Genomic DNA, 56,794 nt, shown 5'->3' with positions numbered 1-56,794 from the left:
CGCCGAGGGCGTGATGCACGCGCTCGCCGAACTCCTCGACAACGCCGCGAACTTCTCGCCGCCGACCGCCGAGGTCCACGTCTATGTCGAGGAGGTCCCGGCCGGTGTCATCGTCTCCGTCGAGGACAGCGGCCTCGTCATGGGCGACGTGCAGCTGCGCCGCGCCGAACGCGCCGTCTCCGCGGACGCCGAGAACGCCGCCGACCTCGGCGGCCTCACCGGCACCCGGCTCGGCCTCGCGGTGGTCGGCCGGCTCGCGCGCAAGCACGGCCTGAAGGTGTCCTTCCGGCCCTCCGCGCGCGGCGGCACGGGCGTCCTGGTGCTCATCCCCCAGGACATCCTGAGCCTGCCCTCCGCACCGGCCCCGGCCGCCCCGGCGGCGACGGAACCCCAGGTCAAGCCCGCCGCGGCGACCCCGTCCGACGAGAACCGCCCGCTCGCCGAGCCGCGTCCCCAGGCGTCGTACGCCGCCGCCCGCGCCCCCGAGGACCTCGACCCGGACCCGGTCCCCACCCACGAGTCGCCCCGGCACGCCACCGCCACCGACACCCCGCCGAACGGCACCCCCACGACCGGCACTCCCACGACCGGCGGCCTCCCCAAGCGCCGCCGCGGCCGGACCCTCGCGCACGCCGAGCGCAGCCGCGCCCACCTCACGAACCAGGCCGACCCCGAGCCCCGTACGACCGACTCCAAGGCCACCGCCGCCCGCTTCAGCAGCTTCCGCCAGGCCGTCCGGGGCACCGCGCCGGACCAGGCGGCGGTCCAGGGAACGGTGCCCGAGGACGACGCCTTACGCGGCGAAGAAGCCGTACGGGAGCCCGCCCCCACGCATCCCTCGCACGCCACCTCGCACACCTCCTCGCATCCGGAAGGCGACACCACTTCATGACCGGCACCACCACCGCCGACGAGAAGCTCTCCTGGCTCATCGAGGGCCTCCTCGAGCGCACCCCGGGCGCCCGGCACGCGCTCGTGCTCTCCCGGGACGGCCTGAAGCTGTGCCGCACGCCGGAGCTCACCGTCGACCGCGCCGACCAGCTCGCCGCGATCGCCGCCGGCATCCAGTCGCTGTCCCACGGGGCGTCCGTGGAGTTCGGCGACGGCACCGGGGGCGTGCGCTCGGCGATGACCGAGTTCTACGGCGGGGTCCTGTTCATCGTGGAGGCGGGCGACGGCGCCCACCTCGCCGTGGTCACCGCCGAGGACGCGGACGCCGGTCTGGTCGGGCACAACATGAGCGAGCTCGTGGAACAACTCGGCGAACACCTGAGCGCGCAGCCCCGGACGTCATGAGCCGTCCGGGCAGGGACGACGCGCCCGACCGGCTCTACACCCTCACCGGAGGGCGCAGCCGGTCCGCGCCCGACACCCCGTTCGACCTGGTGACACTCGTGGTCGCCGAGTGCGATCCGGCGGTGGGCATGCAGTCGGAGCACGTGGCGATCCTGCGGTTGTGCGAGCGGCCGACGGCGGTCGTGGAGATCGCCGCCGTGCTGAAGCTGCCGGTGTCCATCACCCGCATCCTGCTCTCCGACCTGCTCGCCGCGGGCCGCGTCAGCGCCCGCCACCCCCAGAAGGCCGCTCTTCCCGATCCCGACATCCTGGAGCAGGTGCTCGTTGGACTCCGTAACCTCTGATGCCCGTACGTCCCAGGGGGCCGACGCCCGTACGCCCCTGGGGGCACAGGCCGACAACGGTCTGAAGATCGTCGTCGTGGGCGGCTTCGGCGTCGGCAAGACCACCCTGGTCCGCTCCGTGAGCGAGATACGTCCCCTCAACACCGAGGAGACGATGACGCAGGCCGGCGCGGCGGTCGACGACATCAGCGAGGTGCGCGGCAAGTCCGCGACCACGGTCGCCTTCGACTTCGGGCGCATCACGCTGGACGCCCGCAATGTGCTGTATCTGTTCGGCGCGCCGGGCCAGGAGCGTTTCTGGTTCCTGTGGGACCGGCTGTTCTCCGGCACGCTCGGGGCCGTCGTCCTCGTCGACACCCGCCGTATCGACGACTCCTGGTACGCGATCGACCGGCTGGAGCACCACGGCACGCCGTTCATCGTGGCCTGCAACGACTTCGGCGGCTCCGCGCACACCCCCGCCCAGATCCGCGAGGCCCTCGACCTCGATCCGCAGGTCCCGCTGCTCGACTGCGACGCGCGTTCGCGGGAGTCCAGCAAACGAGTGCTGATCACACTGGTGGAGCACCTCAAGACCTTGTACGCATCCGAAAGCGCCCTCACATCACCGGAGTTGGCCCTGTGACCCCCGCCCCCGTGCCCCTCAGCGGGCCCCGGTTCCAGACCGAACCCGCCCAGCTGTACCGGGAGATGCGGCGCGACCACGGTGCCGTGACGCCCGTCGTCCTGGACGGCGACATCCCGGCGTGGCTGGTACTCGGCTACCGCGAACTGCACCAGGTCACCGGCGACCCCGTGCTGTTCAGCCGCGACTCCGAGCTGTGGAACCAGTGGGACCGCATCCCCGACGACTGGCCACTGCTGCCGATGATCGGCCGCAGACAGCCCTCGATCCTCTACACCGTCGGCGAACGCCACCGCGAGCGCGCCGCGATGATCAGCGACGCCCTCGAAGCCGTCGACCCCTCCGAACTGCGCGCCCAGGCCGAGAGGTTCGCCGACGAACTCATCGACGCGGCGTGCGCCAAGGGCGAGACGGACCTCATCGGGGACTACGCCGCCCTGCTGCCCGTCCGTGTCCTCGCCATGCTCTACGGCTTCGCCGAGGAACAGGGCCCCGGCCTCGTCACCGCCCTCAACGACATGGTCAACGGCCGTGAGAACGCGCTGGCCGGACAGCAGCACCTGGCCGGCTCCATGGCCCAGCTGATCGCCGACCGGAAGGCCGCGCCCGCGAACGACGTCGTGTCCCGCATGCTCGCGAACACGGTCGGCTTCACGGACGAGGAGATCATCCAGGACCTGATGGTCATGATGGCCGCCGGCCACCAGCCGACCGCGGACTGGATCGGCAACTCGCTGCGCCTGATGCTGACCGACGAACGCTTCGCCGCCTCGCTCTTCGGCGGCCGCAACAGCGTCGCCGAGGCCATGAACGAGGTCCTCTGGGAGGACACCCCCACCCAGAACGTGGCCGGCCGCTGGGCGTCCCGCGACGCCCAGCTCGGCGGTCACCGCGTCCGCGCGGGCGATCTCCTCCTCCTCGGCCTCCAGGGCGCCAACTCCGACCCCCAGGTCCGCACCGACGGCTCCGCCCTCACCGGCGGCAACAACGCCCACTTCTCCTTCGGCCACGGGGAGCACCGCTGCCCGTTCCCGGCGCAGGAGGTGGCGGAGGTCATCGCGCGGACGGGGATCGAGGTCGTACTGGACCGCCTGCCGGACATCGACCTGGCGGTCCCGGCCGACTCCCTGGCCCGGCGCCCCTCACCGTGGCTGCGGGGCCTGACCGAACTGCCTGTGCGCTTCACCCCGACCCCGGCCCTGGGAGGCACCCCCGCATGACCAGTCGTATCGCCCTGGACCCGTTCGTGTCCGACCTGGACGGCGAGAGCGCCCGGCTCAGGGAGGCGGGCCCGCTCGCCGCCGTGGAACTGCCCGGCGGCGTCCCGGTCTGGGCCGTCACCCACCACGCCGAGGCACGCGCCCTGCTCACCGACCCCCGGCTGGTCAAGGACATCAACGTCTGGGGTGCCTGGCAGCGCGGCGAGATAGCCCCCGACTGGCCGCTGATCGGGCTCGCCAACCCCGGCCGCTCCATGCTCACGGTGGACGGCGCGGACCACCGCCGGATGCGCACGCTGGTCGCGCAGGCGCTCACCCCGCGCCGGGTGGAGCAGATGCGGGAGCGCATCACCAAACTGACGGAGGGTCTGCTCGACGGCCTGACGTCGGGCCCGGACGGCGTCGTCGACCTGAAGGCCGACTTCGCCTACCCCCTTCCCATGTACGTCGTCGCCGACCTCATGGGCATCGAGGAGTCCCGGCTCCCCCGCCTCAAGGAACTCTTCGAGAAGTTCTTCTCGACGCAGACCCCGCCCGCGGAGGTCATCGCCACGCTGACGGAGCTGGCCGGGATCATGGCGGCGACGGTCGCCGCGAAGCGGGCGGAGCCCGGCGACGACCTGACCTCCGCCCTGATCCTGGCCTCCGAGGACGGCGACCACCTCACCGACGAGGAGATCGTCTCCACCCTCCAGTTGATGGTCGCGGCGGGCCACGAGACGACGATCTCCCTGATCGTCAACGCGGTGGTCAACCTCTCCGCCCACCCCGAGCAGCGCGCCCTCGTCCTCTCCGGCGAGGCGGACTGGTCTGCGGTCGTCGAGGAGACCCTCCGCTACTCCACCCCGACCTCGCACGTCCTGATCCGCTTCGCGACGGAGGACGTGCCCGTCGGGGACAAGGTGATCCCCGCGGGCGACGCCCTGATCGTCTCGTACGGTGCGATCGGCCGCGACGAGAACGCCCACGGTCCGACCGCGGGCGACTTCGACATCACCCGCACCGCCCAGAACCGTCACATCTCCTTCGGCCACGGCCCCCACGTCTGCCCCGGCGCCGCCCTCTCCCGCCTGGAGGCGGGGGTCGCCCTCCCGGCCCTGTACGCCCGCTTCCCGTCCCTGGACCTGGCGATCCCCTCCTCCGAACTCCGCAACAAGCCGGTAGTGACCCAGAACGACCTCCACGAACTCCCCGTACACCTGAACCCAACCCCCTGACCCACCAAACGCCGGACGGGCCAAAAGATGCGCGCCGGCGCACTTGAGGGGCGCGGGGAACTGCGCGACCAGCGGCGGCGGGGGCGAGGAAAAGTGGGCCCCCGCCCCGTCTCACCCGGCGGACGAAGTTTCCACGACGTTTCGCATAACGGATACGCTCCCACCGTGGCTGATATCCAGATCCCCGCTGACATCAAGCCCGCCGACGGACGTTTCGGCGCGGGCCCCTCCAAGGTGCGCACGGAGGCGCTGGACGCGCTGGCCGCGACCGGTACCTCCCTGCTCGGCACCTCCCACCGCCAGGCCCCGGTCAAGAACCTGGTCGGCAAGGTCCGCGAGGGCGTGCGCGACCTGTTCTCGCTCCCCGACGGCTACGAGGTCGTCCTCGGCAACGGCGGCTCCACCGCCTTCTGGGACGTCGCGACGCACGGCCTGATCGACAACAAGTCCCAGCACCTCACCTTCGGCGAGTTCAGCTCCAAGTTCGCGAAGGCCGCCAAGCTCGCCCCCTGGCTCGCCGAGCCCACCGTCATCTCCTCCGACCCGGGCACGCACCCCGAGCCGGCGGCCGAGGCGGGCGTGGACGTCTACGCCTACACCCACAACGAGACCTCCACCGGCGTCGCCGCCCCCCTCAAGCGCGTCAACGGCGCCGACGAGGGTTCCCTCGTTCTGGTGGACGCCACCTCCGGCGCCGGCGGCCTCCCGGTCGACATCACCGAGACGGACGTCTACTACTTCGCCCCGCAGAAGTCCTTCGCCTCCGACGGCGGCCTGTGGATCGGCGTCTTCTCCCCCGCCGCCATCGAGCGCGCCGAACGCATCCACGCGAGCGGGCGTCACGTGCCGGAGTTCTTCTCGCTCCCCACGGCGATCGACAACTCCCGCAAGAACCAGACGTACAACACCCCGGCCCTCGCCACCCTGTTCCTGCTCAACGAGCAGCTGGAGTGGATCAACGGCCAGGGCGGTCTGGAGTGGTCCACGGGCCGTACGAAGGACTCCTCGACCCGCCTCTACACCTGGGCCGAGGAGAGCAAGTACGCGACCCCGTTCGTCGCCGACCCCGCCAAGCGCTCGCAGGTCATCGGCACGATCGACTTCGCCGACGAGATCGACGCCGCCGCCGTCGCCAAGGTCCTGCGTGCCAACGGCATCGTCGACACCGAGCCCTACCGCAAGCTCGGCCGCAACCAGCTCCGTATCGCGATGTTCCCGGCGATCGACCCGGCGGACGTCGAGGCGCTGACGAAGTGCGTCGACTACGTGATCGAAAAGCTGTAGTCCTCACTCGTACGCAGAGGGGGGCGCCCTGCGCGGGCAATCGCGCCGGGCGCCCCTTTTCTCATGCGACTACGACTTGCGCAACAACCTCTTCAGGCCGAACCCCGCCGCCAGAACCGCGGCGACGGCGAGCGCCCCCTTGGCAGCAGAACTCATGCCGCCGCCCCCGTCGCTCCCACCGGCCGACGCCGATCCCCCGCCCTGCGAAGGCGACTTGGAACCGGACCCGCCCCCGGGAACCGAGCCGGGCTGGACCGGACTGTCCTTGCCCTCGCTGCCGTACATGAGCTTGGACCCGTCGGGGGTGTACGTGACCGACTCCCCCTGCCGCTGGAGCGGCACGTTCAACCGTCCCTGGCGCTTGAGCTTCCCGTCGTTCCAGGCGTACGCGATCCCGCCGAAGTACCCGCGCACGACGAGCTGTTCGCCGTCGGGCGAGAAGGCGCCGTCGGTGACCCAGAGGTCGATGGTGGCGACGGGCCGGAAGATGTTGGTGCCCGACGTGGAGAGCCGGGCCGGACCCTCGTACAGGTGGCCGCCGTCCTCGTTCTTGTCGGCGATGTAGACCCGTCCGGTCTTCGGGTGGACCATCAGCGCCTCGGCGTTGCGGGGTCCGTCCGCGTACTTCACGACGTACTGCGTGGCCCGGATCGTCTGGTCCTTGAGCACCTTCGGCTCGGGCAGCTTGTAGATCCACACGTAGGACCACTTGCCACCGAGGTTGTCGCCGATGTCGCCGACGTAGAGGTCGCCGTCGGGTCCGAGGGAGATGGCCTCGACGTCGCGCGGCGCGCCCACGCCCTTCATGGTGATGGTGGCGACGGTCTCGCCGGTCCTGCTGTCGACGGCGTAGAGGTAGGGACCGTCGTCGCTGTCGTTGTGGGTCCAGTAGATGCCGGGGTGGAGGTGCGAGGCGGCGAGCCCGCTCGACTCGGTGATCCGGGGGTCCTTGATCGTGAACCCCCCGTCCCCGTCGGCGGCGAGGGCCGGTGCCGGCAGCGCGAGGGCGAGAGCGGCAGCGGCGGAGGCGGCTCCGGCGAGGAACGAGGGCGATCGGCGCATGGCCCAAGCCTGCCATCCCGGAGCCGCCGGGACCCGGTGAGCCCGCGGGGAGCCGCCGCCCCCGGCGTGTCCATCCTCACACCTCGCACCCCACACGGCCCTTACTGATCGCCCGCCCGATCATCCATGATGAGCGGATGCTCAGGTTCATGCCCGTCGGCGACTCCATGACGATCGGAAGCGCGGGCGAACACACATGGCGTTACCGAATGTGGCAGCACCTGCGCGCGACGTACGGGGGCCCGTTCCGGATCGTCGGCCCGCGCGAGACGCTGTACGACAAGGCGACGGAGTCCCCCGACTCGCACGAGTACGCGGACCCGGACTTCCCGCGCGCCCACCTCGCGGGCTGGGGCGAGGGCTGGCAGCACATGGTGCCCCTGATCGGTGAGGCGGTCCGCACCCAGCGCGCGGACGTGCTCCTGGTCTCCCTCGGCCTGATCGACCTGGGCTTCTACACGAACGCCGTACAGACGGCCGCGAACGCCCGCGCCTTCGTCGCCGAGGCCCGTGCGGCGAACCCGCGCATCCACCTGGTCCTCCTCCCGGTGATACCGAACGTCCGCGCGGAGTCCGACGCGCCCTTCGCCGCCGAGGTCGCCGCCTTCAACGAACTCCTGGCGAAGGCGGTGGCCGACCTGGACGAACCCCGCTCCCCCGTCCTCCTCGCCTCCCCGCCCCCCGGCTACGACTTCCGCCACGACACGTACGACGGCACGCATCCCAACGCGACCGGCGAGCACAAGATCGCGGAGGCCTTCGCGGAGGCGATGTACCAGGCCTGGGACCTGGGCGAGCCCTACTCGGCCTGACCGCCGACGCCGACCGGCGGCCTTCCCTGCGTCCAGATCACCTCGACGGCCGTGTCGCGGAAGCGCCAGCCGTCGGGCGTGCGCCGGAGCTCGGCCCGGCAGTGACCGCCCACGGTGAAGGCGGTGCCGTCGTGGTGTACGTGAGTCATCAACGCGTTCCAGGACACGACGGCCGCCGCCCCGCCCTCCGCCACCTCGCTCACCACATCCGTCGCCATGTGCTGCGTACGAGCGAACCGCCCGAGCGCCTCGACGGTGTGCCGCAGCACGGCGTCCCGCCCTTCGCTGTCACCGATGGGGGTCCGCTCCCGCACGTCCTCCGTGAAGTACTCCCGCGCCCATGCCGCGTCGATCTTCCCCACGTCCAGGGACCGGAAGAACCGGCTGACGAGCGTGGCGATGGCGAGGTGATGGTGATGGTGATGGTGATGGTGATCGGAACGAACGGTCTCGGTAGTCATCACCCCACCCTGATACCTGAACCACGATCGAGGTCAAGGACGTGAGGGGACGTCAAGGACACCCGGAACCGCCCGCAGGCTCCCGGACGCGCAGCGCCTCGACGGCCCAGTCCAGTACGGGCGCCAGACTCTCCGGTGCCGGCCAGCCGTTGATGACGGCGAGCAGCTTCGTGTACCGCTCCCTGCGCGGGTCGTTGACGGTTTCGAGCCGGGTCAGGACGTGTACGTCGTGCGCGAGGAGCGCCTCGACGACCGGCGCGGCGGCATCGTCTCCCGGCTCGATCCCCGCCGCGAGGGCCGGGCCTACCAGCTCACGCACGGCCGGGACCAGCCCGGGGCGGGGCCCGCCGCCCCGGGCACCCTCCTGCTCCGCCGCCAGGTGTTCGACCAACCGCCGCACGACGGCCCGGAACTCGCCGTCCTGGGACAGCTCGGCCAACTCCACCCAGGCCGCGATCTGTTCGGGTTCGGGGTTGTCGGGCAGTTCGGGGGTGAACGAGCGCCGGATCCCCACGAACGCGCCGGAACCGGCCGACCCGGCCGACCCGGCGAAGACGGAGTCGAGGAAGTCGTCGATCAGACGTCGGCGTTCGTCCTCGGAGAGCCTCGCCAACCGGTGCATGAGATCCATCTCCTCGGGGTTGGAGTCGCGCCGGGCCACCGCCGTCAGCACCGCGTGCCGCAGCCGCAAGGTGCGGATCTGCACGGCGAGCGCGTCCGCGTGCGCTGCCGCGACCTCGGAGAGCGAGAGCTCGCGTGCCACGACCTTCCGGATGTCCGGAAGCCCTACTCCCAGCTCACGCAGGGTCCGCACGAGATCCAGACGCGCGAGGGCGTCGGCGCCGTAGAGGCGGTAGCCGGCCGGGCTGCGACCGGTCGGCGGCACGATGCCCCGATCGGAGTAGAACCGAATCGCCTTGACCGTCAGCCCGGTCCGCCGAGCCAGCTCACCGATCGAGCAGAGCGGACCGAGGGGGTCGTTCATGCCGCCATCCATGCCCCCACCCTGCCGCCTCCCCCTACGGGAGACTCAAGTGACCGCCGGGAACTGATCCCTACGTGACCGGGTCACCGTGCGTATCGTTGTACCGCGCGGCTGCACTCGACCGGGTTGCGGCCGGGGAGAAGCGCCACGATGACCGTCCTTGAAGACAGGATCGAGATGGCCGACGCCAACACCAAGCGCTTGGACGAATGGTTCCAGCGGCTTGAGCGTATGCCCGTCCCCGAAGGATTCAGGGTCGAGATCGTCGGGGGCACCGTTCATATGACGCCGCAGCGTGACACCCACTGGGAGATCATCCGCAGGATTGTGCGGTCCGTCGAAGACAGGTTCGGGATGGACGTCAAAGTCTTCTCGGACGTCCGCATCGACTTCCCGGGCCGCGAGAACGGCTTCTGCCCTGATGTGGCCAAACTCAGCGACTCCGCCGAGAAGGACGACGAGGGCCGCTGGCATTACAAGAACGTCGAGTTCATCGCCGAGGTCATCTCGCAGAGTACGGGTTCCAACGACTACGGCCCCAAAAAGACCGCGTACGCACTCGCGGAGGTCCCCGTCTACCTCATCGCCGACCCGTACCAGGGCCGGTGCCACCTCTTCACCCAGCCCAAAGACGGCGAGTACGTCAGTGAGTTGTCCGTCGCCTTCGGGGTGGACATCGACCTCACCACCACTCCCGTCGGACTCACCCTCAAAACGGACGAGTTCCCCCGCGACTGAGCCCCCGTCCCGCACGCCTCCCTTGCCTAGAGCGCACTCCACGTCGTTGGCTAGGGAGTCATGAAGTACACGCAGCTCGGACGCACGGGACTCAAGGTCAGCCGACTCGTCCTCGGCACCATGAACTTCGGTCCGCAGACCGACGAAGCCGACAGCCACGCCATCATGGACGCGGCGCTGGACGCAGGAATCAACTACTTCGACACCGCGAACGTGTACGGCTGGGGCGAGAACAAGGGCCGCACGGAAGAGATCATCGGGAACTGGTTCGCGAAGGGTGGTGAGCGGCGCGACAAGGTCGTGCTCGCCACCAAGGTGTACGGGAACATGGCCGCCGACGGCGACGCCTGGCCCAACCACGACAAGCTGTCGGCCCTCAACATCCGACGGGCCGTGGACGCCTCCCTCAAGCGGCTCCGGACCGACTACATCGACGTCTACCAGTTCCACCACATCGACCGCCGCACTCCCTTCGAGGAGATCTGGCAGGCCGTCGACGTACTGGTGCAGCAGGGCAAGATCCTCTACGTGGGGTCCAGCAACTTCCCCGGGTACAAGATCGCCCAGGCCAACGAGATCGCCGCCCGGCGCGGCGGCACCATCGGTCTCGTCAGCGAGCAGTGCCTCTACAACCTCGCCGAGCGACGCGCCGAGATGGAGGTCATCCCGGCCGCGCAGGAGTACGGCCTCGGGGTCATCCCCTGGTCGCCGCTGCAGGGCGGACTGCTCGGCGGCGTCATCAAGAAGGAGGTCGAGGGCGGGCGCAGGGCGAGCGGCCGGGCCGCCGACTCCCTCGCGAACACCACCATCCGCGCGCAGGTCCAGTCGTACGAGGATCTGCTCGACAAGCACGGGATCGAGCCCGGCGAGGCCGCCCTGGCCTGGCTGCTGACCCGTCCCGGCGTCACCGGCCCCATCGTCGGCCCCCGTACCGCCGCACAGCTCGACTCGGCCCTGCGCGCGGTCGAGCTGGAGCTGTCGGACGAGCTGCTGACCGGCCTGGACGAGATCTTCCCGGGTCCGGGCCCGTCCCCGGAGGCCTTCGCCTGGTAACGCTCCCCAGGGGGCGCCCGCCTGGGCGCCCCTCAAGGGGCGTGAGGAACCGCGCGACCGGCCACGACCTGCCCGCAGGCGGACAGGCGGCGCGGTGTTCCGGCCGGCCCGGCGAAGTGGCCTGGCCGGCCCTACTTGACCGCCGCAGCCAGCGCCACCACGACGAACATCAGCACGAGCACACCGGCCATGATTTGGTTTCGGGTCTTCGGGTTCACGTCATCGAGGTTAACCGGCCGCCCCCGAGGACCTTCAGCCGCCCGCCCCGTCCAGCGGCCAGCGCGCCACCGTCTCGTAGCGCGGCTGCTCCCCCGACACTCCTGACCTCGGCAGATTGCTGCGTACGAGACACAGCTCCCCGACCGTCCAGTCCCGCCCGGCGAAGGCGTCCAGGACGGCGACGTACGGCGCGAAGTCCGCGGTGTCGCGGCTGCGGGCCAGCGTCAGGTGCGGGCGGTAGCGACGGTGCTCACCCGTCCCGACGCCCGCCTTCCGTGCCGCCGCCTCCGCCCGGTCGGCCAGCAGCCGCATCGTGGGGACGTCTCCTGACACCCCGGTCCACAGCGCCCGGCCCCCGAAGTGGCCGCCGCCGTGGAGGGCGAGGGGGAAGGAGGGGGTGCGGTGGGCCGCGCGGGCCAGGCGGTCCGACAGGGGCTGGACGAGCTCTTCCGCCACCTCGCCGTAGAAGGCGAGGGTGAAGTGCCAGCCGGGGCGGCCCGTCCAGCGCAGTCCGTCCGCACCCGGCAGGCGGTGCAACTCGTCCACCAGCGTGCCGAGTTCACGCACCGCGGCCTGAGGTGGCAGCACGGCCGCAAAGAGTCTCATGCCCATCACCCTTCCAGGGAATGGATCACCTGACCACCCTCGCGCCGTGCCGCCGGCCGAGCGACCGCCGTACGGCGGTCGGCCGGGCAACCGTACGGCGGCCGTCGTCACACCGCCGTGGCCAGCCGCTCCTTCTGCTCCCCCGCTTCCCTCGGTACGAAGCTGACCTGCGGGTGGCCGCGATGCCAGCCCACCGACAGGCGCAGGCCGCCGACACGGGCCAGGACGAGGCCGACGGTGGTCGCGGCGACGGCCGAGACCAGGCCGCCGAGGGCGAAGCCGACCCGGGCGCCGTAGGCGTCGGTGACCCAGCCGACCAGGGGCGCCCCCAGGGGCGTACCGCCCATGAAGACCATCATGAACAGCGCCATCACCCGGCCGCGCATGGCCGGGTCGGTGCCCATCTGGACCGCGGTGTTCGCCGTGACGTTGACGGTGAGACCGAAGATCCCGATGGGGACCATGAGGAGGGCGAAGAGCCAGAAGGACGGGGCCAGGGCCGCGGCCACTTCCAGGATGCCGAAGGCCATGGCCGCCGCGATCAGGATGCGCAGTCTCGCCGTGCCGCGGCGGGCGGCGAGCAGCGCGCCGGCCACCGAGCCGACCGCCATCAGCGTGTTGAAGAGGCTGTACCCGCCGGCGCCGGCGTGGAAGATGTCGTCCGCGTACGCCGAGAGCCAGACCGGGAAGTTGAAGCCGAACGTGCCGATGAAGCCGACGAGGACGATCGGCCAGATCAGCTCGGGGTGGCCGGCGACGTAGTGCAGGCCCTCGCGGAGCTGGCCCTTGCCGCGCGGCGCCCGCTCGACCGGGTGCAGGTCGCGGGCGCGCATCAGGAGCAGGCCGACGACGGGGGCCACGAAGGACAGGCCGTTGAAGAGGAACGCCCAGCCCGTGCCCACGCCGGTGATCAGGACGCCCGCGACGGCGGGGCCGACCAGGCGGGCGGACTGGAAGTTGGCGGAGTTGAGACTGACCGCGTTCTGCAGCTGGCCCGGGCCGACCATCTCGGAGACGAAGGACTGGCGGGCGGGGTTGTCGACGACCGTGGCGAGGCCGACGGCGAAGGCCGCCAGGTAGACGTGCCAGACCTGGACGTGGCCGGAGAGGGTCAGGAAGGCGAGCGCGAGGCCGGTGACGCCCATGGCCGTCTGGGTGGCCAGCAGGGTGGGGCGCTTGGGGAGGCGGTCGACGAGGACGCCGCCGTACAGCCCGAAGAGCAGCATCGGCAGGAACTGCAGCGCGGTGGTGATGCCGACCGCGGCGGAGGAGCCGGTGAGGCTCAGGACCAGCCAGTCCTGCGCGATGCGCTGCATCCAGGTGCCGGTGTTGGAGACGACCTGGCCGAGGAAGAACAGCCGGTAGTTCCTGATCCTCAGCGAGCTGAACATCGAGGAGCGGGGGGAACGGGAGGAACTCTCGGGGGCGGGCGGGGAGTCGGGGGTGTCTGGTCCGGGGGCGGAAGGTATTCCGGATCCCGTACTCAAAGGGATTCGCCTCCTAGCGTGGGACGTCATTGCACGCGGGCGCGGCCGCGTCTGTCACGGTGAGGTTCGGGCACGGCGGAGCGTGCGGGGCAGTGCGCACGGCCGTCACGGCGTGCCCCTGACGGTGCACGGGACACCGTGGCCGGCGCACATCCGGCGGTCCGCCGTGCGCGGCTGCGACCGCCGCGCGGCGCCCGCGCCGAAGCCGCGCCTGTCGCGTGCGGGCCCGGGCCGGGTGTGCGCCCCTGTCACAGTTGCGCGAGCTTTTCGAGGACGGGCGCGGCCTCGCGGACCTTCGCCCACTCGTCCTCGTCGAGGGCCTCGACCAGTCCGGCCAGGAACGCGTTCCGCTTGCGGCGGCTCTCCTCGAGCATCGCCTCGGCCTTGTCGGTCTGGGTGACGACCTTCTGGCGCCGGTCCTCGGGGTGCGGCTCCAGCCTGACCAGGCCCTTGGCCTCCAGCAACGCGACGATGCGGGTCATCGACGGTGGCTGCACATGCTCCTTACGGGCGAGCTCGCCGGGTGTGGCGGTGCCACAGCGGGCGAGGGTGCCGAGCACCGACATCTCGGTCGGACTCAGCGACTCGTCGACCCGCTGGTGCTTGAGTCGACGCGACAGCCGCATTACTGCGGAGCGCAGGGCGTTCACGGCGGCAGCGTCGTCGCCATGGGTGAGGTCAGCCATGTCTTTAGGGTAACTCATTACCCTCTCTAAAGAGCCACAGGGTGCCCGTGACACGGGCCACTGAACCTTTACGTCACCCATATGAGTGAGTCGCATCCAGAAAGTGACTCCTCGTCCCTCCCGCTCCCGCGACCCTCGACTGCATGGGGACCAGCGTGCTCAGCCTGCGGATAGACGGGGAGCTGCTCGACCGGCTCCGACACCATGCCGCCAAACGCGGAATGAGCGTCCAGGACTATGTCGTCCGGACGCTCATTCGCGATGACTTCGACGAGCGGTTCCAGACCGCAGTCGAGGAGACGGAGAAGTTCTACGGGGTCACGTGAGACCCCGTGGGGCCGCTCACGTGACCCGCAGGGGGTCGCTTACGTCAGACCCAGGGCCGGCATTAGGTAGTAGAAGGCGAACACCGCCGAGACGACGTACATCGCGACCGGGATCTCCCGGGCGCGGCCGGCGGCCAGGCGCAGCACCACGAAGGTGATGAAGCCCATGCCGATGCCGTTCGTGATCGAGTAGGTGAACGGCATCATCATCATCGTCACGAAGGCCGGGATGGCGATCGTGTAGTCCGCCCAGTCGATCTCCTTGACCGAGTGGGACATGATCAGGAAGCCGACCGCGATGAGCGCGGGCGTGGCGGCCTGGGACGGGACCATCGTGGCGACCGGGGTGAGGAACAGCGCCACGGCGAAGAGCGCGCCGGTGACGACGTTCGCGAAGCCGGTGCGGGCGCCCTCGCCGACGCCCGCCGTGGACTCCACGAAGCAGGTGGTGGCGGAGGAGGAGGTCGCGCCGCCCGCGGCAACCGCGATGCCGTCGACGAAGAGGACCTTGTTGATGCCGGGCATGTTGCCCTGCGCGTCGGTCAGCTTGGCCTCGTCGCTGATGCCCATGATCGTGCCCATCGCGTCGAAGAAGGTCGACAGCAGCACGGTGAACACGAAGAGGATGCCGGTCAGCACGCCGACCTTGTCGAAGCCACCGAAGAGACTGACCTTGCCGACGAGTCCGAAGTCCGGGGTGGCGACCGGGTTGCCCGGCCACTTCGGGGTGGTCAGACCCCAGGACGGGATCTTGGCGACGGCGTTGATGATCACCGCGACGACCGTCATCGTGACGATCGAGATCAGGATCGCGCCGGGCACCTTGCGCACCATCAGCGCGAGGGTGAACAGCGTGCCGAGGATGAAGACCAGGACGGGCCAGCCGTTGAGGTGGCCGTCGGCGCCGAGCTGGAGCGGCACGGTCGTCTGCGCGATGTCCGGGATGCGCGTGACGAAGCCGGAGTCGACCAGGCCGATCAGCATGATGAACAGGCCGATACCGATCGCGATGCCCTTGCGCAGGCCCAGGGGCACAGCGCTCATGACGCGCTCGCGCAGACCGGTGGCGACAAGGAGCATCACGATGAAGCCCGCGAGGACGACCATGCCCATGGCGTCCGGCCAGGACATCCGCGGGGCGAGCTGGAGGGCTACGACGGTGTTCACGCCGAGGCCCGCCGCCAGCGCGATCGGCACGTTGCCGACGACGCCCATGAGCAGCGTGGTGAAGGCCGCCGTCAGGGCGGTCGCGGTGACCAGCTGGCCGTTGTCCAGGTGGTGCCCGTACATGTCCTTCGCGCTGCCCAGGATGATCGGGTTCAGCACGATGATGTAGGCCATCGCGAAGAAGGTGGCGAGACCGCCGCGGATCTCGCGGGGCAGGGAGCTGCCGCGCTCGGAGATCTTGAAGTAGCGGTCCAGCGAGCCCTGCGCGGGGCCGGGTCCCGGCTGGTCCGGGGCGGGGGCCTTGGTGGTGGCCGAGGTGGACATGGATGACCTCATACGTGCGGGGCCTTGCGGGCCAGGACTGGCGCCGGGCGGGGACAGGCGCCGGGCTGGGGGGAAAACATGATCGAGTCTGGCCGCTGCGCGATCACCAACAGGTTTCTCAGATGTTTCTGTTGGAGTTTCGTACGAACAGAAAGAGCCAGACTCAGACCGTTTCAGTATGAACATATGAGTCCGAAATCGCTATCTCCGCGCGTAGACCGTTGGTATACAAGGGACGCACCGGGTCCGGCGAAGCCGGGGCGGACGGCCTCGTAAGCTGTGTCCATGGCGAAGTGGACCCCCAAGCACGAGGCGCCGGAGCCCCTGGAGGGCCCCGTCGTCGCCACCATCACGGGCGGCACGATCCTCTGGTTCGTCCTCTTCCTGGTGCAGCTGCCGTTCTACGGCTGGTTCGACGACCACGGGCACCTGTGGTGGGTGTGGACCTGCCTGGCCGGCGCGGGCCTCGGCCTGATCGGCATCTGGTACGTCCGTGGGCGCGACGCCGCCCTCAAGAGGGCCGCCACCGAAGCGGAGCAGCAGCCCACCGCCACTACGGAGTAACCGTCCGCTGCTGCGGAGTAACCAGCTCCCCCTACAACCACGGCATCACTCGCCGCCGCCCCGGTCCTCCCCTGGTCGGATCTTTGGGGCACTCGGCGGGTGAAGCCGTATTTCCACACGTACCGTCGAATGCATGACGCACATCGACGCGGGCGCCGAACTCGACCCTGTTCACCCCGTGCCCCTGCCCGCCCCCAAGCGGGCCCCGGGGCTGTCCGCCGCCGAAGTGGCCGAACGGGTCGCCCGCGGCGAGGTGAACGACGTCCCCGTGCGCAGCAGCCGCTCCATGGGCGAGATCGTCCGCGCCAACGTCTTCACCCGGTTCAACGCGATCATCGGTGTGCTCTGGCTGATCATGCTGTTCGTGGCGCCGTTCCAGGACAGCCTGTTCGGGTACGTGATCATCGCCAACACCGGGATCGGCATCATCCAGGAGTGGCGGGCCAAGAAGACCCTGGACTCGCTCGCGGTGATCGGCGAGGCGAAGCCGACGGTGCGCAGGGACGGGTTCGCGGGCGAGGTCAGTACGTCGGAGATCGTGCTGGACGACGTGATCGAGATCGGGCCCGGGGACAAGATCGTCGTGGACGGCTCGTGCGTCGAGGCCGACGGTCTGGAGATCGACGAGTCACTGCTCACCGGTGAGGCGGACCCGGTGGTCAAGCACGCCGGCGACGAGGTGATGTCGGGCAGCTTCGTGGTCGCGGGCGGCGGCGCGTTCACCGCGACGAAGGTGGGACGGGAGGCGTACGCGGCGCAGCTCGCCGAGGAGGCGTCCCGGTTCACACTGGTCCACTCCGAGCTGCGCAGCGGTATCTCCACGATCCTCAAGTACGTGACGTGGATGATGATCCCGACCGCGATCGGTCTGGTCATCAGCCAGCTCGTGGTCAAGCAGCACGGCTTCAAGGACTCCATCGCCCGTACGGTCGGCGGGATCGTCCCCATGGTCCCCGAGGGCCTGGTCCTGCTCACCTCCGTGGCCTTCGCGATCGGCGTCATCCGGCTTGGCCGGAAACAGTGCCTCGTGCAGGAACTTCCCGCCATCGAGGGCCTCGCCCGCATCGACACCGTCTGCCTCGACAAGACCGGCACCCTCACCGAGGGCGGCATGGACGTCACCGAGCTGCGGCCCCTCCAGGGAGCCGACGAGACGTACATACACAAGGCCCTCGGGGCGCTCGGCGAGTCCGACCCGCGCCCGAACGCCTCCCTCCAGGCGATCATCAACTCCTACCCGGACAGCGAGGACTGGCGCTGCACCGAGTCGCTGCCGTTCTCCTCCGCCCGCAAGTACAGCGGGGCGTCCTTCAGCGAGGGCAACGGAGAGTCGAGTACGTGGCTGCTCGGCGCCCCCGACGTGCTGCTGCCCGCCGGGGACCCGGCGCTCGCCGAGACCGGGCGGCTGAACGAGGACGGGCTGCGGGTGCTGCTGCTCGCCAAGGCCTCGAAGGAGCTCGACGACCCCAAGGTGACGGAGGGCGCCCGCCCCACCGCCCTGGTGGTCCTGGAGCAGCGGCTGCGCCCGGACGCGGCGGACACCCTGCGCTACTTCGCCGAGCAGGACGTCAAGGCGAAGGTCATCTCCGGCGACAACGCGGTCTCGGTGGGCGCGGTGGCCGGGAAGCTCGGCCTGAGCGGCACTGTCGTGGACGCGCGCCACCTTCCCGACGAGAAGGAGGAGATGGCGAAGTCGCTGGACAAGGGCACGGTGTTCGGAAGGGTCACCCCGCAGCAGAAGCGGGACATGGTGGGCGCGCTGCAGTCACGCGGCCACACGGTGGCGATGACGGGCGACGGCGTGAACGACGTGCTCGCCCTGAAGGACGCCGACATCGGCGTGTCCATGGGCTCGGGCTCGGAGGCGACCCGGGCGGTGGCCCAGATCGTGCTGCTCAACAACAGCTTCTCGACGCTGCCCTCGGTGGTCGCGGAGGGCCGCCGGGTCATCGGCAACATCACCCGCGTCGCGACCCTCTTCCTGGTGAAGACGGTCTACTCGGTACTGCTGGCCATCCTGGTGGTGTGCTGGCGGGTCGAATACCCCTTCCTGCCCCGGCACCTGACCCTGCTGTCCACGCTGACCATCGGCATCCCGGCGTTCTTCCTCGCGCTCGCCCCCAACACGGAGCGGGCGAGACCGCACTTCGTCCAGCGGGTCATGCGGTACTCGATTCCCGGGGGCGTCGTCGCGGCCGTCGCCACCTTCATCACGTACATGGTGGCCCGTCACCACTACACCGGGCCGGGCGAGTTGGACGCGGAGACCAGCGCCGCCACGCTGACACTGTTCCTGATCTCGATGTGGGTGCTGGCGATCATCGCCCGCCCGTACACCTGGTGGCGCGTCGCCCTGGTGGCCTCGATGGGCCTGGCGTTCCTCGTCGTACTGATCGTGCCGTGGCTCCAGCACTTCTTCGCCCTGAAGCTGGTGGGCGTGGAGATGCCGTGGATCGCGGTGGGCATCTCGGTGGTGGCGGCGGCCACCCTGGAGTTCCTGTGGAGATGGGTGGACCGCCGGTTCCCGGCGTGAGCCGTGCCGACAGGTAAGGCGGTTACTACCTCACGTCGATGTAGTCACCCGTGGCGTTGACGGCCGGGGTGGTCGAGGTGCCCGCGAAGGCGTAACGGTAGGTGCCGTCCACGGACGCCTTGACCGTCGTCTTCAGCGCGCCGCCGCTGGTCGTCTTGATCGTCTTGACCGTGGTGCAGGCGCCGGTGACCGTGATGGTCTTGTTGACGGTCGTCGCGCCGATGACGACGTCCTTGCCGCCGTTCACGACGACCTTGGTGATCTTCGTGTCATGGCTGCCGTCCGCGAAGGCCACGGGCGCCAGGGCGGCTCCGGCGGCGGCGAAGGACGCCGGCAGGGCGACGGTGGTGGTGCGCTTGCGCATGGATTCCCCCCCACGGAATGTCTACGGCTGGAACGTGTGCGGTCCCCGCGCCCCTGGCGGGAGCGCGGGGACCGCACGGTGATGACTCGTTACTGCGGGGTGGGACTACTTCACGTCGACGTAGTCACCGGTCGCCGAGACGGCCGGGGTGGTCGTGGTGCCCGCGAAGCTGAAGCGCCAGTAGCCGTCGTAGTTGGCGGTGGTGGTGGCCTTCACGTTGCCGTACGAGTCCGAGTACACCGTCTTGATCGTGGTGTACGTGCTGGTGCCCGCCTTGCGGAACTGCAGCTTGACGGGCTGGTTGGTGAAGCCCTTGTAGGTGTTGGACTCCCAGTTGGCGCGGGTCAGCTTGCCGGTGGCGGTCAGGGTCTTGCCCTTGTAGACCGGCTCCGGGGTCGCGTTGACGGTCAGCTTCGAGTAGCGCTGCACCTTGGTGGTGCCCAGGCCGCCCTGCTCGGCGTAGCCGACCTTGGTGACGTCGAAGGTGGAGCTCTCCGGGTCCTGCCCGTTGTACGCGACGGCGAGAGCGCCCGCCGACCAGGTGCCGGCGTCGGAGTTGAGCAGATCGCCGTCGGCCGGGTAGATGTCGATGTCGCCCTTGCAGCTGGCGGTGGTCGACGAGGTGACGGTGCAGGTCGCCGGGTTGTCACCCAGGAGGAGGTTGTCCGGCGAGTCGTACGAGCCCTTGTAGAGCTCGGGGCCGGAGTAGAAGTCACTCGCGGTGATGTCGACGTCGCTGCCGTGCGTGAGCGTGTACGTCACCGGGACGGCGACGTGGTTGGTGGTGCCGACCTTGACCGCGCTGCCGACCTTCAGGTTGGAGAAGGTGACGTTCATGGCGTACGGGGTGGCGTCCGCGGCGGTGGTGGCGGTGAACGCGGTCATGCGGGAGGCGGCGTGGGCGGCCTCCTGCACCTTGGCGACGTCCGCGCGGTAGGCGGCGGAGTCGTCGGCCTGCGCGGCCGGCACGGCGAACGCGGAAAGGGCCAGGGCGCCGGAGACGGCGGCCACAGTGGCTCGAATGCGCATGCGATCCCCAAGTGGAGAAAGGGGCCCCGACGGTTGGCCGTTCCTCACGGCTCGTCTTCACATGGGGCCCAAGTGATCATTGAGTCTGTTGACTCGGCTGATCAGATCCGCGACAGAAGTAAATGGTTGTACGAGTGATCAAAAGTTTGTGCGCGCATGACCTGGGGCACAGCCCGCGGCGCGCCGGATCCTCCCGGCGGCGCCGCGGGACGGTGATGGCCCGTCTTACTGCACGTCGACGTAGTCACCCGTGGCGTTGACCGCCGAGGTGGTCGAGGTGCCCGCGAAGGCGTAACGGTAGGTGCCGTCCACGGACGCCTTGACCGTCGTCTTCAGCGCGCCACCCGTGGTCGTGTTGATCGTCTTGACCGTGGTGTAGGCGCTGGCGCCCTTCTTCTTGAACTGCAGCTTCACCGGCTGGCCCACGTAACCCGTGTACTTGCCGGTGTTCCAGCTCGCGCGCGTCAGAGCGCCGGTGACCGTGATGGTCTTGCCCTTCTTCACCGGCTCCGGGGAGGCGTTGACCGTCAGCTTGGAGAGACGCTGGAGCCTGAAGCCCTTGACGTTGTCCTTCTGGACGTAGTTGCCGTCGGTGCCCTGGGCGATCGCCCAGACCTTCCAGCCGCCGGCCAGGCTGTCGATGAGGTCCACGTCCGCCTTGACCGTGAAGGTCGACTTGCAGGTCGAGGTGGTGGCGTTGACCTTGGTGCAGGCGGCGCGGCCGTCGGACGAGTCGGCCACGGCGCCGCCGTCGAGGTGCTTGAAGTCCGGGCCGTGCCACAGGATCGCCTGCGCCCACTTGATGCCCGAGTTGTCCTTGGCGGTGAAGGAGACCGTGAACGTCTTCTTCGTGGTGGTGCCGAGGACGACGTCCTTGCCGCCGTTCACGACGACGTTCGAGATCGCGGTGTCCCCGTGCGTCTCGTCGGTCGGAGTCTTCACCGAGTCGGCCACGACGGACCGGGCCACCGAGGCGGCGCCGGGCCCCTCGGCTGCCTGTGCGGCCGGCACGGCGAGGGCGGTCAGGGCCAGGGCACCCGTCACAACGGCGACGGAGGCACGAATGCGCATGTATTTCCCCACGTTGGCAAGGGGCACGCGGCGCGGTACGGCGGCCGCTGCGCCCGGTCTGGATCTGTGGAGTTCGCTGACTCCACAGATCCAGACCTGTGGCGGAAGTGAAGGGTTGTGCGACTGTGTGGAGTTTTTTCGAAGGCCGGTTTGAGCAAACAGATGTGAGGCTCAGTCGAACCAGCGGTCCCGGGCCAGTTCCTCCGTGCGGGACGGGTCCTCCAGCAGGGCCGCGACCTCGAAGCGGCGCGGCCACTGCCCGGCCGCCCAGGCGAGGCCGGCCGCCACGCCCTCCAGGGTGGCGGCGTGCAGCACCCCGTCCCGTGTGCGGCGCCAGTCCAATTCCGTGCCGTCGACGACGAGTTCCTCGTGTTCGACGTACGAGGTGGGGGTCGAGGGGCCCAGCAGGACCCGCACGGACTCCGGTACGTCGTGCTCGGTGCCCTCCGAGGTCACCTCGCCGGTCACCGACTCGCTGAGCCGCCGCACCTGGAACAGCTCGGCGAGATCGGCGGCGCGCGCGGGCCGTACGGGGAGCAGTGGCATGCCGCCGGTGAAGGGCAGCAGGTCGGGCGAGTCGACGACCACGGCGTCGGCGGCGTCCACGACGACCACCTCGCCGTCCACCACGGCCCGCAACTCGTCCGGCAGGGTCACCTGTTCGGGCTCGAGGTCGGCCAGAGCCCCGTAGAGGGCGTGGAGTTGCGCTCCGGAGACCTCGCGGTCGGGGTCGGCGAGCCGGCCGAGGAGTTCGGCGGCGCCGCCGGGCTCGTCCAGGAGGGCGGCCACGGACGTGCGTACGCCCAGCGCCCGCAGGACCTGCTCGTCGTCGAAACCGGTGGCGTCGGCGGCGTCGTACAGGCCGTGCAGGAGGGGGTCGCCGCCCTCCGCCCGCAGACCGGCCGGGCGGCGGCCGTCGAGGACGGGGTGGTCGCGCAGCCACCAGGCCGTGTACGGCCGGACGATCTCGTGCGTGCCGTCCGGGAGGAGGATCCGCACCGGCTGGGTGAGCGCGTCCCGCAGGGGCGGCTGGGAGAGCAGGGCGAGTGCCTGCGGCCAGCGGTCGTCGTCGACCAGGTCCAGGTCCCGTACGGCGACGATCTCCGTCGCGACCGGCGGCACCGGCGTGTCGGGCAGCCGGTCGAGGACGTCCTCGCACCACACGTCGACGGCGTCCAGCAGGCCCGCGTCGTCGGGTTCGGCGAAGTCCGAGTCGCGGGGCTCCAGTTCGTCCGGGTCGAGGACGACGTCGGTGGCGCGGACGAGGGTGAAGTTGGCGAGCACACCACAGGCCGCGAGCGGCTGTTCGCCCCAGCGGTCGGCCAGCTCGCCGTCGACGAAGCCGAGTTCGTCCTCGCGCATGACCTGTGCGAAGGGGCTGCCGGGCAGCACGAGTTCGCCCGCGGGGAGGAGTTCGCCCTCCTCGTCGGGCAGGGCGAGGGCGCCGAGCCAGGGTTCGTCGCCGGGTTCGAGGGCGGCGTCGCGGACGAGGGCGAGGACGGTGTCCGCCAGCTCCTCCGCGTCCGGGGCGTCCTCGTCCCACGCCCCGCCCTCGTCGTCGAGCGAGGCGGCGACGGCGGCACGCACCTGGGGGGTGGTGAGCACGGCGCGAGGCGTGGCCGGGAGGGCGCCCAGCTTCTCCAGGAGGGGGTGGGCGGCGTCGGGGTGGGCGACCTTGAGGCCGAGGCGGGCGAGGGCGTCGGAGGTGGCGGCCCAGGTGTCGTCGGGAGTGGGCCCTTCGGGGAGCGGCAGCAGGATCTGGCGGGGGCCGATGGTCGTACGGCCGTCGGCGAGCGGTACGGGCAGGCCGGAGAGCCGGTCCGGGTCGACGCCGGCGAGGCTGTCGTACAGCCGCCGCCACCAGCCCGGGTCCTTCTCCAGGCCGGCCAGCCGGTCCACGGCCTCGGTGAGCGGCACGCGGGCGACACCCAGCGTCCGCAGCTCCACCCGGCGTTCCAGCCCGGCGGGCAGCAGGCTGGGGATCACCTCGGCGAGGACGCGGACGGTGTCGGCACCGGCGCCCTCGACGATCTCGGCGTCGCGCGGCCGGAGGGCGTCCGGGTTCGCCGCGATCCCCGCGAGACCGATCCCGGCCCCGGCCGCGTCGCTCTCGCCCTCGGGCCAGTCGGCCGGAGAGTCCTGGTCCTTGACCTGCGGGACGGCGGGCGGCAGGAAGGCGGTGCGCGGCAGCCGGTCCAGGATCGCCTGGCGCAGGGTGCCGTCCAGCTCGCCCTTGCCGAGCGGGCCGGGCACGAGGTCGATGATCCCGGTGTCCACGGGGCGCCAGGCGGCGAGGAGTTCGGCGTAGGCGTCCGCGGCGCGCTCCACCAGGAACTCGGTGAGCGGGCCGGGCGCGGCATGGCGCCGGGTGGTGTCGAGCGGGAGGGAGGCGATGAGGAGGGCCGGCACGCCGAGGGGTTCGTCGCTGGGCGTGGGCGCGTGCACGACAGGGCTGGTACGGGGCCGGGCGGGCGTGCCGTCCTCGTCCACCGGGACGGCCCAGGTCACCGACCAGTGCGGGCGCAGGCGCTCCTCGACCGGACGGTCGGCGAGCAGGGCGGGGTCGAGGGGGCCGTGGCGGGAGACGGTGCGGTAGGGCGTGGTGCCGTGGCGGGAGTCCTCGATGGTGACGCCGTGCTCGTCGGCGCGGCGCCGCAGCGTGCGTACGTCCTCGCCGCCCTCCCCGACCTCGACGATCACTTCCTCCAGGCCCGGGAGGGCGAGCAGGAGGGCGTCGTCGATGTTCTGCAGGAGGCGCTCGGCGAGGCCCTCGGCGGCGGGGTCGCGCAGCGGGAGGATCACGACGGTGTCGTACGGGTCCGGGGCGGTGCCCTCGGCCGCGAACGGCAGCCGGAGCAGCGGCACATGACCGTCGCGCCGACGGATCTCGTCCCCGAGGCCCGGGCTGTGGCGGGCGGTGTCCGTCGCCAGCTCGCGGGCCTCGGCGAGGGACCAGCGCACGCCGCCGTGCCGGCCGACCACGGCGGGCTCGTCGGTCACCGCGAGGACGGCCGCGAAGCCGACGCCGAAGCGGCCGACGGCGGTGTCGTGCGCGTCCCGCTTCGCGGAGGCGCGGAGGGTGGCGAGGGATTCGACGCCGGCCGCGTCGAGGGGGGCGCCGGTGTTGGCCGCGAGGAGTACGCCGTCGCGGAGGGTGAGGCGGAGCCGGCCGGGGACACCGGCGCGGGCTGCCGCGTCGGCGGCGTTCTGGGCGAGCTCGACGACGAGCCGGTCCCGGTAGCCGCCGAGGACGAGGTCCTCCTCGGCGTTGGCGTCCTCGCGGAACCGGGCCGGGCTGGTGGCCCAGGCGTCCTGCACTCCGCGGCGCAGGCGGGCCGTGCCGAACGGGTCCGCGCCCTCGGCTGCCGGCCGCACGAACTTGCTCACGGTTCACTCTCCCTCTCGCTTCGCGCGATCGCGAGCGCTGGGCTCGGCCGCGGCATGAAGGTACCGCGCGGCGGAAGGGGTTCCGGCCCGGCCCACGGTGCGTCTCGGCCTGCGGCCCTCTCACACCGGGGCCGGGACCCCGGATTCCGGCCTGCCCGGATCCGCCCGGCCGCGGGCTGCCGGACCCCCTGAACCGGGGCTACGCCCCGGACCCCCACCCACGGATCCCCTGTCTGCGGGCCGGTGGGGGTTGGCCGCGCAGTTCCCCGCGCCCCTGAGGCGGGGGCTTCGCCCCGCGTCCCCCGCCCGCCCTATTCGCTTGGCTGCGGGCCCGGTGGGGCTGGTCGCGCAGTTCCCCGCGCCCCTGAGGCGGGGGCTTCGCCCCGCGTCCCCCGCCCGCCCTATTCGTTTGGTTGCGGGTCCGGTGGGGGCTGGTCGCGCAGTTCCCCGCGCCCCTTTAGGGGCGCTGCGCGCATCTTCAGCCTGTCCGGCGTTTGAGGACGAGCCCTTCGGGCGATGCGGGGGTCCAGGGGGCGGCAGCCCCCGGCGGGGTTGAAGGGGCGGAGCCCCTGGGATGGGTCGGGTAGGGGCGGCGGGGGCGAGGGGAGTTACGAGTGGCCCAGTTCCGCCGCGGTTTCGTCGGGGGTGAGGGAGACCGAACCGGAGTCCGGGGACGGGCGGAGGGGGAAGGGGTCGACCCGGGTCTCGTCGATGACCGGAGGGGCCGGGCGGGGAGTCTTGGGCATGACCGCGGCCTCGGAGTGGCCGCCACAGCCGTAGGAGAGCGAGACGACACGCCCGTCCGCCGGAGAGAACTCGTTCGCGCAGACGCCGAACGCCTGTCCGAGCGAGCCCCCGATGGGGTTCAGGAAGCCACAGCTGACGCAGGACGCGGGGGCGGCCTGGGCCATCGCCGTCTTGGGGCCGTACGACTCCTCCCAGCGGTCGGCCGCGATATGCAGGCCGTAGCGGGACAGGACACGGGCCCGGCGCAGGCCGAGCTCCTCCGCGACGGCCGCGATCGAGCCTCGTCGCGGGGCGAACGGCAGGTGTGCGGGGGTACCGGCGGTGACCTCGGCGTCCTCCGCCTCGACCAGTTCCGCCATGTCCTGGGAGACCGCGGAGTTCGGCGCGGGCTCGTCCTCCCCGGAGAAACCGGGCTCCAGACGCAGATCCTCGGCGTCCGTGGGCAGCAGGTCGCCCGGGCCCATGTCCCCGGGACGCAGCCGCTCGCTCCACGGCACCCACTCGGGGGCGAGCAGGGAGTCGGGGCCGGGCAGCAGCACCGTCTCGTCGAGGGTGACGACCTTCGCGCGGGAGGCACGGGCGACGGTGACGGCCCAGCGCCAGCCGCGGTACCCGAACTCCTTGCACTCGAAGTAGTGCGTGACAACGCGGTCCCCCTCGGAGACCAGTCCCACGTGCTCGCCGACGACGCCGGGGGCGGCGGCCTCCTCGGCGGCGGTGCGCGCGAGGTCGACGGCCTCGGCGCACAGGCGGTCGGGGGTGCGGCTTCGCGTTGTCGCTGCGCTCACAGGTATCGCTTCTCTCCTACGCCGTCTCACGGGTGCGCCATTCCTCGGCGGGAGTGCGGACGGAGCGGACCGGTGGGCCGCGTCGACGTCCACGCCCGATCGCACTCGGGCGCACCTACGTCATCCATTCTGCGGGATGACCGAGAGGCGCGCGGCCGAGAACAACCGCCGCAGGCGCGCTACGCACGCTACCTTCTCCTGAGCCCTGGGCCCACACCGGCGGGGCGCTTCCGCACTCCGCGGCAGGTTTCCGGACCGCTCCGACACAGTGTTTTCCCACCCCATACCCCTTCTCGTACGGATCGAAAAGAACCTCGCACAACCGTCGCGGTCGGCCGGAAAACGCTCCTCGGCCCCGCCCCGGTCCGGTTCGGCACCTCGACACGCGACCCGCGTGCGCCCCGTCACCAGCCCACTCGGCCGCCATACGCGCGGTAACCGCACTACGTACGCACTTCTCGGGGCACTATTGCGGAGTGGCAGCCGCGAGGTCGCCCCAAGGAGCCGCCGGTGTCGGCGCTGCCAAGGGCGGCACCAGAAGTGGCGGATCGGGCCGGATGACCGGTTCCGTCCGCGCGGTGGGCCGTGCCCTGCATTTCCCGGTGACCGGAACGGCGCGCGGGATCCGCAAGGCGACGCACGCGCACGGGGCGGGCGAATCCGGCCTCGGGAAACTGATCGAGCTGCACGCGGTGAACGGCGCCGGCGATGTCATGATCACCGTCGCCCTCGCCTCCACCGTCTTCTTCTCGGTGCCGACCGACGAGGCACGCGGGCGCGTCGCTCTCTACCTCGCCATCACCATGGCGCCCTTCACCGTCCTCGCCCCGGTGATCGGCCCGCTTCTGGACCGTCTGCCGCACGGCCGCCGGGCCGCGATGGCGGGCGCGATGTTCGCCCGGGCCATGCTCGCGCTGCTGCTGTCGGGCGCGGTCGTGACCGGCAGCCTGGAGCTGTATCCCGCCGCGCTGGGCGTGCTGGTCGCGTCCAGGTCGTACGGGGTCGTACGAAGCGCCGTGGTGCCGCGGCTGTTGCCACCCCGGTTCTCCCTGGTGAAGGCGAACTCCCGGGTCACCCTGGGCGGACTCCTGGCCACCGGTGTCGCCGCGCCGATCGGGGCGGGGTTGCAGGCCCTCGGCCCGCGCTATCCGCTCTACGGCGCCTTCGTCATCTTCATCGCGGGGACGTTCCTGTCGTTCACGCTGCCGCCCAAGGTCGACTCGGCCAAGGGCGAGGACCGGGCGCTGTTGGTGGCGGACGAGGAGCATCTGCACGGACCGCAGCTCATCAAGGACAAGCTGCGGCGGCCGGGGCTGCGCACCGTCGGTACGGCCGTCACCCACGCCCTCGGCGCCAACGCCGCCCTGCGCTGTCTCTCCGGCTTCCTGATCTTCTTCCTCGCCTTCCTGCTCCGCGAGCACCCGCTCACCGGCGAGAGCGCGGCCGTCTCGCTCGGGATAGTGGGCGTCTCGGCGGGCGCGGGCAACGCGCTCGGCACGGCGGTCGGGGCCTGGCTGAAATCGCGCGCCCCGGAGATCATCATCGTGACGGTCGTCGCGTGTGTGCTGGGGGCCGCGATCACCGCCGCCCTGTTCTTCGGTGCCTTCCTGGTGGCCTGTCTGACGGCGGTCGCGGGGTTCTCGCAGGCGCTCGCCAAGCTCTCCCTGGACGCGCTGATCCAGCGGGACGTGCCGGAACTCGTCCGTACGTCGGCGTTCGCGCGCTCGGAGACGCTGTTGCAGGTGGCCTGGGTGTTCGGCGGCGCGATCGGCATCGTGCTGCCCCTCAACGGCACGCTCGGTCTGTCCGTGGCCGCCGCGATCGTCGCCGTCGGATGGCTGACCACCGTGCGGGGGCTGCTCGGCGCGGCGCGGCGCGGGGGTCCGGCGCGGTCACGCGTGGCCTGACGGCGGCACGCCGTACCCCACGTGGGGAGAGCGGTGGACGTGCCCGATAGCCTTCGGCCATGACCTCCCTGCCCCGCGGCAGAGCCGCCAATGGACATCGCCGTCGCGCCGTTGCCGCTCTCGGCGCCGTTTCCGCCGGACTTCTCGTCCTGTCCGCCTGTGACAAGCCGACGCCGCTGGCCACCATCACGGTCGGCAAGAACTCCGTGAGCTCCGAGACCGACTGCTACAACGACGGCAAGGAGGTGAAGACCGCGGACCTGGCCAAGTGCCTCAAGGGCACGGACATCAAGTCCATCAAGGTCGACCCCGACGAGACCGTCCGGTTCGGCGTGGACCCGAAGATCGCCGACAACGGCTGGACGATCCTGATGAACGGTCAGCCGCTGACCGACTCCAGCAAGAAGACCTACCGCACGATCCCGGGCAGCGTGTTCTTCAACGCGCAGTACGGCGCGAGCGGCAACTCCACGCTGGTCTCCATCAAGGAGGGCGACAAGACGGTGACCGGGCTGTGGTCCTTCAAGCTCAAGAAGGACGCCTGATCGCTGCCGCTGGGCTGAAGGTGCTGGTGGCCACCGCCGTTCCCGTGGAGAGGGACGCGGTGGCCGGGGCGTTCACTGCCACCGGCCGTTCGCTGCGGCTGCCCGGGACGACCCTGGAGCGGCTGTCCCCGGCCTCCCGCGACAGCACTGCCGCCCGCGTGACCCTCGATCTGCTGGCCGCCGGGGTGGGGCCCGCTCCGGCCGCGTCGTCCACCGCGGGCGCGCTCACCGCGGCCGCCCTGGACGGCACCCCCTACGACCTCGTCGTCTCCACCGGGATCGGGGGCGGTTTTCAGCCTGAGGCCCCGGTGGGATCCCTCGTCGTCGCCGACGAGATCACCGTGGCGGACCTGGGCGCCGAGACCGCGGACGGGTTCCTGCCCGTCACCGAGCTGGGGTTCGGGACCGTCAGCCACCGTCCGCCGCAATCACTCGTACGAGAAGTCGTGTCGGCCACGGGTGGACGCGCCGGAACCGTACTGACCGTGTCCACGGTGACCGGCAGCGCCGAGCGCGCCGCCGAGCTGCGGGCCCGCCATCCTCGCGCCCTCGCCGAGGCCATGGAGGGCTTCGGGGTCGCCGAGGCGGCCGCCGCGCACGGTGTGCCCGTACTGGAGATGCGCGCGGTCTCCAACCCCGTCGGCCCGCGCGACCGCGCCGCCTGGCGCATCGGAGAGGCTCTCGCGGCCCTCACCGAGGCGTTCGGGAAGCTCGCGCCCGTCCTGGAGAGTTGGAACCCACATGACCCAGACCACCAGCCCTGAGAAGACGCTGCAGATCGCGTACTCGCCCTGCCCGAACGACACCTTCGTCTTCGACGCCTGGGCCCACGGCCGCGTCCCGGGCGCACCCGCTCTCGACGTGACCTTCGCGGACATCGACATCACCAACGGCATGGCCGAGCGCGGCGAGTTCGACGTGCTGAAGGTGTCGTACGCCGTCCTGCCGTACGTCCTCGACGAGTACGCGCTGCTGCCGTGCGGGGGCGCGCTGGGCCGGGGCTGCGGGCCCCTGGTCCTCACCCGGGAGCCGGACGCGGACCTGACCGGGCGCACGGTCGCCGTGCCGAGCGAGCGGTCGACCGCCTACCTGCTCTTCCGTCTCTGGGCCGCGGACACCGTTCCCGGCGGGGTCGGCGAGATCGTCGTGATGCCCTTCCACGAGATCATGCCGGCGGTACGGGACGGGAAGGTCGACGCCGGACTCGTCATCCACGAGGCCCGTTTCACGTACCAGAACTACGGGCTGCACAAGCTCGCCGACATGGGCGAGCACTGGGAGCGCACGACCGGGCTGCCCATCCCCCTCGGCGCCATCATCGCCAAGCGCGCGCTGGGCGAGGAGCGTCTGAAGGGCCTCGCCGACGCCGCCCGCGCCTCGGTCCGCGCCGCCTGGGACGACCCGGAGGCCTCGCGCGCCTACGTCCTCGAACACGCCCAGGAGATGGACCCGGCCGTCGCCGACCAGCACATCGGCCTGTACGTCAACGAGTTCACCGCCGACCTCGGGGAGGACGGCTACGCCGCGATCCGGGGCCTGCTCACCCGCGCGGCGGCCGAAGGACTGGTCCCGGCACTCGGACCCGACGCCCTGTCATTCCCCTGATCCCCGGCCGACGGCACGGACGGGGCCGAGGAGCTGATCACGCCCCTCGGCCCGGATACGCTTCCGGCGCTTCCTTCCGCCCGCCCGCGGGCTATACGTCGAGTTGGTCGGCGACCGCGCGCAGGAGGCCCGCGATCTTCTTGCCGGAGGCCTTGTCGGGGTAGCGGCCCTTCTCCAGCATCGGCGTGATGTTCTCGAGAAGGGTCGTCAGATCCTGCACGATGGAGGCCAGTTCGTCCGGCTTACGGCGCTGGGCGGCCGCGACGGAGGGGGTCGGGTCCAGGATGGTCACCGAAAGCGCCTGGTCACCGCGCTGGCCGGCGACGACGCCGAACTCCACGCGCTGGCCGGGCTTGAGCACATCTACTCCGGCGGGCAGGACCGAGGAATGAACGAAGACGTCGCCGCCGTCGTCGCGGGAGAGAAAGCCGAAGCCCTTCTCGCTGTTGAACCACTTGACCTTGCCGGTAGGCACGTCTGTCCTCGTCCTCGTACTCGTCGGAAACTGCTCTGAAACTGCACGGGCGCACACTCGGGCCGTTGCACGGGCAACGGTCGGAAACTGCCCCGGATAGCACTACAGCGGGTCGTCGGACCCGCCGGTACCAAGGCTAATGGTCCCGGGGCCGGTGACAAGACGTCGCCGGATTGTTCCTTCGCGCTGGGAACTACCCTGGTCCGGTGCGTGACAAAACCCAACCGAATTCCGCAGAGCCTGGTGACCGGCTGATCCGTGCCGGTGCCATCGTGTTCTTCGTCGGAGCCGTGGCCACACTCGTCACCGTGGCCCCGCTACTCCTCCATACGACGCCTTTTCCGACGTACATGTTCGGCTTGAGCATGTTCATGGGCGTCGGCTTCCTGATCGCCGCGGCGGGGGTGTTCCGGTCCGTCGCGGCGGGACGCCGTCAGGCCCGCGCGATTCAGGCCCGTACGGCCTCCCGGTAATCCCCGCGGTAGTCGCTCAGCCACGCCGGGAACTCCGTCAGGTCGCCCAGCACGACATCCGCGCCCGCCGCGCGCAACTCCGCCGCGTCGCACGGGCCGGTGGCGACCGCGACGGAGTACGCGTCCGCGGTGCGCGCGCCGCGGACGTCGCCGGTGTGGTCGCCGACGTACACACGCGCGCCGTGCTCCCGCAGCGCCTGCGCCTTCTGTTCGGCCCACAGGTTGCCGACGACCGCGTCGGCGTCGATGCCCAGGTGGTCCAGATGCAGCTTGGCGTTGGGCTCCCACTTCGCGGTGACGACGACCGCGCGCCCGCCCGCCGCGCGGACCGCCGCGACGGCCTCGCGGGCGCCGGGCATCGCGAGTGTGCCGGTGATGGCGTGCACGGGGTACATCTCGCGGTAGAGGTCGGCGATCGCGGGCACCTGGTCCGCCGGGAACCAGTTGATCAGCTCCTCCGCCAGCGGCGGTCCGAGCCGCGTGACGACCAGGTCGCAGTCGATGTACGTCCCCGTGCGCTCCGAAAGTGCCTGGTAGCAGGCGTGGATGCCGGGGCGGGAGTCGATCAGGGTCATGTCGAGGTCGAAGCCGACGGTCAGCAGGTGGGGAGTCCGGGGGGTCGTCGATGCGATAGGCATATGGACCATTGTGCCCAGGTGCCCATTGGTGGCCGGTGGCGGTCCGTCGCGCGGGTCAGCGGCGTCGCTGTGAGCGCCACACCAGGTACAGCGCCGAGGCCACGGCCGCGCCCCTGACCACCCACGGCCAGGTCTGCGCGACCGCCTCGTTCATGTGCCCCTTGACGATCGGATCGCCCCAGCGGCCGTCCGTACGGCCCCACAGCCAGACGACGCCCGCCGTCACGGCCAGCCCCGGCATGCCGAGCACGGCCCACTTCGACTCGACGGGGCTCAGTCGGCGGGAGGCCCAGGCGATGAGCCAGCCGAGGCCGAGGGCGAACCAGTTGCCGAGGACGGCGCCGACGACGAGGAGGACGGCGGCCAGCAGAAGGAGGGGGTTGCTCCAGTTGCCGGGGCGGGGGAGCCGGCGGCGGGGCGCGGCGGTGACGTCGGGCTCTTCGACGGAGGCGGGCTTCTCGGCCTTGGGCGCCTTGGGCACCTTGGCCGACTTGGAGGACTTGGAGGGCTTGGAGGGCTTGGAGGGCTTCGGCCCCGCTTCCTCGACGGAGTCGGATTCGTCCTCGTCGTCGTCCTCGTGCCTCGGTGGTGGCTTGAGCAGTTCGGGGATCTCCACACCGCCGACGAATCCCGGCACGCTGTCCCCCAGCCCGAACGGGCTGGTGTCCTTGCGCCACCAGTCCGGATCCGCGGAGCTGTCGCCCAGTTCGTGCGTGCTCGCGAGGTGGGGCGGGGAGGGGGCGTCGTCGGCCTCGGTGGGGCGGGGCGCGGGTTTCGGCTCCGCCGGGCGTGGCCTCGGGACGACTCGGCGCAGGCCCTTGGGGCGGTCGTCGGCCTCGCCGGCGCGCTGGGTGGGGACGGCGGCCCAGGTGTCCGTACCGGCCTCGGGGGCGCCCTCGCGGGCGGCGGCGACGATGTCGTCCGGGGTGCCGAGGCGGGAGAGGATGCGGCGGACGGCGGCCGGGCTGTCGACGGGGGCCTTCGCCCGGCGTCGGTCGATCTCGTTGCGCAGCTCCGACACGAGTCGCATGCGGGTGGCCGAGGGCAGCTGGCGCTGCTGGGCCAGGTCTCCGACGCGGCTCAGATAGTCGAATACGAGCTGGTCGCTCTCAATCCCCACGAAGTCCCCTCCGGGGCGCGCACGTTGTAGACCCCGTGGCCACGACGGTACCGCGTACGCCCCGAGTTCTTCGCCCCCGCCGCCCCTACCCGACCCATCCCCACCTGGGGGCTCCGCCCCCAGACCCCCGGGTGGGTTCTTCGGCTGCGGGTGGGTGGGGGCTGGTCGCGCAGTTCCCCGCGCCCCTGGGGGGCGGGGCTGCGCCCCTGCCCCCCACCCACCCGCAGCCGGGCAACACACCCGGGGTCCGGGGCGTAGCCCCGGGGATGGGGTGGGTAGGGGCGGCGGGGGCGAGAAACCACTACCGTTGAGCGGATGAGCACAGAGGAGCACCCCACGCCGGACCGAACCCCGGACCCCGCCCCGCAGGGCACCGCTCCGCGCTCCCTCGCGGAAGCCCTCCGCGCCCGGGACGACGCCTCCCTGTCGGCCCTCCTCCGCACCCGCCCCGACCTCATCACCCCCGTCCCCACGGACCTCACCCAGCTCGCCACCCGCGCCGGCACCCGCGCCTCGGTGGTCCGCGCCCTGGAGCGCCTGGACCGGTTCACGCTCCAGACCGCGGAGGCCCTCGCCGTCGCGTCGGAACCGGCGGCGCACGACGAACTGCTCGCACTGCTGGCGGGCGACGACAACGACCCGGCGGTCACGGCGGCGTTCCCGCGCGCTCTGGGGACGCTCCGCGAGCAGGCCCTGGTGTGGGGCCCCGACGACCGCCTGCGCCTCGTACGGACGGCGCGCGAGCTGCTCGCGCCGTCCCCCCAGCACCCGTCCCCCACCGGCCTGGGCCCGACCGTCGCCGAAGCCACGGCCGGGATGTCCCCGGGGCGCATCCAGGAGATCGTGGCCGAGGCCGGACTGCCGACCACCCACGACTCCGTCTCCGCCGTCGCCTCGCTCACCGCACTGTTCACCGACCGGGCCCGGATGTCGGCGCTCCTCGACACCGCCCCGGCCGAGGCGGTGGACGTGCTGTCCCGGCTGGTGTGGGGGCCGCCGTACGGCCAGGTGACCGCCGACCCGGCACGCCATCTGCGCTGGCTGATCGACCGCGGGCTGCTGCTGCCGACGGGGCCCGGCACGGTCGTACTGCCCCGGGAGGTCGCCCTGCATCTGCGGGCGGGCCGCGCGCACCGGGCGACGGAACCGGTGGCTCCGGCGGTCGAGGCCGCGCGGACGCACCGTCCACAGGTTGTGGACAGTGCGGCGGCCGGCCAGGCGTACACGGCGCTCGCCACCGTCGAGGAGCTGCTGAAGGACTGGCACGAGGGCGGGCCCGCCGTACTGCGCGCCGGTGGGCTCAGCGTGCGGGACCTGAAGCGGACGGCGGTGGCGCTCGACGTCGCGGAGCCGGTGGCCGCGTTCTGGGTCGAGCTCGCCTACGCGGCGGGACTGCTGGCCTCGGACGGGGAGGCCGACGAGCGGTACGCGGCCACCCCCGCCTACGACGAGTGGCTGGAGAGGCCCGCCGCCGAACGGTGGGCCACGCTCGCCTCGGCGTGGCTGGCCGCGACCCGTACGGCGGGCCTGATCGGCGGACGGGACACGAAGGACCGTACGTTGTCGGCGCTGGGCCCCGGCCTTGACCGCTCGGCGGCCCCCGAGGTCCGCCACCGCGTCCTCACCCTCCTCGCCACCCTGCCCGAGGGCGCCGCCGCCACCCCGGACTCGGTCCTCGCCCACCTCCAGTGGGAGCGTCCGCCGCGCGGGGACCGGAGCACGGCCGAGGATCTGCGGACCCGGCTCGCCCGGTGGACGCTGTCCGAGTCGGAGCTGCTGGGGGTCACCGGCCGGGGCGCCCTCTCGGCGCAGGGGCGGGCGCTGCTGGGGCTGCCGTCGGCGAGCGTGCGGGAGACCGGGACGCACGCCCCGTCCGGACCCGGCGACAAGCTCCCCGCCCACAAACACCACCGCCCCGCCGTCGAGGCCCCCCTCTCCGAAACCCCGCGCTCCCCCGCCGAGCAGGCCGCTGCCGCCGCCCACGCCGCCCGGCTCCTCGCCCCGCTGCTGCCCGAGCCCCTGGACCACGTCCTCCTCCAGGCGGACCTGACCGCCGTCGCCCCCGGCCCGCTGGAGCGGCCCCTCGCCGACACGCTCGGCGTGCTCGCGGACGTCGAGTCGAAGGGCGGGGCGACGGTCTACCGCTTCACCCCGGGGTCGGTACGCCGCGCTCTGGATGCGGGCCGGTCGGCCTCGGACCTGCACGCGTTCCTCGCGGCCCACTCCCGCACGCCCGTCCCGCAGCCGCTCGCCTATCTGATCGACGACGTGGCCCGTCGGCACGGCCATCTGCGGATCGGGGCGGCCTCGGCCTACGTCCGCTGCGACGACGACGCGCTGCTGAGCGAGATCCTCGCCGACAAGCGCTCGCAGGGACTGCGGCTGCGCCGCCTCGCACCCACCGTGCTCGCCGCCCAGGCCGACCCGGCGGCCCTGCTGGAGGGCCTGCGCTCGATGGGCTTCGCGCCCGCCGCGGAGTCCGCCGAGGGTGATGTGCTGATCACCCGCGCGCACGCCCACCGCACCCCGCCGCGCTCCGCCCCCGTGCCGGTCCCGGACGGTCCGCCGGTGCCCGACGCCACCCTCCTCGGCGCCGCGGTCCGCGCCATCCGCGCCGGTGACCTGGCCTCCACGACCCCGCGCAAGGACACGCAGGCACCGGCGCCGGGCAACGGCGAGCTGCCGCGCACCAGCTCCGCCGAGACCCTCGCCACCATGCAGGCCGCCGTCATGACCGGCGAGGCGGTGTGGATCGGGTACGTGAACGCCGAGGGCGCCGCCAGCCAGCGCGTCATCGCCCCGATCCGGGTGGAGGGCGGCTTCGTGACGGCGTACGACCACACCGCGGACGAGGTCCGCACCTATCCGTTGCACCGCGTGACGGGGGTCGCCGAGCTCGCCGACGACCAGCCGTGATCACCGCCTCTTGAGGCACACTGGACGTTTGGCCAGTCATCCGCGCGGGGTGACGGCACGCAGAAAGGGACGGGTGTGAACGGACCCCTCATCGTCCAGAGCGACAAGACCCTGCTCCTGGAAGTCGACCACGAGCAGGCCGACGCCTGCCGTCGGGCCATCGCGCCGTTCGCCGAGCTGGAGCGCGCGCCCGAGCACATTCACACCTACCGGGTGACGCCGCTCGGCCTGTGGAACGCGCGCGCCGCGGGCCACGACGCCGAGCAGGTCGTCGACGCGCTCGTCGAGTTCAGCCGCTACCCCGTGCCGCACGCGCTGCTCGTCGACATCGCCGAGACGATGGACCGTTACGGGCGTCTCACCCTCAGCAAGCACCCGGCCCACGGGCTGGTCCTGACCACCACCGACCGGCCCGTCCTGGAGGAGATCCTGCGGTCGAAGCGGGTCATCCCGCTCGTCGGCAACCGGATCGACCCGGACACCGTGGCCGTGCACCCCTCCGAGCGCGGACAGATCAAGCAGACGCTGCTGAAGCTGGGCTGGCCGGCCGAGGACCTCGCCGGGTACGTCGACGGGGAGGCGCACCCGATCGAGCTGGCGGAGGACGGCTGGGCGCTGCGGCCGTACCAGAAGCAGGCCGTGGAGAACTTCTGGCACGGCGGGTCGGGCGTTGTCGTCCTGCCCTGCGGAGCCGGGAAGACGCTCGTCGGCGCCGGGTCCATGGCGCAGGCCAAAGCCACCACGCTCATCCTCGTCACCAACACCGTCTCCGCCCGGCAGTGGAAGCACGAGCTGGTGAAGCGGACCTCGCTGACCGAGGACGAGATCGGCGAGTACAGCGGGACGAGGAAGGAGATCCGCCCGGTCACCATCGCCACCTACCAGGTGCTGACGACCAAGCGGAAGGGCGTCTATCCCCACCTGGAGCTGTTCGACTCCCGGGACTGGGGACTCATCGTCTACGACGAGGTGCACCTGCTGCCCGCGCCCGTCTTCAAGTTCACGGCCGATCTCCAGGCGCGGCGGCGGCTGGGCCTGACCGCGACCCTGGTCCGCGAGGACGGGCGCGAGTCGGACGTCTTCTCGCTCATCGGGCCCAAGCGGTTCGACGCGCCCTGGAAGGAGATCGAGGCGCAGGGGTACATCGCGCCCGCCGACTGTGTCGAGGTCCGCGTCAACCTCACCGACGCCGAGCGGCTCGCGTACGCCACCGCCGAGACCGAGGAGAAGTACCGCTTCTGCGCGACGACCGCGACCAAGCGGAAGGTGACCGAGGCGCTGGTACGGAAGTTCGCGGGGCAGCAGATCCTCGTGATCGGCCAGTACATCGACCAACTCGACGAGCTGGGCGAGCACTTGAACGCGCCCGTCATCAAGGGCGAGACCAGCAACGCGCAGCGGGAGAAGCTGTTCGACGCCTTCCGGGAGGGCGAGATCAGCGTGCTCGTCGTGTCGAAGGTCGCCAACTTCTCCATCGACCTGCCGGAGGCGACCGTCGCCATCCAGGTGTCGGGCACCTTCGGCTCGCGCCAGGAGGAGGCCCAGCGGCTCGGCCGCGTGCTGCGCCCGAAGGCCGACGGCCACCAGGCGCACTTCTACTCCGTCGTCGCCCGCGACACCATCGACCAGGACTTCGCCGCGCATCGGCAGCGGTTCCTGGCGGAGCAGGGGTACGCCTACCGGATCGTCGACGCCGACGAACTCCTGACCGACATCTGAACCAGCAGTACCAACCCCAGTAGGGGGTACGGCGAGGCGAACGGCTGCTGCCACCAGGGGAGAGCGAGGTCCAGATCACCCTGGTGCGGAACCAGCCAGAGGGTGCGGGCCGCGAAGACCACGGCGGTGGCGGCGGCCGGGCGCGGGCCGTGATCGGCGTACAGCACGGCGATCAGCGGGACGCACCACACCCAGTGGTGCGACCAGCTGATGGGTGAGATCAGCAGGGCCGTGAGGGCGGTGACGAGGACGCCCTGGCGGTCGGTGCGCGCGCGGCGGGCCAGCCACAGTCCCGCCGCCGCGACGGCCAGCGCGGGTACGGCCCACAGCGGACCCGGTGCCGGGTCCCCCAGCGCCCGGGCAATCAGCCCCTGGAGCGACTGGTTGTCGACGATCCACACCTTGCCGACGCGGCCGGTCTCGTAGAGCCGCCGGGTCCAGAAGTCGACGCTCGCGGCGGGAAGGGCGAGCGCTCCCAGGAGCACGGTCCCGGCGAAGGCCGCCAGGGCGGTGGCCGCTTCCCGTCGCCGGCCCCTGAGCAGCAGATACGCCACGAAGACGGCGGGGGTCAGTTTCACCCCGGCCGCGATGCCGAGGACGATGCCCTTGCCGGGGGCGCCGGGCGGCCGTGTCAGGTCCCAGAGGATCAGGCAGGCGACGGCGAGGTTGATCTGGCCGAAGAGCACGGTCTGGAAGACGGGTTCGAGCCACAGGGCGAGCGCGGTGGCGGCGCAGAGCGCGGGCAGCCGCGTCGGCAGGCCCGCGAGACGGCAGGAGAGCCGGACCAGCACGGCCAGCAGGGCCACGTTCCCGGCGACGAAGGCCGCCTTGAGGACGGACAGCGGGAGCCAGGCCAGCGGGACGAAGAGGACCGCCGCGAAGGGCGGGTACGTGGCGGGCAGCTGCCACTCGGTGACGGTGAACCCGTAGAGATCCGTGCCGTGGGCGACGGCCGCACCCTCGGCCCGGTAGACGAGCGCGTCGGCCATCGGGGTGCGCCGGAGAAGACACAGCGCGGCGAACGCGGCGAGGGAAGCGGCAAGCAGAAGGAGGGGCAGAAGAGACGCGGGGAGGCGGGAGACGGAGGAACGGGGGACGGAGAACGGGAGAACTTCGTCGAGTGAGCGATCGGTCACGTTCCGCTGAAGCACGGAGTGACCCTAGTGCCGGGACGGTTCACCCCGGCGGACGGCTCACCGGTGTCGTACGCCCGCCTCCTCCTCGTACTCACCGAGGAGCACCACGCCGAACGCCGCGCCCACGAAGACCTTGACGGCGCGCAGGGCGTCGCCGACACGGTGGCGGTGGTGGGCGGCGGAGAAGGCGGTCGCGCCACGAGCGGCGGGACCGCGCTGGGAAGGGCCTGGGGTGAAGGTTGCTGCGCTCATGTATCCATGATGGAATCCGCGACCCCATATGGCGTCGGCCTATGGACCGAACCTCGGCGGCCCCTCGTACGCCTCCAGGCCTCTGCGTGTACGCCTCACGACGGACGGCGACCCCTAGGGATATGGGGGTCGCATCCCTGATGCCGCGAAAAAGGGTTGGCCCGGACCTCCTCCCCTGACCTAGAATCTCCGCTCTTGCCCGCCTCCCTCGACGGAGTGCCGCCGCCCGGACGGAAACCGGACAGCATCCAACGGCTCGACCGCCGTACCCACTCACACGCAGCAGGTCTTCCGGAGGCACCACGTTGTCCACCCCACCCGCCCAGGACCCCCTCTCCCGCGAGCGCGCCCACCTCGGCTCGTCCCGCGCGGCACTGCGCGCGATGCGCGAGGACGTGGAGAACCTCGACATCACCGACGTCACCGCGAACTGGGTGAACGCCGCGGTCCTCCAGCACCAGATCGACGAGCGGATCAAGGCCCTCGCCGACCTCAGCCACACCCCGCTGTTCTTCGGCCGCCTCGACTATCTGCACGCACCCGGCGCCGACAAGGCGGAGGGTGCGGAGGGCGAGCGTTTCTACATCGGGCGCCGGCATGTGCACGACGCCGAGGGCGACCCGATGGTCATCGACTGGCGCGCGCCGGTGTCGCAGCCGTTCTACCGGGCCTCGAAGAAGGACCCGATGGACGTCGGACTGCGCCGCCGCTTCGGGTACACCAGCGGCGACCTCACGGCGTACGAGGACGAGCACCTGTCCGACCCCTCCGAGGCCGCGGCGACCAGCAAGCTGCTCCAGCAGGAGATCGAGCGCCCGCGCGTGGGCCCGATGCGGGACATCGTGGCGACCATCCAGCCGGAGCAGGACGAGATCGTACGGTCGGGTCTCGCGGGCTCCGTCTGTGTGCAGGGCGGCCCCGGCACCGGGAAGACGGCCGTCGGCCTGCACCGCGTCGCCTACCTCCTCTACGCCCACCGGGAGCGGCTGGCCCGCACCGGCACCCTGGTCATCGGGCCGAACAAGTCCTTCCTGCACTACATCGAGCAGGTGCTGCCCGCGCTGGGCGAGCTCGAGGTCAAGCAGGCGACGGTCGACGACCTCGTCGCGCATGTGGAGGTACACGGGACGGACGACGCGACCGCCGCTGTCGTCAAGGGCGACGCCCGGATGGCCGAGGTGCTGCGCCGGGCCGTCCGCTCGCATGTGACGCTCCCGACCGAGGGCGTCGTGGTCGTACGCGGGTCGCGGCGCTGGCGTGTCCCGGCGTACGAACTCGAGACGATCGTCGGGGAGTTGCTGGACCGCGACATCCGGTACGGCGCCGCCCGCGAGGCCCTTCCGCAGCGGATCGCGCACGCCGTGCTGGTCCAGATGGAGCGCTCGGGCGAGGCACCGGACGACCGGGTGCAGGACGCCGTGGCCCGCAACACCGCGGTGAAGGCGGCCGTCAAGGCGATCTGGCCGCCGGTCGACCCCGCCAAACTGGTCCTTCGCCTGCTCACCGACGCCGACTTCCTGGCCGTCCACGCGGACGGGATCCTCGACGAGGACGAACAGAAGGAGATCCTCTGGTCGAAGCCGGTGCGGTCGGTGAAGTCGGCCAAGTGGTCGCCCGCCGACGCCGTGCTGATCGACGAGGCCACCGATCTCGTCCAACGCACCCACTCCCTCGGCCATGTCGTGCTCGACGAGGCGCAGGATCTGTCGCCGATGCAGTACCGGGCGGTGGGGCGGCGCTGCACGACGGGTTCGGCGACCGTGCTCGGTGATCTCGCGCAGGGCACGACCCCCTGGGCGACGCGGAGTTGGGACGAGGCGCTCGCGCACCTCGGCAAGGGGGACGCGGTGATCGAGGAGCTGACCGCCGGTTTCCGCGTCCCCACCGACGTCATCACCTACGCCTCCCGACTGCTGCCGCACATCGCGCCGGGCCTGACCCCGGTGGCGTCGGTCCGTGAGAACCCGGGCTTCTTCGAGGTGCGGCCGACGACCGCCGACGAGCAGGTCGTGGACGCCTGCGAGGAGTTGCTGCGCAACGAGGGTTCGATCGGTCTCATCGCCGCCGACGCCCGGATCCCGGCACTGACCGAGGCGCTGGCGGCGGCGGGCCTGACGTACCTGGGCCCCGGCGAGGAGACGACGGCTCAGACCCGCCTCACCCTCGTCCCCGCCTCCCTCGCCAAGGGCCTGGAGTACGACTACGTGGTCCTGGACGAGCCGCAGGCCGTGGTCGACGGCGAGCCGGACGAGCGGACCGGGCTGCGCCGCCTGTACGTGGCCCTGACCCGAGCGGTCTCGGGCCTGACCGTCACCCACGCGGCCCCACTGCCGCAGCAGCTGGCCTAGGACCTGTCCGGGCCGGGCGGGCCCTTCGACGGCGACGAGGCACGCGTGCGGCCGTGCTCTTCACGGCTCTCCATGGCTCTCCATGGCTCTCCGTGGCCTTCATGTCGATGCCGGCCCCTACGCGTCCAGGACCTGCCGCCACTCCCGTACGGCCGCCACCGCCACCGGCCCGTCCCATCCGCCGGGCCGGGCCGCCCCACCGATGTGGAAGGCGTCGATCCGCGCGGCCCTCAGCCGAGGAACGTGATCGAGACGCAGCCCGCCGCCCACCATGATCCGGGGCTCGTAGCCGGGTTCGGTGCGGCGGGCGGCCTCGGCGAGGAGGGTCGGGAAACCGTCGTCCACGCCGTCCGGGGAACCCGCCGTGAGGTACGCGTCCAGGCCCGGCAGGTCCGCGAGCTGCTTGCGCAGGGAGTCGCGGTCGGCGGCGCGGTCGATCGCGCGGTGGAACGTCCAGGGGCAGCCGTCCAGTTCCGCGACGATCCGCTCTACGGCGGACAGGTCGGGACCGCCGTGCTCGTCGAGGAAACCGAGCACGAACTCGTCCGCTCCGGCGGCCCGCATCTCCCCCGCGAGCCGTACGAGCGCGTCGACGTCCTTGGCGTCGCCCGCCGCGAAGCCGTCCGCCCGCCTCAGCATCACGCGCAGCGAGATGTCGACGGCGGCGCGGATCCCGACGAAGGTCTCCACCGCCGGGGTGAGCCCGTCGGCGGCCATGTCGGTGACCAGCTCCAGCCGGTCGGCGCCTCCGGCCTGGGCGGCGACCGCGTCCTCCACGCCGAGGGCGATCACCTCCAGAACTGCACGCTTGCGCTCGCTCATGGGGCCTCTTCCTCTGGGGCGGCTACAGGTCTAGTCCAATCTCAGGGTACGCCGCGATCACCGACCACCGCGAGAAGGCCTCGCCCTTTACCGGGGCACATCATCGGGGCTCCGCCCCGAATCCCCGTCCACCCGAATGCGTTCGCCTGCGGGACGGCGGTGGCTGATCGCGCAGTTCCCCGCGCCCCCCAAGACGGGGCTCCGCCCCGAATCCCCCGCCCATCCGAATTCGTTCGTCTGCGGGACGGTGGGGGCTCGTCGCGCAGTTCCCCGCGCCCCCAAGGCGGGGCTCCGCCCCGAATTCCCCGTCCGCGCGGAGTGCTTTGGCTGCGGGACGGTGGGGGCTTGTCGCGCAGTTCCCCTCGCCCCTGAAGGCCTCGGCTCGGCCGGCGTTCAAGGGGCCCCTGATCCCAGGGGCCGCACCCCACCCACCCCGGCCCGCATCCCTGAGCCCGCCCGGCGATTGAGGACGAGGCCGGAGGCCACCCCACGTCCACCCCACCCCGGCCCTCACACTCAGCCCGACCGGCAATTGAGGACAAGGCCGGAGGCCGATGCCCCACCCACCCCCAGGTCCACCCGCCCCGGCCCGCATCACTCAACCCGACCGGCGATTGAGGACAAGGCCGGAGGCCGACGCCCCACCCACCCCCAGGTCCACCCACCCACCCCGGCCCGCATCACTCAGCCCGTCCGGCGTTTGAGGACGAGGCCGTTCAGGCCGATTCGGGGGTCCGGGGGCGGAGCCCCCGGGGATGGGACGGGTAGGGGCGGCGGGGGCGAGGGGAGGCTGGGGCGCTGTCGTGGCGGCGCGTCAGCCGAAGATGTTCAGGTCCCGCTCGGCCGCCCCGGCCAACTCGTACCCCGTGCCGGAAACAGGACGCCCGGCGTACAGCCGGATCAGTGTCGGGGCGTCGCCGATGTAGCGCGCCGGCGGCCGATCCCCCGCCACGCCACCCAACCGCAACGGCTCGTCCAGATCGTCGAGGTCGGCGTGCACAGGGACATGCCCCCTCTCGCGGCTGACGCGCGCGAGCAAGGTCAACGCGTAGGGAAGCCCCGCCCCCGCATACGCCCCCGGCTCCCCGAACGCGTCTCGCACATCCCCCGCATGCACCCACTCCCCGAGCGCGACCCCATCCAGCACCCCACCCGCCTCGGCGATAACCACCCCCGCCTCACTCATCCCCCGCTCCAGCTCGTCCACGATCTCCCCCACGGACCAGCCGGCCCGCTCGGCGATGTCACGGTCGTTCGCCTCGGGCGAGAACACCCCCTCCTCGAACCGGCTCTCCACCACCCGGGTCAGCGCGGCCCCGCAGTGCGCGAGCACATCCCGCACGGTCCACCCAGGACACGCGGTCGGCAGCCCGAAGTCCTCCCCCGGCCGGGCCCGCAGCAGCGGTATCAGCGCGTCGCGCTCAACGGTCAGCAGCCGCCCCGGCAGCCCGGGATCCCTCGCCTCGTACACGTCAGCAGGAGTCGTCATGCCCTCCACGCTAGGACCTGTCCGGCGGATCATGCCGGAGACGCGGGGTTTGGCACGCGCATCTGCCGCGTTGTCGTCACTCGCCGGTGCTCATGAGGCACCGACGCTTCTCTCCGGCCTGCTCCGCCGGACAGGCCCTAGGGGCCAAGCAGCCCAAGCGGGAGAATCGACGCATGCCCGACCTCGACGCGCTGCGCACCCGCTGGTCCCATGCCCTCGACGGCGCCCGCTCCCCCGGCGGCCCCGACCCTGCCCCGTACGCGGACAACCTCCTCGCCCGCTGGCAGGAGCCACAGCGCCACTACCACACCGTCGCGCACCTGACCGCGGTCCTCGACCACATCGACGTACTGGAGGAGTACGCGGACGACCCCGCCCTCGTCCGCCTCGCCGCCTGGTTCCACGACGCCGTCTACCTCCCCGACCGCTCCGAGAACGAGGAACGCTCCGCCCGCCTCGCCGAACGCGCCCTCCCCGAGGCCGGGGTGAGGGAGGAGAAGTCGGTCGAGGTCGGGCGTCTCGTCCGGCTCACCGTCACCCACGCCCCGACCGACGACGACCGCAACGGCCAGGTCCTCTGCGACGCCGACCTCGCGATCCTCGCCTCGGCCCCGGACACCTACGCCGCCTACACCGCCGCCGTCCGCGAGGAGTACGCCTTCGTCCCGGACGAGGCGTTCCGGGCGGGCCGGGCGGCCGTACTGCGTCAACTCCTCGACCTGTCACGGCTGTTCAGGACCCCGTACGGAACACGGGAGTGGGAGGAGCGGGCCCGGGAGAACATCCGGCGCGAGCTCGCCCACCTCACCGAAGCCACCCCGGACTCACCGAACCCACCCCGGAAGGCCGCCAAGTGAGCCGCCCCGGTCCGCCGCCCGGCGCCCGCATGCCCCTCGCCGTCTACATCCTCGCCCTCTCCGTCTTCGCCCTCGGGACCAGCGAGTTCATGCTCTCGGGGCTCCTGCCGCCCATCGCCGACGACATGGGTGTCACCATTCCGCAGGCGGGTCTGCTCATATCGGCGTTCGCCATAGGCATGGTCGTCGGCGCGCCGCTGCTCGCCGTGGCCACCCTCCGCCTCCCCCGCCGTACCACCCTCGTCTCGCTCATCGCCGTCTTCGGGCTCGGCCAGATCGCCGGCGCGCTGGCGCCGACGTACGCCGTGCTCTTCGCCTCCCGGATCGTCAGCGCCCTCGCCTGTGCGGGCTTCTGGGCGGTGGGCGCGGCGGTGGCGATCGCGATGGTCCCGGTGACCTCCCGGGCCCGCGCGCTCGCGGTGATGATCGGCGGCCTGTCGGTCGCGAACGTGCTCGGGGTCCCGGCCGGTGCCTTCCTCGGCGAGCATCTCGGCTGGCGGTCCGCGTTCTGGGCCGTCGGCGCGGCCTCCGCGATCGCCCTGGTCGGGGTCGTCACCCTCATCCCCCGCATCCCGCTCCCCGACGAGACGCCGCAGCTCAGGCGGGAACTCTCCATCTACCGTGACACGCAGGTCCGGCTCACCGTCGCTCTCGTGATGCTCGCCGCGGGCGGCGTCTTCTGCACGTTCAGCTATCTCTCGCCGCTGCTCACGGATGTCGCCGGGCTCGACGACGGCTGGGTGCCGAGCGTGCTCGCGCTCTTCGGGGTCGGGGCGCTGATCGGTACGACGATCGGCGGGCGGGTCGCCGACGCGCACCTCTTCGGGGTGCTCCTCTCCGGCACCGCGGCCTCGACCACCGTCCTCGTGGCGCTCGCGCTCCTGGGGCAGTACGCGATCGCGGCCGTGGCTCTCTCCTTCCTCCTCGGCGTCACCTGCTTCTTCACCGCCCCGGCGCTCAACGCCCGGCTCTTCAACCTCGCCGGGGCCGCCCCCACCCTGGCCGGTGCCACCACCACGGCCGCCTTCAACCTCGGCAACACCGGCGGCCCCTGGGTCGGCGGCACGGTCATCGACGCGGGTCTCGGCTACGCGGCGACGGCCTGGGCGGGCGCGGCCATGACGGTGACGGGCCTGGGGGTGGCCGCGGTCTCGCTGCGCCTCCAGCGCCGTACCCGGGCCTCCCGCGTGGTGGTGTCCATGAACAAGAAGGCCGAAAAGGCCGACAGGACCAACAATCCAGTACGTAACGACGTCTGACCGCGCCTATCCTCAGCCGCATGCGATCCATGGGTGGGGACCAGGTGGAGGAAGCCGTCGCGGGCGCCGTCGCGCTGTTGCGGGCGGTGGCCGGGCGGGACTGGGACGGCGTCGGGGCGGGCCGTCTCGAGTGGAGCTGCCGCAGGACCGCCGAGCACATCGCGGACGATCTCCTCGCGTACGCGGGCCAGTTGGCGGGGCGGGCCACCACGGCGTACGTGCCCTTCGAGATCACCCTGGACGACGGCACCGACAACGCGGGCGTCGTCGACGTGATCGAGACGACCGGCGCCCTGCTCGCCGCCGCCGTGCGCACCACGCCGCGCGAGGTGCGCGCCTTCCACCCGTATCCGTTCCGCAGCGCGAACCGCGAGGGCTTCGCCGCGATGGGTGTCACCGAGGTGCTGCTGCACACGCATGACATCGCGCAGGGTCTCGGGGTCGCCTACGACCCGCCGACCGAGCTCTGCACGGACGTACTCACCCGGATCTTTCCGCACGTCAGGCCGGGGTCCGACCCGTGGCTCACCCTCCTGTGGGCGACCGGCCGCGGCGAGTTGCCCGGCCGCGCCCCGCTCACCGAGTGGCACTGGAGCAACAACCTGGTGATCGAGGCCGGACGGCTCACGCTCCAAGGAGTCACCCCGGCCGCCGCCGCCGATCTGCGCGCGGGGGGCACCGGCGGCTTCGAGTGGATCGAGGGCGGCCCCTTCGACGGCACGCGGGACGCCGCCGGAATGGTCCTGAAGGCGTACGAGAGCGGGGTGCACCGCCCGGAGTGGGGCATGTTCGTGCTTGTACGGACCGAGGACGGCCGGGCGGTCGGCGCGATGGGCTTCCACGGCGCGCCCGACGAGGACGGCCGCGCGGAAGTCGGCTACGACCTCGCCGAGAACGCCCGCGGCCACGGCTACGCGACCGAGGCCCTGCGCGCCCTGGCCGCCTGGGCCCTCGCCCACGACGAGCTCGACATCCTCTTCGCGGCCATAGAGCGGACCAACGCGCCCTCCCAGCGGGTCATCGCGCGCGCCGGTTTCACCCGGGTGAGCGAGGACGAGGAGGAGTACGCGTACGAGCTGCGTGCGCAGGATCCGTCGCTGCGGGTGTACGCCCGTACGGACTGACCTCCGCCCACCGGGGTGGGGCGACCGGTCCTCCTACCGACCGACGTACTTGCGCCGGCGCAGCCCCGCGCCGTACAGCAGCCGCACCACCTCGCGGCTGCTGACCTCCACCGCCCCGGCGCGCACGGCGTCCGCGTACCGGTGGGAGGGGAGGTCGTAGTGGTCGCGCTCGAAGGCGCGCGGCGGTACGCCCAAGTCCGCTGCGAACAGGTGCAGTTCGTCGTACGAGACGTCGCTGACCAGGTGCGACCAGAGGCGCCCGTGCCCCGGCCAGGCGGGTGGGTCGATGTAGACGGTCACGAGGACGGCGTCTCGCCGGTCGCCGACCCCAGGCATCCCACGGACGCGACCTTCACGCCCGCCTTGTGGCAGACCCAGTGCGGGTCGGGCCCGAGCTCCGGCTCTACGTCGAGGGCGTGCGGGTCGCCCGAGCCGCAGACCGGGCACAGCGGCCAGCGCCCGTACCGCTCCAGCAGCGCGTCCTGTACGTCCTGGGCGACGAGCCCGGCCACATAGCCGACGCCCTCCGGCCATTGCTCGACCCACCATCGGCGCTGCACCACCGAGTCCTCGACGAGCGAGACGACATCCGCCTCGGCGACCTCACCCGCGACGAGATCGGCGAGAACGAGGGCGCGGGCCGCGTGCAACGCCTGCTCCAAGGGGCTGAGGGGATGGTTGGTGGGGTCCATGCACCCATTGTGCGCACCCTTGACCGCATACCCCAGCAGAAAATATCTTTCACAAGTGACCCAAGAAGTGAAGGAAATTTTCGCCGGTGAGGCTCCGCCCGCTCCCGCGGCTCTCGCGGCCAAGGTGCGGACGCTCGCCCCGTCGATGACCCGCTCCATGCAACGGGTCGCCGAGGCCGTCGCCGGCGACCCGGCGGGCTGCGCGGCCCTCACGGTCACCGGCCTCGCCGAACTCACCGGCACGAGCGAGGCCACGGTCGTGCGCACCGCCCGCCTGCTGGGCTACCCCGGCTACCGCGACCTGCGCCTCGCGCTCGCCGGCCTCGCCGCCCAGCAGCAGTCGGGCCGCGCCCCCGCCGTCACCGCGGACATCGCGGTCGACGACCCCATCGCGGACGTCGTCGCGAAACTCGCGTACGACGAGCAGCAGACCCTCGCCGACACCGCGGCAGGGCTCGACACGGTCCAGCTGGGCGCGGCCGTCACCGCACTCGCCGCCGCCCGCCGGATCGACATCTACGGCGTCGGCGCGTCCGGCCTCGTCGCCCAGGACCTGGCCCAGAAGCTGCTGCGCATCGGACTCATAGCCCACCCGCACAGCGATCCGCACCTCGCCGTCACCAACGCGGTGCAACTGCGGGCCAAGGACGTGGCGATCGCGATCACCCACTCCGGCTCGACGGGCGACGTCATCGAGCCACTGCGGGTCGCCTTCGAACGCGGGGCGACGACGGTCGCGATCACCGGCCGCCCGAACGGGCCCGTCACGCAGTACGCCGATCACATACTCACCACGTCCACGGCCCGCGAGAGCGAGTTGCGTCCCGCGGCGATGTCGTCACGCACCAGCCAGTTGCTGGTGGTGGACTGTCTGTTCGTGGGGGTCGCCCAGCGGACGTACGAGACGGCGGCGCCGGCGCTGTCCGCGTCGTACGAGGCGCTGGCGCACCGCCACAGTCCTCGGGGCCGTATGCGGTAACGCTCCGCTGGGAGCCTGGGAAAACTGGATGCCGTCGTCACGCTGCGGGCCGAATGTGGCTGGTCGCGCAGTTCCCCGCGCCCCTGAAGGGGCGCTTTACCACCCCGCGTTGAAAAGAGCCGTTCGTCATGACCTCCTCCACCGCCGACGCCTCCTCCAACCACCACTCCCTGCGGGCCGAGTTGGAGACGTTGACCACTGAGGCGTTCCGTCCTGAGCTGTCCGAGATCGACCGGCTGTCGACGCTGGAGATCGCGAAGATCATGAACGCCGAGGACGCGACCGTGCCGACGGCCGTCGCGACCCAGCTGCCCCGTATCGCCGCCGCGATCGACGCCGTGGCCGAGCGCATGTCCCGCGGCGGCCGGCTGATCTACGCGGGCGCGGGCACCGCGGGCCGCCTCGGCGTGCTGGACGCCTCCGAGTGTCCGCCCACCTTCAACACCGACCCGTCCGAGGTCGTGGGCCTGATCGCGGGCGGCCCGAGCGCCATGGTCACCTCGGTCGAGGGCGCCGAGGACTCCAAGGAGCTGGCCGAGGCCGACCTGAAGGAGCTCTCCCTGACCCCCGACGACACGGTGGTCGGCGTCTCCGCCTCCGGCCGCACCCCGTACGCCGTCGGCGCGGTCGAACACGCCCGCGCGCGCGGCGCGTTGACGATCGGCCTGTCCTGCAACGCGCACAGCGCGCTGGCCGCCGCGGCTGAGCACGGCATCGAGATCGTCGTCGGGCCCGAGCTGCTGACCGGCTCGACCCGCCTCAAGGCGGGCACGGCGCAGAAACTCGTCCTGAACATGCTCTCGACCATCACGATGATCCGTCTCGGCAAGACGTACGGGAACCTGATGGTCGACGTCCGCGCCTCGAACGAGAAGCTGCGGGCCCGCTCCCGCCGTATCGTCGCCCTCGCGACCGGCGCCTCGGACGAGGAGATCGAACAGGCCCTCGCGGCCACCGACGGCGAGGTGAAGAACGCCATCCTCACCATCCTCGGCGGCGTGGACGGGCCCACGGCGGCCCGCCTTCTGGAGGAGAGCGACGGCCATCTGCGCGCGGCGCTCGCCGCATCGACGGGCTGATCAGCACCCTCGTGGAGTGCGCACAACGAACGACCTCACCCCCCATGCCGCCACGGCCGCCGCGATCCTCCCCCTGGTCGGCGGCGCCGCGAACGTCACCTCCGTCGCCCACTGCATGACCCGCCTGCGCCTGGGCCTGCGGGACCGGACGCTCGTACGCGAGGACGCTCTCAGGTCCCTGCCCGCCGTACTGGGGGTGGTCGCGGACGACGACAGCTACCAGATCGTCCTGGGGCCGGGCACGGTCGCGCGGGTGACCCCCGAGTTCGAGGCGCTCGTCACCGGCACGGCCGACGCGCCGGTCACCGGCACGGCCGACGCGCTGGCCGCACGCGGCGCCGAGTGGAAGGCGGCCCGGCAACAGCGCAACGCGACCCCCCTCAAACTCCTCCTCCGCCGGATCGCGAACATCTTCGTCCCCCTGATCCCCGCCCTGATCGGCTGCGGAGTCATCGCGGGCCTGGGCGGCCTGCTGGTCAATCTGGGGTGGCTCCCCTCCCTCACCCCGGCCCTCGCCGCGATCGCCTCCGGCTTCATGGCCCTGATCGCCGTGTTCGTCGGCCACAACACGGCGAAGGAGTTCGGCGGCACCCCGGTCCTGGGCGGGGCGGTGGCGGCGATCGTCGTGTACGCGGGGGTCGCGAAGGTGACGGCCTTCGGCATGACCCTGGCGCCGGGCCAGGGCGGGGTACTCGGCGCACTGGCCGCCGCGCTCCTGGGAACGTACGTGGAGAAGTGGTGCCGCCGCTGGGTCCCCGAAGCCCTCGACGTCCTCGTCACCCCCACCCTCACCGTCCTGCTCACCGGCCTGGTGACGCTCTACGCCCTGATGTACACGGCCGGCGAGCTGTCGACGGCCATCGGGACGGGCGCGAACTGGCTCCTCGACCACACGGGCGTCTTCGCGGGCCTGGTCATGGGCGGCCTGTTCCTCCCTCTGGTGATGCTGGGCCTGCACCAGGCCCTGATCCCGCTGCACACCACCCTCATCCAGCAGCAGGGCTACACGGTCCTGCTCCCCGTCCTGGCGATGGCGGGCGCCGGGCAGGTCGGCGCGGCACTCGCGGTCTACGTCCGCCTCCACCACGACCGGTCCCTCCGTACGACGATCAGATCGGCGCTGCCCGCGGGCCTCCTGGGCGTCGGCGAACCCCTGATCTACGGCGTCTCGCTCCCCCTCGGCCGCCCCTTCGTCACCGCCTGCGCGGGCGGGGCGGCGGGCGGCGCCTTCGTCGGCTTCTTCTCGATGCTCGGCGACAAGATCGGCTCCACGGCGATCGGCCCCTCGGGCTGGGCGCTGTTCCCCCTGCTCAAGGGCACGGGCGGACTGGCCCTGACGGCGGCGATCTACGCGGGCGGGCTGCTGACGGGGTACGTGGTGGGGTTCGCGGCGACGTACTTCTTCGGCCTCGGGAAGACGGTCGGGGGCACTGTCAGTGGTGTGTGCGATTCTTCGAAGGAGGGGCAGGACACCGACCCGGGAGGGAATCCACCACCGTGAACCACGCACAGCTGACCGCCCTCGGCCGCGCCCTGCGCGTGCTCGGCGAGCACGGCGACGCGCTGAGCGCCGACACGCCCGACGCGAAGCTGCACGAGGTGAAGGCCGACCTGAAGCGGGCGCTGGACCTGCTGGAGGAGACGGTGACGACGGCGGTGCCCACGACGCGCTGCGCCGAGCACCCCAATGGCCCGGTGGACGAGGGCGCCGTCGACCTCTGCCTGCTCTGCGAGACACGGCGGCGCACCGCCCGCCGCACCGAGGTCAACGACGCCTTCCCGCAGGGCCGCCCCAGCGGCGCCGACGACGCGCCCGAGCGCACGATGTCCCGGTACGGCGTGCGGGCCGACCGCCCCCAGCCCCAGCAGCGCTGGCTGCCGGAGGTGTGGACCGGCCAGGCGTGGCAGCTGTGCGGCACCCCGCGCCGCGACCGCGTCGAGGCGGAGCGGTATCTCTCCGCGGAGCGCCGCACCCCGCGCCCCGGCATGGCCTACCGCCTGGTCCACGAGTTCACGGACTACGAGGTGCTGCGCATCTGGGGCACACCGGTGAAGGTGGACATCGAGCCGATGGGCAACCTGTAGCCGGTCACCTGCGGGCTCCCGCGCGCGGGACGGCGGAGGCGAGATGCCTGCTGAACCAGTCCGTGGCCAGCTCGGTGACCGATTCCAGGGTGCCGGGTTCCTCGAAGAGATGGGTGGCACCGGGGACGACGGCCAGCTGATGCTCACAGCTCAGGCGCGCCGCGGCCTGCCGGTTGAGGTCCAGTACGACGTGGTCACGGCCCCCGACGACGAGCAGCGTCGGAGCCTTCACCTCCGGCAGCCTGGCGCCGGCCAGATCAGGCCTGCCCCCGCGGGAGACGACTGCCGCGACGTCCGCCGCGGGCTCCGCCGCGGCCCACAGCGCGGCGGCGGCGCCTGTGCTGGCACCGAAGTAGCCGAACTCCATGCCTTCGGTGCCGGGCTGCTCACGCAGCCATGCGGTCGCCTGGATCAGGCGGTGGGCGAGCAGCTCCGTGTCGAACACGTTGTCCCGATTCACCGCCTCAGCCTCGGTGAGCAGATCGAACAGAAGGGTGCCGAGACCGGCGCGGTTCAGCCCGGTGGCGACGAAGCGGTTGCGTGGACTCTTCCTGCTGCTGCCGCTGCCGTGGGCGAAGAGGACGATCCCGGGGGCGCCGCGGGGCAGCGTCAACCGCCCGTCGAGCGCGGCGCCCGTGGCCGGTATCCGGACCTCCCCGTCATAGGGCGGGGGAGCGTGCTCCGGGGAGGCGCCGCCCGCGGCCGGCGAGGCGTCGGACGTGGCGTGCGCCGCGCGGTTGTGCTCCAGGCAGGCGATGACCTCCTCGTCGCTCGTCTGCCCGAAGTCCGTGTAGAACTGGCCGATCGCGTAGAACAACCGGGGGGTGTGCAGGCAGACGCCTTCGTCCGCCGCGCCTCCGAGGCGGGCCGACCAGTCGTGCGGCGCCACGGGAACCGCCAGCACGATCCGCGACGCGCCGCGGGCGCGCGCGATCCGGCAGGCAGCGAGTGCCGTGGAGCCGGTCGCCAGCCCGTCGTCCACCACCAGGACCGTCCGGCCCTCGTACCGGGCCGGCTGCCGCTCGCCCCGGTAGTGGCGGGCCCGCTGCTGCAGGACGCCGCGCTCGTGTTCCTCCACCGCCGCCAGGGCACGGTCCGTCACACCCGTCCCCCGCAGCACCTCTTCGTTGATGACGCGGACGCCTTCCTCGCCGATGGCGCCCATGGCCAGCTCCGGCTGGAAGGGCACCCCCAGCTTGCGCACGAGGCAGACGTCGAGCGGAGCGCCGAGGGCCTCGGCGACCTGCGCGGCGACCGGGACGCCGCCGCGGGGAAGTCCCACGACCACGAGGTCCTGGCCCTTGAGGTGGTGCAGCCGGGCGGCGAGCTGCCGGCCCGCGTCGGTTCGATCAGCGAAGTACATGGTCGCCTCCCGGGTGAGGTGAGGTCCCCGAGTCCCGAGTGAAGTCCGCTCCGCACTGCAGGGCGGAAAAATCATTTCCGGGCGGACAAGTCCATTATGGAGCGCTGCCACTCGCGGCTCCCAGAGCCGGCCGGACGGTGAGGGTGCCGTCCGGGTCGAGTTCGACGCGTGAACCGTAGGCCCGGCTGATCCGGCCCAGAACGTCCCGCACCCACCGCGAGTCCTCGACCGTCGCCCGCTCCAGCCGCATCCGCCGGGACCGCATCGGGACGACGCGCACGTCGTGGAACCTGCCGTCGACCGGGTCCACGGTGACGAAGTACAGCAACCGGAGATCGTCCCGGTACTCCTCGTAGCCGCCGATGCCCTCGTAGTCGTTGATCAGGTCGCCGCAGCCGTGGGTGATGAGCTTTCCCCGGTACGACTCCAACGGCCGCGGATGGTGCGAGGAGTGCCCGTGCACGACGTCCGCGCCGCCGTCGACGAGCGCATGGCCGAAAGCGGACCTGGTCACGCGGGACGAGGTAGCCCCAGTTGGAGCCCCAGTGGACCGAGACGACCACGATGTCGCCCGGCCGCTTGGCCGGACGCAGCCGGGTCGCGATCCCGGCCGCGGCGGCGTCCGACGGCTCGGCGACGAAGTCGACCCCGCTGCGCTGTGCCGTGGCGGCCCAGCCGCGGGGTATGCCACTGGAGGCCACCCCCACGGAGAAGACCAGGACGCGCCGGCCGCCCGTGACGGGGACGATCGCGGGACGCCGGGCCTCGTCGGCGTCCCGCCCCGCTCCCGGCGCGCGAAGACCGGCGTCCGCCAGGGCGCCGAGGGTCTCCTCCAGCCCGCGGCGGCCGTAGTCCAGCACATGGTTGTTGGCCAGGGCACAGGCGTGCGGACCGGCGGCGGCGAGGGCGGGCAGGTTGGCCGGGTGCATCCGGTAGTGGACCTCTTTGCCGGGCGCGGCCTCGTCGTTGCGCGTGACGGCGGTCTCCAGGTTGAGGATCCTGGCGTCGGGGGCCACCGCGGCGAGCACGTCCAGCGCGTCGCCCCAGGGCCAGGTGAAGCCGGCCGGGCGGGGAATCAGGCCGTTCGCCGCCTCGGCCAGCTCCACATAGGCGCGGGCGTCCTTGATGTACGACTCCCGCAGCTTCGGATCGCCGGGGTGCGGAAGAATCTGGTCGACTCCCCGGCCGAGCATCACATCACCGGCCAGGAACAGCGTGACGAGGCCACCGCCCATACCTCCAGGCTAGGACCTGTAGCCCGACACCGTCGCGATCCACTTGACGAAGTCGCCCGGGTCGTTGTCCGCGCCGTGGCCGGCGTCCCAGTAGTACGAGGTGTCGACGTCGTCGCCGAGGTTCTTCAGGCGGGCGGCGAGGTTGCTCGCGACGGTGAGCGCGGTGTCACTGTCCTTGGTGCCGAGGCGGATCCACCAGTGCTTCGACCGGTTCTCGTTGACCTTGTCCACGAGGTGGTACATCGGGTTCATCAGATGGAGCTTCGCGGGGATGTCACTGTCGAGGCGCGCACTGGCACCCTCTTCGTGGCGGAGGCTGTAGAGGGTGAAGTGCCGGTTGGCGGTGGTCCCCGTGCCGAACTCGTTGTTCTCACCGGCGGACAGGTCGAAGGCGTCGAACGCCGGGGTGTCCTTCTTGCGGGCGCCCACGTGGGTGAGGAAGTCGGCCCAGGAGAAGGCCGCCCTGCCGCCGGACCACGTGATGAACGGGTTCGCGGCCAGATAGGTCGCGCGGTCCGCGTCCGACAGCGCCGCGAGGTACTTGGTGGCCGACGGCTCCAGGTGGGTCCTGACCAGGTACTCGTCGAGGTTGCGCGCCGTAAGGGTGCCGAAGCCCTTCGCCGTCAGCCTCAGGGAGGCGAGATAGTCGCCGTACGCGCTGCTCAGCGCCTTGGAGACGGTCTGGTCGACGACCGAGCCACTGCTCAGCAGGTTGGCGCCCCAGTTCCACTCGTACGCCATGTCGGCGTGTTCGAGGTCGGTGATCGGGCACCAGGCACCGGTGGCGAAGATGGCGTCGCTCGCGTCGGCCGCGCCCAGCTCCTCCAGATAGGAGTCGTAGACCGGACTGTCGCCGGACGCGCCGAGCAGCGAGGACAGCGCGCCGCCTGCGCTGACTCCCGCGGAGACGATCCGGTCCACGTTGCCCGGGACGCGCCCCTTGTTGAACTTCACGTACCGCACCGCGGCCTTGAGGTCGACGATGGCGGCGGGCGCGGTGCCGTAGTACGTCCCGCTGGAGTCGACCAGCGACCGCCCGCGTGCGCCCGGCTCCACGACGACGTACCCGGCGGCGAGCGCCAGCTGCTGGCGGCTCGCGGCGGAGACGGCAGCGGGAGCGGGCCCGCCCGGGCCGCCGGGGCCCATGGCTCCGCCGATTCCGGTGGCGTTCGCGACGGACGACGGCATGTAGCCGCCGACCTGGTTGGCGAAGAGGATGGGAGCGCCGGACGCGTCCACGACGCTCCCGTCGATCTTCACCGGAACGCTGACGTTGAGGGACTGGTAGGTGGCGTCCACCGGGTCGGCCACGTACGAGGCCACTTTGTAGAAGTGGTAGACGACCTCGTGGGCGGTGCCGGTGGTGTCCGTGATGCTGGTGGTCAACTCCGTGTAGCTGCTCGGATCGAAGACCAGGGAGGAGTCCGTGGACGCCGCGGACGCCGCCGCGGACGTTCGGCTCGCCGCCCGCGCACCGGAGGCGAACCCGACCGCCGGCACCGCGGCACCCACGGTGAGCCCCATGACCACTGCCCTGCGCTTCACTGACTTCACTATCGTCTCCTGTCTTCGCGGCTCGTTCGAGCAACGAGGCCCCAGGACAACAGCCGTTCCTTAAGCCTTCCTTTGCGTCTCCAGTGACGGCACCGGGATCCGGCCACCGCCCTGACCAGCCACAACCACGGGCGTCTTGCCTCGCCGACCAGCAAACCGAACCAATCGCCCACAAAATTGTCAGCAATTTTGGCGCGATCTCGCACGCTCGGACTCCCGGTTGGCCTCCCTGACCCGCGCCCGCAGCGCCTCCTCCGGCGCACACGCACGCAACACGTCCGCCAGCCGCACCGCGGTACGCACGTTGCACCGCCCGAGTGCGACCAGCGCGAACGGCTCCTCGCTCGCACCGGTCACCGGATCGACCCGCAGCGAGGGCAGGACGATGCCGACGCCTTCCAGGGCCGCCTGGAGTTGTGCCAGCTCTCGGACACGGTCCGCGCCCTCGCCTCCCGCCACGGCATCCCGCTGACCGAGGCCCGGCACGACTGAGTCCGTGGCACCCAACTCCAGGCCCGAAGCTCAAGTGCCGAACTCCGAGCACTCCTGAAAGGAACGGGTGGTGGGCCCCAACCCACCCTCCCACCCTGGCGAGTTGACTTGAAGCGACCAACTTGCCACGCACAGTCACCAGGCCTTGGCGTGCCCGAATAACGAACAACCCCCGCCCGGTGCGGTAACACCTGCGGGGGTTTAACCACGAGACGATCGAGACATCGCCCCATGG

General features: G+C 71.6%; 53 protein-coding genes and 1 pseudogene (2 of these 54 only partly in view). 29 read left to right on the top strand and 25 right to left on the bottom strand.

Annotated features, from left to right (window positions below):
- From KVT44_RS15765 to serC, 7 genes are all read left to right on the top strand, one after another.
- Positions 1-892 carry the 3' portion of an ATP-binding protein gene (locus KVT44_RS15765; protein WP_217567499.1) on the top strand. It extends 833 nt beyond the left edge of the window, so only the last 892 of its 1,725 coding nucleotides appear in the window; its start codon lies off the left edge, out of view; the stop codon is at positions 890-892.
- Complete coding sequence (locus tag KVT44_RS15760; protein ID WP_054235659.1) at positions 889-1,296, top strand: roadblock/LC7 domain-containing protein; 408 nt, start codon at positions 889-891, stop codon at positions 1,294-1,296. Before KVT44_RS15765 ends, KVT44_RS15760 begins: the two co-directional genes overlap by 4 nt.
- Positions 1,293-1,640, top strand: a complete 348-nt coding sequence (locus KVT44_RS15755) for a DUF742 domain-containing protein (protein ID WP_099922017.1) — start codon at positions 1,293-1,295, stop codon at positions 1,638-1,640. Before KVT44_RS15760 ends, KVT44_RS15755 begins: the two co-directional genes overlap by 4 nt.
- Positions 1,621-2,265, top strand: coding sequence for an ATP/GTP-binding protein (locus KVT44_RS15750; protein ID WP_099922016.1), 645 nt, complete (start codon positions 1,621-1,623; stop codon positions 2,263-2,265). The genes KVT44_RS15755 and KVT44_RS15750 overlap by 20 nt, the downstream gene beginning before the upstream one ends.
- Positions 2,262-3,485 carry a cytochrome P450 gene (locus KVT44_RS15745; RefSeq protein WP_217567498.1) on the top strand — a complete coding sequence of 408 codons (1,224 nt, stop codon included), beginning with the start codon at positions 2,262-2,264 and terminating at the stop codon, positions 3,483-3,485. Before KVT44_RS15750 ends, KVT44_RS15745 begins: the two co-directional genes overlap by 4 nt.
- On the top strand, positions 3,482-4,702 hold the full coding sequence (locus tag KVT44_RS15740; protein WP_217567497.1) for a cytochrome P450: 1,221 nt from the start codon (positions 3,482-3,484) through the stop codon (positions 4,700-4,702). Before KVT44_RS15745 ends, KVT44_RS15740 begins: the two co-directional genes overlap by 4 nt.
- Positions 4,703-4,867: 165 nt before the next feature.
- A complete protein-coding gene (gene serC / locus KVT44_RS15735; RefSeq protein WP_099922014.1) occupies positions 4,868-5,986 on the top strand; it encodes a phosphoserine transaminase in 1,119 nt (372 codons plus the stop codon).
- A gap of 69 nt (positions 5,987-6,055) precedes the next feature.
- Here the strand turns inward: serC and KVT44_RS15730 are convergent, their stop codons facing one another.
- Positions 6,056-7,048: a WD40 repeat domain-containing protein gene (locus tag KVT44_RS15730; protein ID WP_217567496.1), complete on the bottom strand. Its 993-nt coding sequence runs from the start codon at positions 7,046-7,048 to the stop codon at positions 6,056-6,058.
- 137 nt (positions 7,049-7,185) lie between these two features.
- Here KVT44_RS15730 and KVT44_RS15725 point away from each other — a divergent pair, with 137 nt between their 5' ends.
- On the top strand, positions 7,186-7,860 hold the full coding sequence (locus tag KVT44_RS15725; protein WP_099922012.1) for an SGNH/GDSL hydrolase family protein: 675 nt from the start codon (positions 7,186-7,188) through the stop codon (positions 7,858-7,860).
- On the opposite strand, the gene KVT44_RS15720 is transcribed toward KVT44_RS15725, so the two are convergent.
- Both KVT44_RS15720 and KVT44_RS15715 read right to left on the bottom strand, forming a co-directional pair.
- Positions 7,848-8,321 carry a nuclear transport factor 2 family protein gene (locus KVT44_RS15720; protein ID WP_217567495.1) on the bottom strand — a complete coding sequence of 158 codons (474 nt, stop codon included), beginning with the start codon at positions 8,319-8,321 and terminating at the stop codon, positions 7,848-7,850. The genes KVT44_RS15725 and KVT44_RS15720 overlap by 13 nt on opposite strands.
- Before the next feature lie 52 nt (positions 8,322-8,373).
- Positions 8,374-9,306 (bottom strand): MerR family transcriptional regulator, encoded by a 933-nt coding sequence (locus KVT44_RS15715; RefSeq protein ID WP_217567494.1) that lies wholly within the window; start codon positions 9,304-9,306, stop codon positions 8,374-8,376.
- A gap of 150 nt (positions 9,307-9,456) precedes the next feature.
- Here KVT44_RS15715 and KVT44_RS15710 point away from each other — a divergent pair, with 150 nt between their 5' ends.
- A complete protein-coding gene (locus KVT44_RS15710; RefSeq protein WP_067371896.1) occupies positions 9,457-10,044 on the top strand; it encodes a Uma2 family endonuclease in 588 nt (195 codons plus the stop codon).
- A 60-nt stretch (positions 10,045-10,104) separates the two neighbouring features.
- Positions 10,105-11,097 (top strand): aldo/keto reductase, encoded by a 993-nt coding sequence (locus tag KVT44_RS15705; protein ID WP_099922008.1) that lies wholly within the window; start codon positions 10,105-10,107, stop codon positions 11,095-11,097.
- A 252-nt stretch (positions 11,098-11,349) separates the two neighbouring features.
- On the opposite strand, the gene thpR is transcribed toward KVT44_RS15705, so the two are convergent.
- The 3 genes from thpR to KVT44_RS15690 all read right to left on the bottom strand — a co-directional run bounded on the left by thpR (position 11,350) and on the right by KVT44_RS15690 (position 14,095).
- Positions 11,350-11,922 (bottom strand): RNA 2',3'-cyclic phosphodiesterase, encoded by a 573-nt coding sequence (gene thpR / locus KVT44_RS15700; RefSeq protein ID WP_217567493.1) that lies wholly within the window; start codon positions 11,920-11,922, stop codon positions 11,350-11,352.
- A gap of 107 nt (positions 11,923-12,029) precedes the next feature.
- Entirely contained in the window at positions 12,030-13,313 is a 1,284-nt protein-coding gene (locus tag KVT44_RS15695; RefSeq protein WP_075027058.1) for an MFS transporter, read from the bottom strand.
- Positions 13,314-13,657: 344 nt separating this feature from the next.
- Complete coding sequence (locus tag KVT44_RS15690; protein WP_054235179.1) at positions 13,658-14,095, bottom strand: MarR family winged helix-turn-helix transcriptional regulator; 438 nt, start codon at positions 14,093-14,095, stop codon at positions 13,658-13,660.
- A 143-nt stretch (positions 14,096-14,238) separates the two neighbouring features.
- Between KVT44_RS15690 and KVT44_RS15685 the strand changes: the two genes are divergently transcribed.
- Positions 14,239-14,421 carry a hypothetical protein gene (locus tag KVT44_RS15685; protein ID WP_054235178.1) on the top strand — a complete coding sequence of 61 codons (183 nt, stop codon included), beginning with the start codon at positions 14,239-14,241 and terminating at the stop codon, positions 14,419-14,421.
- A gap of 39 nt (positions 14,422-14,460) precedes the next feature.
- Here the strand turns inward: KVT44_RS15685 and KVT44_RS15680 are convergent, their stop codons facing one another.
- Positions 14,461-15,912 carry an NCS2 family permease gene (locus KVT44_RS15680; RefSeq protein WP_217567492.1) on the bottom strand — a complete coding sequence of 484 codons (1,452 nt, stop codon included), beginning with the start codon at positions 15,910-15,912 and terminating at the stop codon, positions 14,461-14,463.
- A 285-nt stretch (positions 15,913-16,197) separates the two neighbouring features.
- Between KVT44_RS15680 and KVT44_RS15675 the strand changes: the two genes are divergently transcribed.
- Entirely contained in the window at positions 16,198-16,476 is a 279-nt protein-coding gene (locus KVT44_RS15675; protein ID WP_075027055.1) for a DUF2530 domain-containing protein, read from the top strand.
- Positions 16,477-16,609: 133 nt separating this feature from the next.
- Complete coding sequence (locus KVT44_RS15670; protein ID WP_190170805.1) at positions 16,610-19,009, top strand: cation-translocating P-type ATPase; 2,400 nt, start codon at positions 16,610-16,612, stop codon at positions 19,007-19,009.
- 25 nt (positions 19,010-19,034) lie between these two features.
- Here KVT44_RS15670 and KVT44_RS15665 read toward each other — a convergent pair whose 3' ends face one another.
- From KVT44_RS15665 to KVT44_RS15645, 5 genes are all read right to left on the bottom strand, one after another.
- Complete coding sequence (locus tag KVT44_RS15665) at positions 19,035-19,373, bottom strand: hypothetical protein (protein WP_217567491.1); 339 nt, start codon at positions 19,371-19,373, stop codon at positions 19,035-19,037.
- 105 nt (positions 19,374-19,478) lie between these two features.
- Positions 19,479-20,402, bottom strand: coding sequence for a hypothetical protein (locus tag KVT44_RS15660; RefSeq protein WP_217567490.1), 924 nt, complete (start codon positions 20,400-20,402; stop codon positions 19,479-19,481).
- Between the two features lie 225 nt (positions 20,403-20,627).
- Positions 20,628-21,473, bottom strand: a complete 846-nt coding sequence (locus tag KVT44_RS15655; RefSeq protein WP_217567489.1) for a DUF5707 domain-containing protein — start codon at positions 21,471-21,473, stop codon at positions 20,628-20,630.
- A 171-nt stretch (positions 21,474-21,644) separates the two neighbouring features.
- The gene (locus KVT44_RS15650) at positions 21,645-24,860 is read right to left on the bottom strand and encodes a sacsin N-terminal ATP-binding-like domain-containing protein (RefSeq protein WP_217567488.1); all 3,216 of its coding nucleotides are present in this window, start codon (positions 24,858-24,860) and stop codon (positions 21,645-21,647) included.
- A 608-nt stretch (positions 24,861-25,468) separates the two neighbouring features.
- Entirely contained in the window at positions 25,469-26,395 is a 927-nt protein-coding gene (locus KVT44_RS15645) for a DUF3027 domain-containing protein (protein WP_099922000.1), read from the bottom strand.
- Positions 26,396-26,871: 476 nt separating this feature from the next.
- Here KVT44_RS15645 and KVT44_RS15640 point away from each other — a divergent pair, with 476 nt between their 5' ends.
- From KVT44_RS15640 to KVT44_RS15625, 4 genes are read left to right on the top strand one after another with little or no spacing between them, the layout of a single operon-like run.
- Positions 26,872-28,302, top strand: a complete 1,431-nt coding sequence (locus KVT44_RS15640) for an MFS transporter (protein WP_217567487.1) — start codon at positions 26,872-26,874, stop codon at positions 28,300-28,302.
- Positions 28,303-28,361: 59 nt separating this feature from the next.
- Positions 28,362-28,847, top strand: coding sequence for a DUF2771 domain-containing protein (locus tag KVT44_RS15635; RefSeq protein ID WP_067371854.1), 486 nt, complete (start codon positions 28,362-28,364; stop codon positions 28,845-28,847).
- Between the two features lie 26 nt (positions 28,848-28,873).
- Positions 28,874-29,611 carry a futalosine hydrolase gene (locus KVT44_RS15630; RefSeq protein WP_308314016.1) on the top strand — a complete coding sequence of 246 codons (738 nt, stop codon included), beginning with the start codon at positions 28,874-28,876 and terminating at the stop codon, positions 29,609-29,611.
- Positions 29,589-30,452 (top strand): 1,4-dihydroxy-6-naphthoate synthase, encoded by an 864-nt coding sequence (locus KVT44_RS15625; RefSeq protein WP_217567486.1) that lies wholly within the window; start codon positions 29,589-29,591, stop codon positions 30,450-30,452. Before KVT44_RS15630 ends, KVT44_RS15625 begins: the two co-directional genes overlap by 23 nt.
- Positions 30,453-30,543: 91 nt before the next feature.
- Here the strand turns inward: KVT44_RS15625 and KVT44_RS60015 are convergent, their stop codons facing one another.
- Positions 30,544-30,927 carry a cold-shock protein gene (locus KVT44_RS60015; protein WP_067371847.1) on the bottom strand — a complete coding sequence of 128 codons (384 nt, stop codon included), beginning with the start codon at positions 30,925-30,927 and terminating at the stop codon, positions 30,544-30,546.
- Between the two features lie 206 nt (positions 30,928-31,133).
- On the opposite strand from KVT44_RS60015, the gene KVT44_RS15615 reads away from it, so the two are divergent.
- Positions 31,134-31,400, top strand: coding sequence for a hypothetical protein (locus tag KVT44_RS15615; protein ID WP_217567485.1), 267 nt, complete (start codon positions 31,134-31,136; stop codon positions 31,398-31,400).
- Here KVT44_RS15615 and KVT44_RS15610 read toward each other — a convergent pair.
- Complete coding sequence (locus KVT44_RS15610; RefSeq protein WP_180292955.1) at positions 31,376-32,047, bottom strand: HAD family hydrolase; 672 nt, start codon at positions 32,045-32,047, stop codon at positions 31,376-31,378. The two genes, KVT44_RS15615 and KVT44_RS15610, sit on opposite strands and share 25 nt — an antisense overlap.
- 46 nt (positions 32,048-32,093) lie before the next feature.
- Complete coding sequence (locus KVT44_RS15605) at positions 32,094-33,158, bottom strand: hypothetical protein (protein WP_217567484.1); 1,065 nt, start codon at positions 33,156-33,158, stop codon at positions 32,094-32,096.
- A 315-nt stretch (positions 33,159-33,473) separates the two neighbouring features.
- On the opposite strand from KVT44_RS15605, the gene KVT44_RS15600 reads away from it, so the two are divergent.
- Both KVT44_RS15600 and KVT44_RS15595 read left to right on the top strand, forming a co-directional pair.
- Positions 33,474-36,074, top strand: a complete 2,601-nt coding sequence (locus tag KVT44_RS15600) for a helicase C-terminal domain-containing protein (RefSeq protein ID WP_217567483.1) — start codon at positions 33,474-33,476, stop codon at positions 36,072-36,074.
- 75 nt (positions 36,075-36,149) lie between these two features.
- Positions 36,150-37,793, top strand: a complete 1,644-nt coding sequence (locus KVT44_RS15595; protein ID WP_099921994.1) for a DNA repair helicase XPB — start codon at positions 36,150-36,152, stop codon at positions 37,791-37,793.
- Here KVT44_RS15595 and KVT44_RS15590 read toward each other — a convergent pair.
- Positions 37,751-38,782, bottom strand: coding sequence for a glycosyltransferase 87 family protein (locus KVT44_RS15590; RefSeq protein ID WP_217567581.1), 1,032 nt, complete (start codon positions 38,780-38,782; stop codon positions 37,751-37,753). The genes KVT44_RS15595 and KVT44_RS15590 overlap by 43 nt on opposite strands.
- 204 nt (positions 38,783-38,986) lie before the next feature.
- Positions 38,987-39,181 (bottom strand): hypothetical protein, encoded by a 195-nt coding sequence (locus KVT44_RS15585; protein WP_099921993.1) that lies wholly within the window; start codon positions 39,179-39,181, stop codon positions 38,987-38,989.
- A 305-nt stretch (positions 39,182-39,486) separates the two neighbouring features.
- On the opposite strand from KVT44_RS15585, the gene KVT44_RS15580 reads away from it, so the two are divergent.
- Entirely contained in the window at positions 39,487-41,529 is a 2,043-nt protein-coding gene (locus KVT44_RS15580) for an ATP-binding domain-containing protein (protein WP_217567482.1), read from the top strand.
- Between the two features lie 117 nt (positions 41,530-41,646).
- Here KVT44_RS15580 and KVT44_RS15575 read toward each other — a convergent pair whose 3' ends face one another.
- Positions 41,647-42,351: a copper homeostasis protein CutC gene (locus KVT44_RS15575; protein ID WP_217567481.1), complete on the bottom strand. Its 705-nt coding sequence runs from the start codon at positions 42,349-42,351 to the stop codon at positions 41,647-41,649.
- 814 nt (positions 42,352-43,165) lie between these two features.
- Entirely contained in the window at positions 43,166-43,840 is a 675-nt protein-coding gene (locus KVT44_RS15570; RefSeq protein WP_217567480.1) for a maleylpyruvate isomerase family mycothiol-dependent enzyme, read from the bottom strand.
- Between the two features lie 173 nt (positions 43,841-44,013).
- Between KVT44_RS15570 and KVT44_RS15565 the strand changes: the two genes are divergently transcribed.
- From KVT44_RS15565 to KVT44_RS15555, 3 genes are read left to right on the top strand one after another with little or no spacing between them, the layout of a single operon-like run.
- Complete coding sequence (locus tag KVT44_RS15565; protein ID WP_217567479.1) at positions 44,014-44,697, top strand: hypothetical protein; 684 nt, start codon at positions 44,014-44,016, stop codon at positions 44,695-44,697.
- 29 nt (positions 44,698-44,726) lie between these two features.
- The gene (locus KVT44_RS15560) at positions 44,727-45,956 is read left to right on the top strand and encodes a Cmx/CmrA family chloramphenicol efflux MFS transporter (RefSeq protein WP_217567580.1); all 1,230 of its coding nucleotides are present in this window, start codon (positions 44,727-44,729) and stop codon (positions 45,954-45,956) included.
- A 20-nt stretch (positions 45,957-45,976) separates the two neighbouring features.
- A complete protein-coding gene (locus KVT44_RS15555; protein ID WP_217567478.1) occupies positions 45,977-47,080 on the top strand; it encodes a GNAT family N-acetyltransferase in 1,104 nt (367 codons plus the stop codon).
- A gap of 33 nt (positions 47,081-47,113) precedes the next feature.
- Here KVT44_RS15555 and KVT44_RS15550 read toward each other — a convergent pair whose 3' ends face one another.
- Positions 47,114-47,380: a DUF4031 domain-containing protein gene (locus KVT44_RS15550; protein ID WP_054235190.1), complete on the bottom strand. Its 267-nt coding sequence runs from the start codon at positions 47,378-47,380 to the stop codon at positions 47,114-47,116.
- Positions 47,377-47,772: a hypothetical protein gene (locus KVT44_RS15545; protein WP_217567477.1), complete on the bottom strand. Its 396-nt coding sequence runs from the start codon at positions 47,770-47,772 to the stop codon at positions 47,377-47,379. Before KVT44_RS15545 ends, KVT44_RS15550 begins: the two co-directional genes overlap by 4 nt.
- Positions 47,773-47,827: 55 nt before the next feature.
- Here KVT44_RS15545 and KVT44_RS15540 point away from each other — a divergent pair, with 55 nt between their 5' ends.
- The 4 genes from KVT44_RS15540 (at position 47,828) to KVT44_RS15525 (ending at position 51,915) form a co-directional block, all read left to right on the top strand.
- Positions 47,828-48,751: a MurR/RpiR family transcriptional regulator gene (locus tag KVT44_RS15540; RefSeq protein WP_217567476.1), complete on the top strand. Its 924-nt coding sequence runs from the start codon at positions 47,828-47,830 to the stop codon at positions 48,749-48,751.
- A gap of 128 nt (positions 48,752-48,879) precedes the next feature.
- Entirely contained in the window at positions 48,880-49,830 is a 951-nt protein-coding gene (gene murQ / locus KVT44_RS15535) for an N-acetylmuramic acid 6-phosphate etherase (protein ID WP_217567475.1), read from the top strand.
- 16 nt (positions 49,831-49,846) lie between these two features.
- Positions 49,847-51,331, top strand: a complete 1,485-nt coding sequence (locus KVT44_RS15530; protein ID WP_217567474.1) for a PTS transporter subunit EIIC — start codon at positions 49,847-49,849, stop codon at positions 51,329-51,331.
- On the top strand, positions 51,328-51,915 hold the full coding sequence (locus tag KVT44_RS15525) for a hypothetical protein (RefSeq protein ID WP_217567473.1): 588 nt from the start codon (positions 51,328-51,330) through the stop codon (positions 51,913-51,915). The genes KVT44_RS15530 and KVT44_RS15525 overlap by 4 nt, the downstream gene beginning before the upstream one ends.
- A gap of 4 nt (positions 51,916-51,919) precedes the next feature.
- Here KVT44_RS15525 and KVT44_RS15520 read toward each other — a convergent pair whose 3' ends face one another.
- From KVT44_RS15520 to KVT44_RS15505, 4 genes and pseudogenes are all read right to left on the bottom strand, one after another.
- Positions 51,920-53,278: a phosphoribosyltransferase family protein gene (locus KVT44_RS15520; RefSeq protein WP_217567472.1), complete on the bottom strand. Its 1,359-nt coding sequence runs from the start codon at positions 53,276-53,278 to the stop codon at positions 51,920-51,922.
- Positions 53,279-53,372: 94 nt separating this feature from the next.
- A pseudogene (locus KVT44_RS15515) lies at positions 53,373-54,513 on the bottom strand (CapA family protein).
- A 9-nt stretch (positions 54,514-54,522) separates the two neighbouring features.
- Positions 54,523-56,058: a subtype B tannase gene (locus KVT44_RS15510; protein WP_308314025.1), complete on the bottom strand. Its 1,536-nt coding sequence runs from the start codon at positions 56,056-56,058 to the stop codon at positions 54,523-54,525.
- Between the two features lie 189 nt (positions 56,059-56,247).
- Entirely contained in the window at positions 56,248-56,526 is a 279-nt protein-coding gene (locus KVT44_RS15505; protein WP_217567578.1) for a hypothetical protein, read from the bottom strand.
- A gap of 264 nt (positions 56,527-56,790) precedes the next feature.
- Here KVT44_RS15505 and KVT44_RS15500 point away from each other — a divergent pair, with 264 nt between their 5' ends.
- Positions 56,791-56,794, top strand: the 5' portion of a protein-coding gene (locus tag KVT44_RS15500; protein ID WP_254649431.1) for a hypothetical protein. 878 nt of this gene lie beyond the right edge of the window; 4 of the gene's 882 nt are visible here — the first part of the coding sequence; it begins with the start codon at positions 56,791-56,793; its stop codon lies beyond the right edge, outside the window.

Source organism: Streptomyces sp. GbtcB7 (genome assembly GCF_019091445.1).
In the GTDB taxonomy this organism is placed as follows: domain Bacteria; phylum Actinomycetota; class Actinomycetes; order Streptomycetales; family Streptomycetaceae; genus Streptomyces; species Streptomyces mirabilis.
This window is presented reverse-complemented; position numbering and strand designations above follow the sequence as displayed.

Bases quoted from the DNA above. Each gene is read 5' to 3' on its own strand.
- KVT44_RS15760 (WP_054235659.1), top strand. From the start codon at position 889: ATGACCGGCACCACCACCGCCGACGAGAAGCTCTCCTGGCTCATCGAG.
- KVT44_RS15755 (WP_099922017.1), top strand. From the start codon at position 1,293: ATGAGCCGTCCGGGCAGGGACGACGCGCCCGACCGGCTCTACACCCTC.
- KVT44_RS15740 (WP_217567497.1), top strand. From the start codon at position 3,482: ATGACCAGTCGTATCGCCCTGGACCCGTTCGTGTCCGACCTGGACGGC.
- KVT44_RS15730 (WP_217567496.1), bottom strand. From the start codon at position 7,048: ATGCGCCGATCGCCCTCGTTCCTCGCCGGAGCCGCCTCCGCCGCTGCC.
- KVT44_RS15725 (WP_099922012.1), top strand. From the start codon at position 7,186: ATGCTCAGGTTCATGCCCGTCGGCGACTCCATGACGATCGGAAGCGCG.
- KVT44_RS15720 (WP_217567495.1), bottom strand. From the start codon at position 8,321: ATGACTACCGAGACCGTTCGTTCCGATCACCATCACCATCACCATCAC.
- KVT44_RS15715 (WP_217567494.1), bottom strand. From the start codon at position 9,306: ATGAACGACCCCCTCGGTCCGCTCTGCTCGATCGGTGAGCTGGCTCGG.
- KVT44_RS15710 (WP_067371896.1), top strand. From the start codon at position 9,457: ATGACCGTCCTTGAAGACAGGATCGAGATGGCCGACGCCAACACCAAG.
- KVT44_RS15705 (WP_099922008.1), top strand. From the start codon at position 10,105: ATGAAGTACACGCAGCTCGGACGCACGGGACTCAAGGTCAGCCGACTC.
- thpR (WP_217567493.1), bottom strand. From the start codon at position 11,922: ATGAGACTCTTTGCGGCCGTGCTGCCACCTCAGGCCGCGGTGCGTGAA.
- KVT44_RS15695 (WP_075027058.1), bottom strand. From the start codon at position 13,313: ATGTTCAGCTCGCTGAGGATCAGGAACTACCGGCTGTTCTTCCTCGGC.
- KVT44_RS15690 (WP_054235179.1), bottom strand. From the start codon at position 14,095: ATGGCTGACCTCACCCATGGCGACGACGCTGCCGCCGTGAACGCCCTG.
- KVT44_RS15685 (WP_054235178.1), top strand. From the start codon at position 14,239: ATGGGGACCAGCGTGCTCAGCCTGCGGATAGACGGGGAGCTGCTCGAC.
- KVT44_RS15680 (WP_217567492.1), bottom strand. From the start codon at position 15,912: ATGTCCACCTCGGCCACCACCAAGGCCCCCGCCCCGGACCAGCCGGGA.
- KVT44_RS15675 (WP_075027055.1), top strand. From the start codon at position 16,198: ATGGCGAAGTGGACCCCCAAGCACGAGGCGCCGGAGCCCCTGGAGGGC.
- KVT44_RS15670 (WP_190170805.1), top strand. From the start codon at position 16,610: ATGACGCACATCGACGCGGGCGCCGAACTCGACCCTGTTCACCCCGTG.
- KVT44_RS15665 (WP_217567491.1), bottom strand. From the start codon at position 19,373: ATGCGCAAGCGCACCACCACCGTCGCCCTGCCGGCGTCCTTCGCCGCC.
- KVT44_RS15660 (WP_217567490.1), bottom strand. From the start codon at position 20,402: ATGCGCATTCGAGCCACTGTGGCCGCCGTCTCCGGCGCCCTGGCCCTT.
- KVT44_RS15655 (WP_217567489.1), bottom strand. From the start codon at position 21,473: ATGCGCATTCGTGCCTCCGTCGCCGTTGTGACGGGTGCCCTGGCCCTG.
- KVT44_RS15635 (WP_067371854.1), top strand. From the start codon at position 28,362: ATGACCTCCCTGCCCCGCGGCAGAGCCGCCAATGGACATCGCCGTCGC.
- KVT44_RS15625 (WP_217567486.1), top strand. From the start codon at position 29,589: ATGACCCAGACCACCAGCCCTGAGAAGACGCTGCAGATCGCGTACTCG.
- KVT44_RS15610 (WP_180292955.1), bottom strand. From the start codon at position 32,047: ATGGTCCATATGCCTATCGCATCGACGACCCCCCGGACTCCCCACCTG.
- KVT44_RS15600 (WP_217567483.1), top strand. From the start codon at position 33,474: ATGAGCACAGAGGAGCACCCCACGCCGGACCGAACCCCGGACCCCGCC.
- KVT44_RS15590 (WP_217567581.1), bottom strand. From the start codon at position 38,782: ATGGCCGACGCGCTCGTCTACCGGGCCGAGGGTGCGGCCGTCGCCCAC.
- KVT44_RS15585 (WP_099921993.1), bottom strand. From the start codon at position 39,181: ATGAGCGCAGCAACCTTCACCCCAGGCCCTTCCCAGCGCGGTCCCGCC.
- KVT44_RS15575 (WP_217567481.1), bottom strand. From the start codon at position 42,351: ATGAGCGAGCGCAAGCGTGCAGTTCTGGAGGTGATCGCCCTCGGCGTG.
- KVT44_RS15570 (WP_217567480.1), bottom strand. From the start codon at position 43,840: ATGACGACTCCTGCTGACGTGTACGAGGCGAGGGATCCCGGGCTGCCG.
- KVT44_RS15565 (WP_217567479.1), top strand. From the start codon at position 44,014: ATGCCCGACCTCGACGCGCTGCGCACCCGCTGGTCCCATGCCCTCGAC.
- KVT44_RS15560 (WP_217567580.1), top strand. From the start codon at position 44,727: ATGCCCCTCGCCGTCTACATCCTCGCCCTCTCCGTCTTCGCCCTCGGG.
- KVT44_RS15555 (WP_217567478.1), top strand. From the start codon at position 45,977: ATGCGATCCATGGGTGGGGACCAGGTGGAGGAAGCCGTCGCGGGCGCC.
- KVT44_RS15545 (WP_217567477.1), bottom strand. From the start codon at position 47,772: ATGGACCCCACCAACCATCCCCTCAGCCCCTTGGAGCAGGCGTTGCAC.
- murQ (WP_217567475.1), top strand. From the start codon at position 48,880: ATGACCTCCTCCACCGCCGACGCCTCCTCCAACCACCACTCCCTGCGG.
- KVT44_RS15520 (WP_217567472.1), bottom strand. From the start codon at position 53,278: ATGTACTTCGCTGATCGAACCGACGCGGGCCGGCAGCTCGCCGCCCGG.